Genomic DNA, 57270 nt, shown 5'->3' with positions numbered 1-57270 from the left:
GAACGATAATATTTTCTCGCCTTTTTAATTAGTTTTTTTCATGCGAAAAGCTACTGCTTTCTGGTTGGTGATGGTTACTATTAGCGCCATAAACTGCTTCGGCAGACTTAGAATAATTTGTGAGGAGTGTCACCTGTGATTAGCGTTTTCGACATGTTCAAAGTGGGCATTGGCCCATCAAGTTCTCATACTGTTGGTCCGATGAAGGCCGGTAAACAGTTTGTGGATTTATTATCAGAACAGGGAAAGCTGCATGATGTGACACGGATTGCGGTTGACGTCTACGGTTCACTCTCTTTGACCGGCAAGGGTCACCACACTGATATCGCCATTATTTTGGGATTAGCAGGTGAATCACCGGACAGCGTCAACATTGATGCTATTCCTGCTTTTATTAAAGACGTTGAGCAGCGTGAACGTCTGTTGCTGGCTAAGGGCGCGCATGAAGTCGATTTTCCTCGCGAAGGCGGCATGGTTTTCCGCGGTGAGAACCTCTCGCTGCATGAAAACGGATTGCGCTTACTTGCTTTTGCCGGCGACCTGTTAATTCTGTCTAAAACCTACTATTCCATCGGCGGCGGCTTCATCGTCGATGAAGAGCATTTTGGTCAATCTGCGCTAGACGAGGTGTCGGTTCCCTGGCCCTTCCACTCCGCTAAAGATCTGTTAGCGCACTGTCGCGAAACCGGCTTATCGCTTTCTGGTTTGGTCATGAAGAATGAACTGGCGCTGCATTCACGTGATGAAATATACGCCTACTTCACGACTATTTGGCAAACCATGCAGGCCTGTATTGATCGGGGTTTAAATACTGAAGGCGTGTTGCCGGGTCCGCTGCGAGTGCCGCGTCGAGCGGCGTCCCTGCGTCGTCTTTTAGTCTCTTCTCACAAGCACTCCAACGATCCGATGGATGTTATCGATTGGGTCAATATGTTTGCTTTGGCAGTTAATGAAGAGAATGCTGCTGGCGGACGGGTGGTGACTGCGCCAACTAACGGTGCCTGCGGTATCGTGCCCGCTGTGTTGGCCTACTATGATCATTTTATCGAAACCGTTACGCCGGATATCTTTATCCGCTACTTCCTGGCATCAGGCGCCATTGGCGTGCTGTACAAAATGAATGCCTCCATTTCTGGTGCCGAAGTAGGCTGTCAGGGAGAAGTTGGCGTGGCGTGTTCTATGGCCGCAGCAGGCTTAGCCGAATTGCTCGGTGGCAGCCCGGAACAAGTCTGCGTCGCCGCAGAGATTGGCATGGAACATAACCTGGGATTAACCTGCGATCCAGTTGCGGGTCAGGTGCAGGTTCCCTGTATTGAGCGCAATGCGATTGCTTCAGTGAAGGCGATCAATGCGGCGCGTATGGCGCTACGTCGTACCAGCGAACCGCGCGTGTCGCTCGATAAAGTTATCGAAACAATGTATGAAACCGGTAAAGATATGAATGCGAAATATCGCGAAACCTCGCGCGGTGGTTTGGCGATTAAGGTCCAGTGCGATTAAATTAAGCGATACGCAAAATGCTTAATTTACGTGCAATCGTTTTCAAATCCGCATCCTCCGCTATCTCAGCCCCCTGGAATTATGTAAAGTAATTTTCCGCGCGACTTGAGGGTCGCGCAATTTTCTAATACCGCTTTTTTCAGTGCCGTTTTCAGGAACATGGCCTAAACCTGGACCGTGTCGTGCCGATAACAACCCCGTTATATTGGATTTCTCTTGCTCTTGGGAAGGTGGTTACTGATGCTCATGGCCCAGCAATTTGTTGGACAATTCAGGCGCAAGCGCTTGCTTATTGCGCTGGTGATCGCCGCCATCGTTCTTATTTTGACTCTGGCTTTTCGCTTTATTGAAGAGAAGTCACGTATAGAGCAGCGAGCACTTAATTTTGCCGATAACGCCATTATGCGTTTTGATCGGATGTTCTCGCCGTTAGATGTTTCAGCGAATAACACGCTGGGACTGGTGGGCGTTTCCTGTAGTGATGTACGCTTTCCGCTGATCGAAAAAATAGCCGCCTCACAAACTGTACGCGCTATTTTGCTGGTGGAAAATGACACCATTTACTGCTCCAGTATTTATGGTCCTCGCGATATCTCTTTCAGTCAGAATTACCCTGAACTCGCCATTAATAATCAGCGCATGATGTTATCAACCGATAATTTTTTGCTAAAAGGCTCACCGGTTTTGCTGCTCTGGACACCTAAAAGTATCGATAACCACTCCGGTATATTGCAGGTCATTAATATTGAGTTAATGAGCAATTATCTGCTTGAGCCTCAATTGCCGTGGGTTGAGCGAGCGATTCTTAACGTTAATGGCGACAGTTTGGAATATGGCAATCCGCTGATTGAACCAACGGTGCCTTCAGAGGATGAGGTGAGCTACAACGAAGCGTCGCTACGTTATCCATTTAGTATCACGCTGTATGGCCCTTCGCCTACGCGACTGGCACTGGCGACGTTGCCTTCCCAGCTTCCGCTGGCCTTGCTGTTAAGCCTGCTAATGGGTTATATCGTCTGGCTGGCAACGGCTAATCGCATGAGTCTGAGCTGGCAAATTAGCTATGGCATTACGGCTAACGAATTTATGGTTTACTGCCAGCCTCTGATCAACGCCAAAACAGGCGAGTGCGATGGCATTGAGTTACTGCTGCGCTGGCATAACGCGCGGCAGGGCTGGATTGCACCCGACGTGTTTATTCCGCTGGCTGAGCGTCAGAATCTGATTGCTCCGCTCACCCGCTTTGTACTGAATCAGGTCGTTGCACATTTACCTATCCTGCCGCGTTGCCCTTCCTTTCATATTGCCATTAATGTCGCTGCCAGCCACTTCCGCAATCGGGCGATTGTAGAGGATCTGCAGCACCTTTGGTGGCCGGCTAACCCCGTGCCAAAGTTGGTTGTTGAATTAACCGAGCGGGATGCGCTGCCGGTCGTCGATCAATCAGTGATTTCTCAGCTGCATGAGATTGGCGTTCGGCTGGCGATTGATGATTTTGGCACCGGACACAGCTCGCTTTCCTACCTAAAAGATTTGAAGCCGGATGTTCTGAAAATCGACAAGATTTTTACCGCTGCAATTGGCACCGATGCAATTAACGCTACCGTAACGGATATGGTGATATCGCTGGCGCAGCGCCTGAATATCAGTCTGGTGGCAGAAGGTGTGGAAACGGCGGAACAAGCGGCCTACTTAAGAGAACGTGGCGTTGATCATCTGCAAGGCTATTATTATGCGCGCCCGATGCCGCTGGGAGATTTCCCGGCATGGCTGGAACACCATCAAAGTGACATTGAAGCTTAATAATTTAACCTGCTCTTTCACTGCTTCGACCAAAACATAAATCAAAAAAAACGCACCGATTAACGGTGCGTTTTAAGTTCGATTATTTCGCTTTACGCCTGCTGTTCTTCATCTTCATCGTAAGGCTTGTCCTTGGTCACACGCACCAGGTCAACGCGATAATCTGTCGCTTCGATAATTTGGAAATGCAGTGGCGCGATATCAATAACTTCACCCGGCAGCGGCAGCTGACCTTTCTGAGCAATCAATAAACCGGCCAGTGATGCATGATCCTCTTCAGGATCGACCAACTCATGAAAGTCGAGTAGCTGCTGCAATGAATGCAGATCCGTCCCACCCTTTACTAACCAACCGTCGCCATCTGCGATGATATCCGGCGTTTCATCTTCATCCGGGAACTCACCGGCGATAGCTTCCAACACGTCTAGCGGGGTAATTAAACCCTGAACTACACCGAACTCGTTGGTAACGATAACAAAACTGCCTTTGGCACGACGCAAAACACCTAGCAGGTTGATCGGATCCAGCGTTTCCGGCACAACAATGGTCGGCGTATTTGCAGCAAAGGACGCTACGTCTATACCATGTTCCAGCGCCACTAACAGCTCTTTCGCCCGTACTACACCGACGATTTCATCCAGTTCACCCCGACATACAGGGAACAAGCTGTGAGGCGTATCAAGCAGCTGAACGCGAATCTCATCAACCGGACGATTGGCGTCTACCCAAGAAATTTCACCACGCGGGGTCATAATGCTACGAATAGAACGTGATGCCAGCGTCAGAACACCATTGATCATGTAGCGTTCTTCATCTTTAAACGCTTCCTGTGGCATCGCCTCGGCTAAGGCTGATTCTTCACTGCTTGTAGGCTGCGCGCGATTTCTTCCACCCATTAAGCGCAAAATAGCTTCTGCGGTACGTTCACGCATGGGACGATGCGACTGATGACGAATGAAGTTGCGACGTGCAATCTGGTTGAACATCTCAATCAGGATTGAGAAGCCAATGGCAGCGTAGAGATATCCTTTAGGAATGTGGAAGCCAAAACCTTCCGCCACCAGCGACAAACCGATCATCAGCAGGAAGCTCAGACACAGCACCACTACGGTTGGATGCGCGTTGACGAAATTCGTCAGCGGCTTCGACGCCAACAACATCACACCCATGGCAATGACCACGGCGGTCATCATCACCGGTAAGTGGTTTACCATACCTACAGCGGTAATCACCGCGTCGAGTGAGAACACCGCATCTAACACCACAATTTGCGTCACCACCGCCCAGAAACTGGCGTAGCCACGATTACCTGAACCTTCAAGCTGACGGTTTTCCAGCCGCTCATGCAGTTCCATCGTTGCCTTAAACAGCAAGAACAGACCTCCTGCCAACAAGATTAAATCTCGTCCAGCAAAGCTGAAATCGCCTACGCTGAATAGGGGCCGCGTTAGCGTCACCATCCAGGAGATCAGCGACAACAAACCCAAACGCATGACCAAGGCCAGTGACAAACCGATCAGACGCGCTTTATCACGCTGCTTCGGTGGCAATTTGTCGGCCAGGATGGCGATAAACACCAAGTTGTCGATGCCTAAAACGATTTCCAGCACGACAAGCGTGAGTAAACCCGCCCAAATTGAGGGGTCGAATAGAATTTCCATTAATGACTCCTGAACGAGGAACAGATTGCGCGAGAGTGTGCCAGCACCATTGGGCGTGACAAAAATGCATTTGAATGAGCAGTGAATACGCCGTCAGGCGTGAAATGACGCGCCAGAAGGCGCAAAGAACAGGTTAAGCGACGTCGGTGACGATCCATAAAGGTGGGCTGATGCCCGTTACTCCTGAATAATAAACAGATCGTTAATGTAACAGTTAGTGCAATGGCGTCAAAAAATTTTCTTACCTTTACAATCTGCTGCGTGATGGCGTAAGCGTGCTGAAAATTCAAATTCTAGAAGTTAGGCGCTGAATAACTGACAAACATCACATAATTTATTTTTTCGATCACTAAAATAAATCGCGAACTTCTAGCCCGAACACCGTTAACTGATGAATTTTCAAACGTATCCAAATGATCAGGCTACACCTAGTTTGATGTAACCGAAGCGATAACTCTTAACGGTTCATTCACTTCAGATGAACCTCTCTAGCGAACGGAGGTAGCACGTGACCATTGCTATTGTAATTGGTACACACGGCTGGGCAGCCGAACAATTGCTTAAAACAGCAGAAATGCTGTTGGGTGAGCAGGAGAACGTCGGATGGATCGACTTCGTGCCCGGTGAAAATGCAGAAACGCTTATCGAGAAATATCAGGCACGTCTTGCAGAGCTGGATACCGCAAAAGGCGTGTTATTTTTAGTGGATACCTGGGGCGGCAGCCCTTTTAACGCGGCCAGCCGCGTGGTAGTTGATAAAGAGAATCATGACGTCGTGGCTGGGGTAAACATTCCCATGTTAGTGGAAACGCTAATGGCGCGCGATGACGATCCGGGTTTTGATGAACTGGTTGCCATCGCCGTGGAAACGGGACGTGAAGGCGTAAAAGCGCTTAAAGCCAAAGAGGAAGAACCTGCTCCCGCTAAGGCCGCTCCCGCTGCAGCACAACCACAACAACCTATGGCACCCGGTGACCATATGAAGATTGGTCTGACACGCATCGATGACCGATTGATTCATGGCCAGGTTGCTACCCGCTGGACAAAAGAGACTAACGTTAACCGCATCATCGTCGTAAGTGATGAAGTCGCCAAGGATCATGTGCGTAAAACGCTGCTGACTCAGGTTGCGCCGCCCGGCGTAACGGCACACGTCGTTGATGTCGACAAAATGGTTCGCGTCTGGAACAACCCGAAATATGGACGTGACCGCGTGATGCTGCTGTTTACCAATCCTACCGATGTACTGCGTGTCGTTGAACAAGGGGTCGATATTAAAACCGTTAATATCGGCGGCATGGCATTTCGCCAGGGCAAAACACAAGTGAATAACGCGGTATCGGTCGATGAGCAAGATATCACCGCTTTCCGCAAATTAAATGAACGCAACATTGAGCTGGAAGTGCGCAAAGTCTCCAACGACCCGAAACTGAAAATGATGGATCTCATTGCGAAGGTTAACGCGTAATTTGCAGCCACATGCGCCTGCGCGAGTAGGCTCAATTTCGCTATCCTGCTGAGGACAAGAAGTATGATGGAAATATCCGCACTACAAATTGTTTTAATATTTATCGTCGCCTGTATTGCCGGTATGGGGTCCATTCTTGATGAGTTTCAGTTTCACCGTCCGCTGGTGGCTTGTACTTTGATTGGTGCCGTGCTGGGCGATATGAAAACCGGGATCATTATCGGCGGTACGCTGGAGATGATTGCACTGGGTTGGATGAACATTGGGGCCGCCGTAGCGCCTGACGCCGCCCTCGCCTCAATTATCTCCACCATACTGGTTATTGCCGGTGGTCAAAGCGTGGGTGCGGGTATCGCATTGGCCATTCCGCTAGCGGCTGCTGGACAAGTTCTGACGATTATTGTTCGTACTCTTACCGTAGCCTTTCAACATGCTGCTGATAAAGCAGCAGAGAAAGGTAACCTCACCGCTATATCGTGGATCCACGTCTCGGCCTTGCTGTTACAAGCGATGCGTATTGCCATTCCTGCGTTGATCGTGGCGATTTCAGTCGGCACCAGTGCGGTTCATGCATTACTCAGCTCCATCCCTGAAGTGGTCACCAACGGCTTGAACATCGCCGGTGGCATGATCGTGGTCGTAGGTTATGCGATGGTCATTAATATGATGCGCGCAGGCTACCTGATGCCGTTCTTCTATCTGGGTTTCGTTACTGCGGCTTTCACCAACTTCAACCTGGTCGCGCTGGGCGTGATTGGCGTTGTGATGGCGGTGCTGTATATCCAGCTTAGTCCTAAATATAACCGCGTGGCCGGTGCGCCTGCCGCAGGTCCGTCAGCTAATGACCTCGACAACGAACTTGATTAAGGAACAGGTGACAACATGGTAGATATCACAAAGGTTGAGAAGAAGCTGACGCCAGGCGATGTACGTGCGGTATTCCTGCGTTCAAACCTGTTTCAGGGTTCATGGAACTTTGAACGCATGCAGGCGTTGGGATTCTGTTTTTCAATGGTGCCGGTCATTCGTCGTCTCTATCCTGAGAACAATGACGATCGCAAACAGGCAATTAAGCGTCACCTTGAGTTCTTTAATACCCATCCTTACGTGGCAGCGCCAGTGTTAGGCGTTACCATGGCAATGGAAGAGCAGCGTGCTAACGGTGCAGCCATTGATGATGGCGCAATTAACGGTCTCAAAGTTGGATTAATGGGACCCTTGGCAGGCGTAGGCGATCCTATTTTCTGGGGTACTGTACGTCCGGTGTTTGCCGCCTTGGGCGCGGGAATCGCCATGAGCGGCAGCCTGCTGGGGCCCTTACTGTTCTTTATCCTGTTCAACGTTGCCCGCTTGCTTACGCGTTACTACGGTGTGGCATACGGTTATCGCAAAGGGATTGATATTGTCAGCGATATGGGCGGCGGCTTCCTGCAAAAACTGACGGAGGGCGCGTCGATTCTTGGCCTGTTTGTCATGGGCGCGTTGGTAAACAAGTGGACGCACGTGAATATCCCGTTGGTGGTATCACGTATCACCGATCAGACCGGGAAAACCACGGTAACGACGGTGCAATCCATCCTTGATCAGCTGATGCCTGGCGTGGTGCCATTGCTGTTGACGTTCGGCTGCATGTGGCTGTTACGCCGCAAGGTCAATGCGCTGTGGATCATCGTTGGCTTCTTTGCCCTTGGTATTTTTGGTTACTGGATCGGCTTTTTAGGTCTGTAAATGTGAAATGTCGGGAGCGTTAGCTCCCGATTTTTTAGCGTACTTATCTGAGCCTGAGCGGTTGAGATAATTTCGTTTGAGGAAGAATAATGTCACTGACCGACGCTATCATCGTGCTCTGTATTGCTGCACTGCTGATCTTCGCTGTTTATGATGAAGCTGTTTTACCGCGTCGACGTGGCCCTACTCTGTTGCGCGTTTCCTTACGCCGTCGACACAAAATAGACAGCCTGATTTTTATCGGCCTACTGCTCATTCTGCTGTGGAATAATGTTTCACACCAAGGCCCGCAACAAACAACCACACTGCTGTTGGTGTTGTGCTTTCTGGCATTTTGGTTGTTTTGGCTGCGTAAGCCGAAACTGCTCATGAAAAATCAGGGGCTGTTTTACGCGGGCGTGTGGATTGATTACACCCGCATTCAAAGCATCAATCTTTCCGAAGATGGCATTCTGGTTATGCAACTGGAGCAGCGCCGCTTGTTAATCGCTGTGCAGCAACTCGACGATCTGGAACGCATCTATCAGACGTTAGTTGAAGCGCGTTAATCTCGGCGCCAGAGCGTCAACGTGAAATCGGCATCACACTCAAAAGTGTTGGTTTGTTGCAGGGTTTGCCAAACCTCTTCCCGCGCACGCCAGGCAAACGGCGTCATTTGTAAAAGTTTCGCCGCATCGCCACCGCTCAAGGTCATGCTGTAGCGCAGCGAATGTTGCGCTGCTTGCTCAAAACCTGCATAGACTTTTTCTTCTGGCGTATGCAATTGTACTTCTCGATAAATCAGCGCTTTAAGTTGCTGTAAATGGTGCGCGCCTGGCGTCACTGTAAGGATAACGCCGCCCGGTTTTATCACTCGTGCCAGCTCAGTTTCATTGCAGGGGGCATAAATTCTGACAATGCCATCGAGTGAAGCATCCGCAAAAGGCAATCGCTGACTGGACGCAACGCAGAACAGGATATCCCGATAGCGTTTAGCAGCGAGGCGAATCGCCATTTTCGCTACATCAAGCCCATAAACCTGCCCGGTGAAATGCGCGGCCATGGCTGCGGTGTAATACCCTTCGCCACAACCGATATCCAGCAATTGCACACTTGTCTGACCAAGATGCCCGGCGAGCAGTTCAACGACACGCTCGCGTAGTGGTTGATAATGCCCAGCCTGAAGAAATTCGCGCCGCGCCTGCATCATTTCTGCGCTGTCACCGGGTTCGCGCGACCCTTTATGCTGAACGGGCAGCAAATTGACGTAGCCCTCTTTTGCCTGATCAAATTGATGACGATTCTCACAGTGCCAGCTGCGATCGTTAAGCAAAAGAGGAAGATGACAAAGCGGGCAAATCAACGACATGAAGCACTCCGGAAAAAAAATAACGCGCCGAAGTGTACTCTGAACCCTGCTGCATCGAAAGCAAAAGAAAGCCCCGACCAATTGGTCAGGGCTTTAAGATTCGTGTCAGCGGTGCAAAGCACCAGGTCTGTGGACGAAATTAGATAGCAGTTACGTTAACTGCAGCTGGGCCTTTCTGGCCGTCCTGAATTTCGAACTCAACGCTCTGGCCTTCAGCCAGGGTTTTGAAACCATTGCCCTGGATAGCAGAGAAGTGTACGAACACATCTTTGCTGCCGTCAGCAGGAGTAATGAAGCCAAAACCTTTAGACTCGTTGAACCACTTAACCTGACCTTTAATCTTTGCCATTTTGCAAATTCCTTAGAATGTTTATTTTGCCCGAAGGCTGACCTACAGAGAAACCAGAGACATTACTGAATGAGGCACTTATTAAGGTTCGGCAAGGAAGCGGTATTCAACGTCAACGTCTTTACTCGTAACTTCTTTACTGAAGATGCCATACATAAACAGGACTGTACCTCGTTAACCTACGAATTGTTATCACATATCTGTAAATTAATGGCAAGCCATTTTTAATCGACAATTGATGCTTAACACATAATTGCCAAACAGCTCGCAGACTTTGTCCATCTTGGTACAAAACAGAGTCAGCGTTTATTGAAAATTAGGATAGTCACTATTCATCAGAGCCAGTTAACGCTGATACCAACGCTTCACGAACAAAACTAAAGCGCGCTAAACCAATGGATAACCTTAAGAAAACTATATTTCATTAATATGGCAATGCTAAAGTTAAATTAAACTGACTTACAAGTGAGTTGCGAATAAGCGAAGCGTTAATCTTGTACAACGCTATTTAATCCGTACATTTTTAATATGATATTGCACCAAAATCAGGAAAGAGGATTTACAGCTGCCCCAATTAAAAGCAATTGCGCACCTATTGTTTATTACCATTTTTTCTAAATGTGTGAAAAATTGATATTGAACAAAATTAAATTGCACACGATTTAATTTTGATGCTTTAGGATTTATCCTGGTCGATATACTCCAGCCCCCGACTTTCCCCTATTCGCCATGCTGAAAAACGGGTGTTATCTTCTCCTGCACTTTGTAGGGCGCGCATGAGCTCTGCGGGTGGTTCATCCAGTGATTCATCAGCTAACTCAAACACGCCCCAGTGAATGGGAATGGTCAAAGGTTTTCCGATGGCACGCCACAGTGACACAGACTGATCAGGGTCCATGTGTTGCCCCCCCATGAACCATTTTGGTGCGTAAGCACCCACAGGCAACGCTGCAAGATTAAAAGGCCCCAGCCGTTTGGCTATCTCAGGCAGTTTTTCAGAATATCCGCTGTCTCCTGAAAACCAAAAACGCAGGGTTGGCGTTCTGATTACCCATCCACACCATAATGAGCGATTTCGGTCATACACTGTTCGCATGCTCCAGTGGCGCGCGGGAACAGCATCAATGCGGATACCGGCAAACTCGATATGCTGCCACCAGTCCAGTTGATGGACATGACGTAAACCATGCTGATGGCACCAACGCGCTAATCCCAGCGGAACAATAAATCTGGCTTGTGGAAAGCGGCGCGCAATACGTTTCACCGTAGGTTTATCAAGGTGATCGTAGTGATTATGCGAAATTAAGACGTAATCAAGCCGAGGCAAATGGTGGATATCGAGCGGCGACGGCGTTTTCCGCTGCGGCCCGGCAAAAGCAAAAGGTGATGCGCGCTTCGACAACGCGGGATCGATTAAGATGTAGTGCTTATTCAGACGCAGCAACAACGCGGCATGACCCAGCCACCAAACGCGATCGTCTTCTCCGCTTAAATCTGCGGGATGACACCAATGCTCAATAAAAGCGGGATAACCCGCCTTCGGCGGATGCGGCAGGCCTTGTTCTTTGCGTTCTTTGCGCCAGCGTTTTAAATCACCGCTCTGGCGCAAATCAGGTTCGAGATTGCGAAAGCCTTCAGGTGTATGGTGCGGTTTACTTCCATCAAACCAGGGATTTTTCCAAGCCATCCAGCCTCCATTAATGATTAACGTTCTGGAATCAGACGAATAAAATCTCGCTTATCCTGTTCTTCCCCATGTTTCTTTTCTTCGGCGCCCGGTTGAGCATCGACTAAACGACGCAACAAGGTGTTTTGCTTTTTTTGTTCTTCCAGCAGAGATTGCAACAGCTCAATCTGCTCACCGGCACGTACGCTGGCCCGATTGATGAAAAACCAGGCGATAAACGCCACGATCAGGATAATAATCCATACGCCATAACTGACCAGTGGACCCGAATTTGCGGCTAAATCATTCATAACGGCCTCGTCTTACCCTTGCTTATGCTAAAGAACAGTTCAACCGCGCATTCTACCTGTAGCAAGGCCAAATGGTAATGGGTACGGCTGCAATGCAGATTTTCCCGTTTCAGTTATCTCTGATCGATTCAGCGAGAAAAGCGAGGCATGCTGTTATTATCACGAGTAGCAGCAATAAGCGGATAGCTGCGTTATGTATCACAAGGAGACAAAATGAAACTTTTTATTCGGGCGATCGTGGTGATCGGCGTTATCTGGATGGCAATGCTTCTCACCGGCTACGGTGTATTGACAGGCAGTAATAAAAACGCTGCCGGGCTGGGATTGCAGTGTAGTTACCTGACTGCGCGTGGCGTGATTACCGCACAATATCTGCATACCGACAGCGGTGTGGTTGGCGTTACAGATTGCCCGCTACTGAAGAAAAGTGGTGAAGTGGTTGATAATTGATTAAAAAAGCGGGCTAATCAGCCCGCTTTTTTAGAATGTGTACTGATGATATCCCATTTCAGAAGAAAGCGTGCGTGCCGCCCGATGCAGCATCGCCACATAATCCTGTTTTGCATCTTCAGAAAAGCGAATCGTTGGGAAAGAGATACTTAGCCCGGCAATCACGACGCCAAAACGATCGAACACCGGCACCGCAATGCAGCGTAAACCCTCTTCCTGCTCTTCATTGTCCTCACCGAAACCCTGAACTTTTACCTGGTCCAGAACCTCAAGCAAAGATTCCGCACTGACCAACGTGTTGGCCGTACTGCGTTTAAACTCAACTTCGCTCAAAATCTCTTTTACTTCACTGCGATCGCGCCATGCCAATAACACTTTGCCAATGGCGGTGGTATGCAAAGGATTACGGCGGCCGATGCGTGAGTACATACGCAGGTTGTACAGCGAGTCGATTTTATGGATGTAGACAATGCTGTCTTCTTCCAACGCACCGAGATGAATGGTCTCTTTCGTCAGCCGCGACAGCTCACGCATCTGCACGTCAGCACTGCGGATCAGATCAACGTTTTGCAACGCTTTGGCTCCCAGCTCGAACAGTTTAAGCGTCAGCGAATATTTTTCACTTTCACCTTCCTGCGTAACGTAACCGAGTGACTTCATGGTTTGGAGGAAGCGGTACACGGTGCTTTTTGACATCATCACGCGCTGCGCGAGTTCTGTAATACCGTGATCGCGTTCTTCGCCGAGCGCCTGCAAAATGCCAAACACTTTCAGTACCGAGGAGACCGAATCGGGCTGTTTGTCGTTATCAGCTAAGGACATCTTGCACCTTTCTAAATATGTTTCAAAAAAAACGGAACGAGGGACCAGTATAGAGTTATGCCCGGCACGACGGCAATCGTTTACGTCACAAGACATATTTTAAGATAAAATTTATGCGTAAACGCGATGCTTTTGCTCTGTGAATTCATTAGCATGATGATATTCACCTACTTTACTTATTGGCGCTACTCAGCTCTATGTCTCCTTCCCTTGCTCAAGACGGATTACCGGTTCCGCAACGTTATGGTGCCATTCTCACTATCGCCTTAGGCATTACTATGGCGGTGCTGGATGGCGCGATTGCAAATGTGGCTTTGCCCACGATTTCCCGCGAGCTGAATGCCAGCCCGGCTGAATCCGTGTGGATTGTGAATGCCTATCAAATCGCAATCATCGTTTCGCTGCTGTCGCTCTCATTTTTGGGTGATATGCTGGGTTATCGGCGCGTTTATCAGGTTGGCCTGGCGATGTTTATCGCCACTTCGCTGTTTTGCGCCCTCTCCTCTTCGTTGACGATGTTAACCTTTGCTCGCGTACTGCAAGGGTTTGGTGGTGCTGCATTAATGAGCGTGAACACGGCGCTGATACGCATCATCTATCCTCAGCGCTATCTGGGACGCGGCATGGCGATCAATTCGCTGATCGTGGCAGTTTCGACGGCCGCAGGCCCGACCGTAGCCGCAGCCATACTTTCGGTGGCAAGCTGGAAATGGCTGTTCCTGATTAACATTCCGCTTGGCTTGATTGCGCTGTGGTTCGCCCTGCGTTATTTACCGGACAACACGCAAAAAACCAAATCACAGAAATTCGATATTCCCAGCGCCATCATGAATGCGTTGTTCTTTGGACTGCTGATTTCAGCGTTAAGCGGCTTTTCGCAGGGACTGAGTCATCTGCTGGTGGCTGGCGAAGTTATCGCGTTGATCATTGTCGGCTGGTTTTTTATCCGTCGCCAACTGAGTATGCCGATACCGTTGCTGCCGGTTGATCTGCTGCGCATTCCGATCTTTAGCCTGTCGCTGGGCACGTCAGTCTGCTCTTTTTGCGCCCAGATGTTGGCAATGGTTTCACTGCCCTTTTTCCTACAAAACGTTTTAGGCCGGGATGAAGTGGCAACGGGCTTGCTGTTGACGCCGTGGCCGCTGGCAACAATGGTATTAGCGCCTATTGCGGGGCGTTTGATTGAACGCTTTCATGCAGGCTTATTGGGTGGAATTGGTTTGGCGGTGTTCGCGGCGGGTTTGTTCTTGCTGGCAATGTTGCCTTCACAACCGCAGGACTGGGATATCATCTGGCGCATGGTGCTGTGCGGGGCAGGTTTCGGTCTGTTTCAATCGCCAAATAATCATACGATTATCACTTCGGCTCCAGGTAATCGCAGCGGCGGTGCCAGTGGCATGCTGGGCACGGCACGATTATTAGGCCAAAGCATGGGAGCGGCCTTGGTTGCACTGTTATTTAACCTGTTTGGTGATAATGGCACTCATGCATCGCTGCTGTTGGCAGGGGCATTTTCCAGCATAGCGGCAATCATTAGCCTGTCGCGCATGACACAAGACCGCGCGACCCGCTGATCGTCAGGCACAAAAAAGGCGACGTTTCCGTCGCCTTTTCATTTAGTGCGAATTACTTCAGATATTGACCGCTACGTAACGCTTCAATGCGTTTGTCCAACGGCGGGTGAGACATAAACAACTCACTGAACGACTTGCCTTTACCGTTGATGCAGAAAGCCATCATGCTGCTTGGCTCCTGCGGTTCGTAGCTGGTTTTCAGGCGTTGCAGTGCAGCAATCATCTTTTCACGACCGACAAGTTTGGCCGAGCCCGCATCCGCGTGGAATTCACGATGACGAGAGAACCACATGGTAATGATGCTGGCAAGAATGCCAAACACCAGTTCCAGCACAGTTGCGACCGCAAAATAGACCAGCGGATTCCCGTTGCTGTTCTCTTCTCCGTCACGATTGCCTGACATAAAGCCAGACGCGATTTGCGCCAGAATACGTGAAATAAAGATCACGAAGGTGTTCACCACGCCTTGGATCAGCGTCATGGTGATCATATCGCCATTGGCAATATGCGACACTTCGTGTGCCAGTACCGCTTCTGCTTCATCACGGCTCATGTTTTGCAGTAAACCGGTTGAAACCGCCACCAACGACGCATCACGACGTGCGCCGGTAGCAAAGGCGTTGATATCCGGTGCATGATAGATCGCGACTTGCGGCATCTTAATACCTGCCTGCTGCGCCTGGCGACCAATAGTATCAACCAACCAACGCTCTGTTTCATTGCGTGGTTGTTCAATCACTTCACCGCCGACCGAGCGCAACGCCATCCACTTCGACATCAGCAGTGAAACAAACGCACCGCCGAAGCCAAACAGACCTGCCATAATCATCAGGCCTTGAACACTGCTTGACTGGATCCCTGTCAGGCTGAGAATCAGCCCGAATACCAACATCACAGCCAGGTTGGTCATCAGGAAAAGAGCAATACGCATCATATTTGTTAATCTTCCTCAGTGGTTCACGCGCATATGCGCGGATACATATCCTATGAGCATTGCGCGGGTTTTCAAGCAACCTTAATGTTTAAGTGCCTAAAAAGACATAACTTTACATTTACTCTTGTTTTGCCCGCTGCGCAAAATTTCATCTCGTTTAGCCACGCTAATTAGTGACCGAAAATACCAAATCGCAGACAAAAAAAAGCACCGCCAGGCGGTGCTTTTATTAACGCTTAGAGGCTACTTCGCGCTAGCCGCTTGTGCTTCTGGCTGGGCCTTATCCATCTTCGCGAGATCGTTGGCAATATTTACCGTCTCGTCCAGATAAGGATCGGGCTCTTTGTAATCTTTCGGCAAATCGTCCAGGTTCTTCAGCAGTTTCTTGCCTTCAGCCTGATAACGCGCATTGATTCGTTCCAGACGTAACGCATCTTCTTCATGGTTCTCTTTCTCACGTTGAGCAAGATTGAGGGAGACCCTATTGCGTTTCTCCTTCATCGCATTGAAACGCGCAATATCCTTCATGATGTACTGGAATTCACGATCCTGAGCGATACGATCAGCGTGATCTTTCGTTAATTGCGGAACCAGCGGCTTAACATCGCCAGATTTAACGTAGGTTGCTGCATTAATGCTATCCCACGGTAATGCGTTGTCTTCAAATTTCTCGCCGGTTTCCGCCGCTTCTACGCCGGTTGGCATCAGCAGATCAGGCGTCACACCTTTGCGCTGCGTACTTCCGCCATTGATGCGATAGAACTTCTGAATGGTGTACTGCACTGAACCCAGCGCTGGCCATTCTGGACGCAACATTTGATCATAAATACGGTTCAGCGAGCGATACTGCTGAACGGTGCCTTTACCGAAGGTCGGCTCACCGACGATCAGCGCGCGGCCGTAATCCTGCATAGCTGCAGCAAAGATCTCAGAAGCGGAAGCACTGAAGCGATCAACCAGTACAACCAATGGGCCTTTATAATAAACAACGCCGTCGTTGTCGCTGTCTTCACGTACGCGACCGTTATTGTCACGCACCTGCACAACCGGGCCGCTTGGAATAAACAAACCGGACAATGAAACGGCTTCCGTCAAGGCCCCGCCACCGTTGGTACGCAGGTCAATAACGATACTGTCGACATTCTGCTTCTGAAGTTTTTGCAGTTGCACTTTAACGTCATCAGTCAGGCCAACGTAGAAGCCTGGAATATCCAGCACGCCCACTTTTTCTTTACCGACGTTATGCACCGACATCTTCACAGCACGATCTTCAAGACGAATTTTTTCGCGCGTCAGCGTAACAGTGCGGGTTTTGGTGCCCTTACCGGCGGGTAACACTTCAAGGCGAACTTTACTGCCTTTCGGACCTTTGATTTTTGCGACGACATCGTCCAGACGCCAGCCAATAACATCTTCCATTGGCTTGCCTGGTTGGCCGACACCTACAATGCGATCGCCCACCGTAATCGATTTGCTTTTCGCTGCGGGTCCACCTGCGACCATCGAGTTAATGACGGTATAATCATCATCCATTTGCAACACCGCGCCGATACCTTCCAGTGAAAGGCTCATTTCGGTATTGAACTGTTCAGTGTTGCGTGGCGATAAATAGTTCGTGTGCGGATCGATTTCGTGAGCAAAAGAGTTCATTGCCAGCTGGAAAACGTCTTCACTGTTACTTTGGGCCAGGCGACGAATGGCAAAGTTATAGCGCTTGGTTAGCACTTCGCGAATCTCTTTGTCGTCTTTGCCTGCCAGCTTAAGGCTCAACTCATCGTATTTAACTTTCGCATCCCAGAGCGCGTTCAGCTCAGACTGATCTTTCGGCCAGGGCGCTTTGGCACGGTCAATGTCGATGGTGTCATTGCCAGTGAAATTCATTGGGCGGTTCAGCACGCTCAGCGCATATTGATAGCGCTCAAAGCGGCGTTTCTGCGCCAGATTATAGAGATCGTAAAATACGTCCAGCTTGCCGCTTCTCAGCTCATCGCCCAACGTGGTTTTCTTGCTAGCAAACTGGGCAATATCGGACGCCAACAGCACGTTATGGCTGTAATCGAGCATATTCAGGTAGCGATCAAAAATTTTCGCTGAAAAATCCTGATTCAGATCGAACTGACGATAGTGTGAACGCGTAAAACGTGAGGTAACACGTTCACTGACGGTGGGATCTTGCGCATCTTCGTGTAGCTGTGGAATCTGGTCGGCGCGGGTAATGTTCTCCGCACCAAAGGAAGGGCCTGACAACAGCAGGCCCGCAATAAGTCCAATTTTAAAAAGGGTGTTCATGCCGGGGTCAGCCTCCGTTTCAGAACTGTAAGTGTTCTGCGCGCACAATCATTGCCATGCCGGAAGCGAGCTGTACCCGAACGCCGTCTTTCGATACTTCCAGAACGGTAGCGTCCATTGCACTTTTGCCTGCTTTAACTTTAATACTCTGGCCGGGTTGTAAAGTTGAGGTGTCAGTGATGGGTTTAGGCTGCTCCGGGCGTGGCGCCGGTTTGCGATTCTGTGAAGCTGTCGCACGCTCAGCTTGCGGACGCGGTTTACGCGCAGCATCGCCTTCAGCGGGCTTGCGAGGTGCAGGTTTGCGGGGACGACGTGTTGCTGCGCCCTCTTCACCTTCACCCGCTTCACGGCGGGCGGCACGCTGCTGCTCACGCTGCGCCTGAACACGCGCTTTGGCGTCTTCCAGCTGCTTACGCGCATGCTCTACATGCTGCTCGTCCAATACGCCACAGGCGTTACCGTCGAGGTCAACACGCGTTGCACCGGCTTTAATGCCGTACAGATAACGCCAGCTAGAGGTATAAAGACGCAGCGCAGAGCGTAACTGAGTTTTGCTCAGACCCATTTCGCCCTGAACACGCTCTACCAGATCCTGAAAGATGCCGATTTTGAGCGGACGCGCTTCGCCTTCAGCGCTAAAGCAGTGCGGAAAGCGCTCCGCCAGAAAGCTAATGACTTCTTTACTGCTATTCAACTTAGGTTGATTTTCCATGAAATTTCCTGATTACAACGGGTTTGCCGACCAGAGCAGGCATGAACAGGCGACATTATAATGACAACATCGCTAAATGCCATGTGATCCAGTCGATTAGCTGCGCGTCAGCTGCAGATATTTTTCTAAGTCGCTGCCCGCAAGCACTTCGCAAAGCCCATCAGTAAGGGTGACTAACCCCGCTTCGTCATCGCTATCAAAGCGATTGTATTCAACACTGTCGATATCAAGGACACCAACCAGAGTGCCATTCACTTTCAGAGGAATCACAATTTCCGCGTTGCTTGCAGCATCACAGGCGATATGACCTGGGAATGCATGCACATCATCAACGCGTTGCACTTTGTCTTCAGCCAGTGCAGTTCCACAAACCCCTTTGCCTACAGGGATTCGTACACAGGCAATCTTGCCCTGAAACGGCCCCAACACTAAGGTGTCAGCTTCCGTTAGCAGGTAGAAACCTGCCCAGTTCACGCCATCGAGACGCTCATACAACAGCGCGCTAAAATTACCCATCGCGGCAAGAAAGGCCGTTTCTCCGGCCAGCAAGGCGCGCATATCGCGATTCAAATCGGCGTAAAAGGCATTTTTGTTCATTATTTAACCATTACCAATGACAACTGAGCGAGTTTAGGTTCGCTCGTTAAAAATAAGCACTAAATATCCAGAGCGACAAGGTGAATCATAGCGTTAGTTGCTATAACCTTAGCATTCTGTGGATCGAAGCGTGATGCCCGAAACCAGCACACCGGCAACGTCTTAACGACCGATTTGTGTCACACACGATGAGCGAAACTTGCATCACCCTATGAAAATTCACGCTATCAGCCAGACATTGCCTCACGCACGTTATCAGCGTTGCCCGCAATGCGATACCCTTTTTTCCTTACCGGATGTGAAATCGCACCAGTCTGCATATTGCCCTCGCTGCAATGCGCAAATTATGAGCGGGCACGACTGGTCCATAACCCGATTAATGGCGATGGCTGCCACCATGATTGTGTTGATGCCTTTCGCTTTTAGCCTGCCGCTGGTTGATATTCGCCTGCTCGGCATGCGCATCAATGCCAACCTACTGGAAGGCGTGGTGCAGATGACGCAACAAGGTGACGTGTTAACAGCTTCTATGGTGGCGTTCTGTACTATTGGCGCGCCTGTCACGCTCGTTGCGGGTATTTGCTATCTCGGTATCGGTCACAAACTTGGCATGAATCTGCGCCCCGTTTTATTGATGCTTGAAAAGCTCAAAGAGTGGGTAATGCTGGATATCTATTTGATTGGCATTGCCGTTGCCTCTATCAAAGTTCAGGATTATGCGACGCTGGAGTTGGGCTATGGCTTAGCGGCCTATATTGCGTTGACGCTTTTAAGCTTAATAACGCTGATTCACCTTAATATTGAGCAATTATGGGACCACTTTTATCCGCAGAAACCCGGTAACGCCGCGCGTGATAAACTTCAGGTTTGCCTGAATTGCCACAATACCGGTGTCCCCGATGCACGCGGACGCTGTCCACGCTGTCATACCCCGCTGGATTTTCGCCGCCGTCACAGCCTGCAAAAATCCTGGGCTGCGCTGATTTCATCCATTGTGCTGCTCATTCCCGCCAATTTACTGCCCATTTCAGTGGTCTATCTCAACGGTTCGCGGCGTGAAGACACCATTTTCTCCGGTATTTTATCATTAGGCTCCGGCAATATTCCGGTCGCCGCCATCGTTTTTATTGCCAGTATTTTGGTGCCTTTTACCAAAGTATTGGTGATGTTAACGCTGCTACTCAGCATTCATTTCCGGTGTGAACAAGGCCTGAAAACGCGCGTTCGCTTGCTGCGTGTAGTGACTTGGGTTGGACGCTGGTCAATGCTGGATCTCTTTGTCATTTCATTAACCATGTCGTTGGTCAATCGCGATCAACTGCTGGCTTTTACCATGGGACCGGCCGCTTTATATTTTGGCGCCGCCGTGATCCTGACCATTATGTCTGTTGAGTGGCTAGACAGCCGCCTGCTCTGGGATGCACATGCAACAGGAAACGCCGACTACACCGACTAACGCCACGCTGCGCAACAAGCGTAAAATTTCGCCTTTTTGGCTGCTGCCGATTATCGCAATGTTGATTGCGGGCTGGCTGCTGTGGACAAATTATCAAGAGCGCGGCACCACTATCACAATTAACTTCCAGACGGCGGATGGCATCGTGCCGGGACGCACGCCAATACGTTATCAAGGCGTTGAAGTGGGCACCGTGCAGGGCATCAATCTGAGTGATGACTATCGCAGTATTCAAATCAAGGCCAGCATCAAAAGCGATATGCGCGATGCACTGCGTGAAGATACGCAATTTTGGTTGGTCACGCCGAAAGCTTCGCTGGCGGGGGTTTCTGGATTAGATGCGCTGGTTGGGGGTAATTACATAGGCATGATGCCAGGCAAAGGCAAAGCCAGCGAAAATTTCACTGCACTGGACACTCAGCCTAAATACCGGGTTAATACTGGCGAGTTATTGATCCATTTGCATGCACCCGATTTAGGCGCGCTGAGTACAGGATCGCTGGTCTACTACCGCAAAATTCCAGTAGGACGGGTCTACGACTACAGCATCAATAATGATACCGATGGCGTCAGCATTGATGTCCTGATTGATCGTCGTTTCAATAATTTGGTGAAAACCACCAGCCGTTTCTGGAATGTCTCTGGCGTCAATGCTGATATCAGTTTAAGTGGCGCGAAAGTGAAGCTTGAGAGCCTGGCAGCGCTGGTTAATGGCGCTATTGCGTTTGATTCACCCGACGGTGCTGAAACCGCCAAAGCCGATCAAAACTATCAGCTCTATCCCGATTTAGCGCAAAGCCAGCGTGGCGTTTCCGTCTCGTTAGATCTGCCAAATGGCAACAATCTAAAAGCGGGCAGCACGCCGCTGATGTACCAAGGACTTGAAGTAGGCACGCTCACCAAGCTGAATCTGAAAGATGGCGGTAAAGTCACCGGCGAATTAACGATTGATCCTTCGGTAGTCGGCCTGATGCGTAGCGAAACGCGTATTGAAATGCGCAGTCCCAAAATTAGTCTGACCGATACCAGCCTTAGCAGCTTGTTAACCGGCAATACGTTTGAACTGATTCCCGGTGAAGGTCAACCACAACAGCATTTTGCCGTGCTGCCAGCAAACGAATCGCTGTTGCAAAAACCGAACGTGCTTACCGTTAAATTAAGCGCACCAGAAAGTTACGGTGTCGACGCCGGTCAACCGTTGATGCTGCACGGCATGCAGATTGGGCAAGTGATGTCGCGAAGTCTGGATGAGAATGGCGTTAATTTTGTGGTTGCCGTTAATCCTGAATATCGCCAGTTGGTACATGGCGACAGTAAATTTATCGTTAACAGTCGTCTTGATGTGAAATTTGGTTTGGACGGTATGCAAGTGATCGGTGCCAGCGCCCGTGAGTGGGTTGACGGTGGCATCCGTTTAGACCCAGGCAAGCAAGGTAATGTGAAAGCAAACTACCCGCTATTTGCTGATGCAGATAAAGCAGCCGAAGGCATTACAGGCGATGGCCCGTCTACCACATTAATGCTAACGGCGAACAGCTTGCCGGACGTTCAGGCAGGTTCTGTGGTGCTTTACCGTAAATATCAGGTGGGTGAAATAACTAAAGTGACACCGCGGGCAAATGCTTTTGAAATCGCGGTACACATCCAGCCTGAATATCGCAAGCTGCTGACCAATGAAAGCGTATTTTGGGCTGAAGGAGGCGCGCGCGTCCAGCTCAACGGCAGCGGGTTGACCGTGCAGGCGTCGCCACTTAATCGTGCCCTTAAAGGTGCGATCAGTTTCGATAATATGAGTGGCGCAGTTTCAAATAAAGGCGCTAAACGCGTGCTTTATCCTTCTGAAACGGCGGCGCGTGCGGTGGGTAGCCAAATTACCCTGCACACCTATGATGGCAGCAAATTGTCTGCTGGCATGCCTATTCGTTATCTTGGCATTAATGTAGGACAGGTTGAGTCGTTGTCGCTGAGTAAAGACAACAATCAGGTTGTTGCAAAAGCGGTGCTCTATCCCGAATACGTTCAGGATTTTGCGCGCAACGGTAGCCGCTTCTCGGTGGTATCTCCAGAGATCTCCGCTACCGGCGTGAATCATCTGGAAACCTTGTTGCAGCCCTACGTTAACGTGGATCCCGGCAAAGGCAATGCCGCACGTATTTTCGAGCTGCAGGAAAGCACCATCACCGATTCGCGTTACCTCAACGGTCTGAATATCTATGTCGATGCGTCTGAAGCGGGCTCGTTGTCGCTGGGGACTCCCGTGCTGTTCCGTGGCGTAGAAGTGGGTACCGTGACCGGTACATCGCTGGGCAACATGGCCGATCGCGTACAAATCGCTCTGCGCATCAGCAAGAAATATCAACATCTGGTGCGCAACAACTCCGTGTTTTGGCTGGCTTCCGGCTATAACCTCGACTTCGGCCTGGTCGGTGGCGTGGTGAAAACGGGGACTTTCCAGCAGTTTATTCGCGGCGGCATTCAGTTTGCCACGCCGCCAACGGTGCCGCTGGCTCCGCAGGCCACGGCGAATAAACACTTCCTGTTGCAGGATGAAGCGCCGAAAGCGTGGCGCAACTGGGGCACAGCGATACCGGATCCCAATCAACCGTAAGCAAAACGGGCAGCCTGGCTGCCCGTTTCATTTCTGCGTGATACACTTCCCGCCTTTGCTTCTATTGGATATTGCCTGTGTCGGACTCTTCTTCGCTTTTACCCGCCGATTTTCTCACCTTAATGCGCCAAAACCTGCCGGACGAAGCCGCGTTCGAGGCATTTGTTGCCATTTGTCAGCAACCGCTTCGTCGCAGCATTCGCATTAATACGTTGAAGATCAGCGTCGCTGATTTCCTGGCCCAAACCGCCCATTATGACTGGCAATTAACGCCGGTTCCCTGGTGCGATGAAGGATTCTGGATTACGCGAGAAGATGAAAGTTTGCCCTTAGGCAGCGTGGCAGAACATCTGAGTGGCCTGTTCTACATTCAGGAAGCCAGCTCGATGTTGCCCGTGACAGCGCTGTTTGATGCCGTCAGCAATGCGGAAACAGTCATGGACATGGCCGCTGCCCCGGGATCAAAAACAACTCAAATCGCAGCGCGAATGAATAATCACGGCGTGATCCTCGCTAATGAATTCTCATCCAGTCGTGTAAAAGTCTTACACGCTAATATCAGCCGTTGTGGCGTGAGTAATACAGCATTGACGCATTTCGATGCCCGCGTTTTCGGACCTGCGCTGCCTGAAATGTTCGATGCTATTTTGCTTGATGCGCCCTGTTCGGGTGAAGGCGTCATTCGTAAAGATGCCGATGCAATGAAGAACTGGTCGTTAGAGAGCACCGCTGAGATTGCTGCAACGCAACGCGATTTGATCGATAGCGCTTTCCATGCCTTAAAGCCGGGTGGCACGTTGGTCTACTCCACCTGTACGCTAAATCAGATTGAAAATCAGCAGGTCATTGCCTGGCTGCTGGAACGCTATCCTGATGCCGTTGAAATCACGCCACTTAACGATCTTTTCGCGGGCGCAGCTCAGGCCGCGACGGTAGAAGGCTATCTGCACGTCTTCCCACACTTATTCGACAGCGAAGGCTTTTTTGTGGCGCGTCTGCGCAAGCTGGCTTCTGTTGAGCCGATGCCTGAACCAACCTATAAAGTCGGTAAACTGCCTTTTTCACATGTCAGCCGTAAGCTGGAAAGCGAGATCGTTCAGGCTGCCGCAGCGGTCTCTTTGACGTGGGACGCATCGCTGACGCTTTGGCAACGCGACAAAGAAATCTGGCTTTTCCCCACTCACGTTACGCCCATGCTTGGCAAAGTACGCTTTTCACGCATTGGTCTGAAGCTGGCTGAGACATTCGCCAAAGGGTATCGCTGGCAACATGAAGCTGTGATTGCGCTGGCGCAGCCAGACGAAAATCAGACTTTCGAGCTCAGCGCAGCCGAAGCGGAAGAGTGGTATCACGGTCGCGATGTCTATCCTGAAGTCGCGCCCACGCGAGATGAAATGATTGTCACCTATCAGCAGCAACCACTGGGTTTAGCCAAGAAAGTGGGTAGCCGCATTAAAAATAGTTACCCACGAGAATTGGTACGTGATGGACGGCTGTTCCGCTGATTATTACTGCACCTGTACCAACGTAAGATGGTTACCAAACACCGCGCCAGTGTCGATGTAGTGAAGATTATCTACGTCGAGCCGGTGCTGGAGCGGCGTATGTCCAAAGTAAAAGGCATCGGCACCCGGTATTGTGTCGCGCCTTCCCTGCTGCAACCCGTCAATACGCCTGCGGCTCCATACTACGTCATGCCAGTTTACCGCCTGCTCCCAGGCATAATGTTCCGCTGGATAATCGGCATGCGCAATCACCACAATCTGCTCTTCAAGCTGCAGATGCAGTATCAGCGGTATCTCTTTTAATCGATTAAGGGCATGTCGCGCAGTAATTACTTCTGCGCCTTTTAACTGCCAAAACCATCCACCGCCGTTCATCTCCCATAACTGTGATTCGTGACCCTGTAACGCATTAAGCGCCATTTCTTCATGATTTCCCCGCACGCAACGGAACCACGGCTCTTCAAGTAGCGCTAAGCAGCCTAAGCTGTCAGGGCCGCGATCAATCAAATCACCCACAGAAATCAACAAATCTTGCTGCTTATCGAAGTCATGTGCCTGTAATAAGGTATTGAGTTGGCTACGGCATCCGTGCAAGTCACCCACGATCCAAATCTTTTGCCAGTTCTCACCGTTCAGATATTGATAATTCATCGTTTAACCCTGGGCTGAAAACGTGAAATGCAGATAATTAAAATTATAGACGCTGTGATCGCGCTCAATGTCAGCCCTGTTAACCCAGCGTTGATCGCCCTACACTTCTTTGCTCTGCAAAAAAGGAGTGTTCAATGAGCCAAAATATTTATGACGATCCACAGTTTTTTTCCGGTTACGCCACGCTGGATCGATCAGTAAAGGGTTTGGATGGCGCACCAGAATGGCCCGCGTTGCGTGCACTGCTTCCAACGCTACACGATAAAAAGGTGGTTGATTTGGGTTGCGGCTACGGCTGGTTTTGCCGTTATGCGATTGAACAAGGCGCAGCGAGTGTGTTGGGATTGGATGTTTCAGAAAAAATGTTGGAGAAGGCTCACTCATTGGGCGATGCCGAACGCATCGTTTATCAGCGTGTCGATTTGGAAACATTGCAACTTCCCGGTGCACATTACGATCTGGCTTACAGTTCACTGGCGCTGCATTATCTGGAAAATATTGATGGGCTGTTTTCCATGCTTTTTACAGCCTTGAAACCGGGTGGAAAACTGCTGTTTTCCTGCGAACATCCCATTTATACAGCACCTCATCAGCAAGGCTGGATAGAGGATGCGCAGCAAGCAAAATCCTGGCCTGTGAACCATTATCAGCAAGAAGGTGAACGTTTTAGCCATTGGTTTACTGAAGGGGTGAAAAAGCAGCATCGTAAGCTTTCGAGCTGGATCAACGCGTTGATTGCCCACGGTTTCATCATTGATCATCTTAATGAATGGGGCCCGACTGATGAGCAGATTGCGATTAATCCTGCTTTAGCTGAAGAGCGAGAGCGTCCCATGCTGTTTCTGCTGGCTGCACATAAACCGCGTTAAGCGTGTTTTCGGTTAAGCGCTTTGCCAAATAGAGATCATCACTCAAGACAGCAGCTTTTGTGTGGTGTCCCTTCCGGCGCTTATCTCCGGCACTCATCAAAGGTGTTCGCGATTTTAGGGACAACAGAATTTTATCGGCACAATACCTGCCAAACAATACCGGCCAAACAACACCGGCCAAACAGGTTGAATGATATTAACTATCACTCACAACTTTCTAAATCAGCCTGTTTTCATTACCGCGTTTTTGCAGGATATTTTATTAACTTTTCAGCGGGTCGAATCGGGCGCCGCACCAGTTCGCCGCCACAGTTCGGACAGATATGCTGCAAGTGTTGCTCAGCGCAGGCCGTGCAGAAAGTGCATTCAAACGAGCAGATCAGCGCTTCACGCGATTCGGCTGGTAAGTCGGTATCACAATGTTCGCAGTTAGGTCGCAGTTCAAGCATGTAAAATTCCCCTGTTTATTTTCAACAGAGCATCTCAGTCTGTCACAGCCATGTCGAGACCATTTATGGACATGAATGCGCATCCGTAGGACATGATGCTGATGACTTTATTAACCGCTAAATCGGCACATCTGGCTCAAACACCTTCAGCACTTCGCAACACATTTTTCCCAGAACAATTACAGCTTCAAGCGCCTCGCCCTGGATGGCTTCGCCTTCAACAGGCGTGATCCTGTCGTGATCTATTTTTCCCAGCATCGAATGACCATCATATTGGAAAGCGATCATGTCACCTGCGCGGAGAGCCGCGGCACGATCTATCAACACAAAACCATTACAGGTATCGACTCTGAAGGTATTTTCAGGATGCGGAATAAACAAAGCATTAAGATTAAGGCGACTCTCGATATAATCCTGTGCCGGTGATTCGAATGCCATCGATCACCTCACGTAAGCCATATTACGCAGCGCAAATATACGGTGGACGTTTTCATAAGGCGTGAGATCTTTAAAACCACTTTGATAATACTCAATCCATTTGTTGCACTCACCGTGACTCCAGCTGTGGTTGCGCTTTGCAAGCTGTCGGCAAAACTCATCAGTTGTCACAATCTGTCGTCCACGCGCATCTATCTCAATGGCTGCCCGAAACGCTGACTCAATGTCGTCTCTTCTGCTCATCATTATCCCTCACAATTTAGCTGTATATAAACACAGTAATCGCAATCGATTGATATGATCAAGCGAGACGCTAAGATTTTGAGATAGGCGATTGATCATTAATAGAATTTATTTTCTCTGTGGTGGGTTCACTCGCTGACGTTTAGCGCTGTTATAAAAAGCCTATTTCTGCAGCTCATCAGCTTTATAGCGAACAGGCTGAGTATTCAAACACAAAATGTTACGGCTACATTTTCTGCTTCGCTTGAACTCCACGGCATGAATGCCAGGCTTGATCCTCGTATGTTTAACGCCAAAAGTAACGCCATCAGTAAGGAGGCAACATGTCCAGATTTACAGGAAAAGTCGTTGTGATCACTGGCGCAGGTTCCGGCATCGGTGAAGCCGCCGCTAAACGTTTTGCTGACGAAGGGGCTTCTGTCGTTTTAGTCGGTCGCACTGAGAATAAACTTGAAACCACACTGGCATCGTTAAGCAAGGGAGATCACCTTGTGGTGCCTTGTGATGTTTCTGAGGCTGAACAGGTAAAAAGCCTGGCGGAAAGCGTACAGGATAAATATGGTCGCGTTGATGTTTTAGTTAACAACGCCGGCGTGGTGGTGCAAGGTCGCATCCATGAAATTGAACTCGACGACTGGAAAAAATTGATGAAAGTCGATCTGGATGGCGTATTCCACTGTGTGCACTATTTTGTCCCGGCGTTATTAAAGACTAAAGGCAATATCGTCAATATCTCCTCTGTTTCAGGATTAGGCGGTGATTGGGGAATGAGTGTCTATAATGCGGCGAAAGGCGCGGTAACCAACTTTACCCGATCGCTGGCAATGGATTACGGCGCAGACAATGTACGCGTGAACGCTATTTGCCCCGGATTTACGTTGACTGATTTAACCGAAGATATGAAAGACGATCAGGAATTACTGAACAAATTTTATGATCGTATTCCCTTAAGACGCGCGGGCGAGCCAGAAGATATTGCCAGCGCTATTGCATTTATCGCCAGCGATGATGCGCGCTACATCACCGGCGTGAATCTACCGGTTGATGGCGGCATTACGGCATCAAATGGTCAGCCAAAGCAGGCTTAAGGATAGTGGCGGCGCTTCAGATGCCGCCTTTTTCCCGGCTAGGTGGCAAAGAGAAACACAGGCACAGAACATGCCCCTTAGGTAAGTTTTGGTCGTCGATAAAGTCCCTGGACGGCAAATGATTCAGTGATATGTGCGGGATTATGTGAACAGCAGAACAAAATACGTAATGATCTTGTGATATCGAGACGTTTATTACCGGTAATTCTATTACCGGTAATTCTCACAGCGCGCAACATCTCACTGTAATTCTATAATAAGTAGTTAGGCACGCTGCATAACAAGGAGTAAGGAAAATGAAACATGACATGTTGATATTTAAAGGTAAACCAGAACCTTTAGTCACCCTCCAAAAGTATGAAGGTGTTCCTGATTTTCCTGACAGCATTACTCTCGATAATGAGCCTTATGAATTAACGGTATTCTCCTATGGCCCAGCACAATATCTTATCGCCCATAATGCGCCATTAAATGAGAGTGAAGTCATAGCTGCTATAAATCACTGGCAGCCGACGATGTTAAGTTAATTATTTCACTCGAAACAGCCGCCGCCCACTGAGGCGGTTTTTTTAGTTCAGTTCATAAGATCGCCTGTACGACGACGGCGAGCCTGCTCAGCTCATCGCTAACAAAGCACTGGCAACCATCGCGTTGCTAAACTCGCTCTGGTTACGCATGTTGAACAGACCAAAGCGCTGCAACACAAATCATTCATTTTCTGTGAATAGCGTGGAGTGCTACGCCTCAGCTCTTTTGAATGAATACGTAATGGTTTAAACCAAATAAAAAATATTCGGGCATTTCATTTTTTATTGTTCTAAATCATACAGGCAAAAAAAGACCGAATACGATTCCTATATTCGGTCCAGGGAAATGGCTCTCAAGGAGCCGTGCGCTAAAAGTTGGCATTAATGAAGGCGGTTTCGCCTTGCATCTTAAGATTAGAACAGAGTGGTAGATTTTCCAGCCGACCGGGCTGTGAGGGGCAGAAAGCGGATCAGTTTGTGATCCGGACGGCAGAAAAGTGCATGAAACGGGTGCAACGCAACGCTGCACCCTGAGAATTTACTTACCGCACAGCGCCTGAGCGCGATCAACAATAGGCTGCAAGCTCATCATGTTGCCTGGATTGGCTTTATCTTCGGTTTGAATCACGCTGATGGGTTGGGCTTTCACCTGCCCCGCTTTGAATTGTGCATCAGCAAGATCGTTAAGCGGATACTGCATCAGAGTGCTGGGGTTAATGGCGAAAAGCGAGCCATCTTTCTCACAGGTCAACATCACTTCTTCGCGGTTAAAGGGCCACTTATCTTTGCCGATCTCAAAGCGGCTAACGGTAATGATTTGAGCCGCCAGCGCCTGGCCGCAGACAGAGAACAACAGGATTGCGGGAATCACTTTCTTCAACAAAATAGCCTACCTTGTACACATTCGTTTTGTTCACATTCAGGCTGGTGAAAGCGTAGCAAATACGCTAACCAGTCCAACCACCCCGCATGCCAACAGCAATTCGAGCTGCGTCATGCGAATAAATTTTTGCTGCGTTCCGCTGCCCGCCAGGCGAAAACGTGGCACCAGCCAGTAACGGTTTATTAAGGCCACCAGCACCATTATTGTCACCAATGCCACCTTGCACAGCAACAGCGTGACGTAGATATTATCGCGCCAGATCAGCGGCCAGCCAGCAATCACCAGGCTGTTAATCAGTCCCGTTATCAATGCCAATGCGACCGCGAGATGACCATAACGAGAAAATCGCATCATGGTACGGATGGCATCAGTTCGATAATCAATTCGACGTGCTTCTCGCATTAGCAGTAACAGTGGAAGCAATCCACCAGCCCAAAAACTTGAAGCTATCAAATGTAGCGCGTGATTTATCTGCTGCAACATGCCTGCAATACCATCGTGCATGGCGGCGTGACCAACCAACGCCAGGCATAACAACTGTAAAATGCCGAACAACAGCAAAGCTTGCTGACGAACGCGACCACGCAGCAGCAGCGTGAAACATCCGCCCAGCCCGAACAGGATTTCCCATTGCCATACCGCCCCAAACCGCGTATCGAACACGGCTAACCAAATATCGACGTCGCTGAGATTATGCCAGTCGCCGCTCATCAACACGTTTTGTGCTGCCAGCATCGCCAACGCGCTTGTTAAAGCCAGCCAGACGCTACACTGCAACACGCGATGCAAATGTCCCGCCAGCGCATGGCGATAGCGCGCAGGTGCCAGCAAGACCGTGTAAAATGCGCTACCCGTCAGTACCATCACGGCGATAAAATGCAACATGCGCAGCAAAACCCACAACGTTGTCACCGATCAGTTCACGTTAAAGCGGTAGCTGCCTTTGGTTTTATGACCATCAACCGACAACACATGCCAGTTCACCTGATAATGGCCTGCCGGAAGCGGCTGAGCGAGTTCAACAACCAGACGATCGTGCTGCTTAGCATCGCGCTTCGCCTTCTCGCTGGCGACAGGTTTCTGTTGCGCATCGACGATCTCAACGCCGCTAAATGCGGCTTCGACATCTTCCGTAAAGGTCAGTGTCAGCGATTTCGTTGAGTGCGTCACGTCGGCTTTGGCTGCGGGCACGGATGACTGAAGATGTGCATGTGCGGACGCAAACTGGCTAAAGGCTAGCGCGCTGGTAGCAATCAGTGAGATTACTACTCGCGAAACACGGGTTTTCTGCATGAGATCATCCTTTTAAATGCAACTGACACGGCAAACGTGGCGCAAGGATACGCTGCTGTTTTTAGGGTGTCGAGACCAGCAGTGCGATCCTTTACCCTTGATTCAAACCGGGGAAAACATTACTTTTGCCCGACATCATCAGGAGAACCCCATGAGTCAGAACCTTGCCCTGCTTTCGCAGGAAGAGAAAGACAAAGTGAACGTCGATTTAGCCGCTGCCGGCGTGGCGTTCAAAGAGCGTTATAACATGCCAGTCGTGGCCGAAATGGTGGCGAACGAACAGCCTGAAGCGCTGCGTGACTGGTTTCGTCAGCGGTTAATGCATTACCGCCAAGCCTCATTGAGCCTGTCTCGCCTGCCCTACGAACCGAAGCAGAAATAATTATGTTGCGAGTGATTGATACCGAAACCTGTGGCTTACAAGGCGGGGTTGTCGAAGTTGCGTCGGTGGACGTGATCGATGGGCAGATCGTTAATCCAATGAGCGATTTAATCTCACCCGATCGCCCCATTAGTCGCCAGGCTATGGCTGTGCATCGCATTACCGAAGCGATGGTGATCGGAAAGCCGACCATTGAGCAAGCGATTGATCGCTATCATGGCAGTCCGTTTTACGTCGCGCACAATGCCAGTTTTGATCGCCGTATGTTGCCGGAAATGCATGGCGAATGGATTTGCACGATGACACTGGCGCGTCAGCTGTGGCCTGGCATCAAATATGGTAATCAGGCGCTGCGCCACAGTTTGAAACTCGAGGTGACGCCACCTGCTGAGTTGCATGCACACCGTGCGCTTTATGACTGTTATGTCACTGCTGCGCTGTTGATTCGCATTATGGAAGCCTCTGGCTGGGATGCGGCGCAAATGATGCAGCGCTGTCAGCCTGCAGAGCAGTCAGGCGATGTGTTGCCGTTTGGCAAATATCGTGGGCAAGCCGTGGCCGTGATTGCGAGGAAAGATCCGGGATATTTAAAATGGATGCTGGATAACGTCAAAGATTTGCGCCCACCGTTGCGGCAGGCGCTGCGTAAATATCTCAGTCAGGCTCAGTAATCGTGTGCTTCGGGCAAGCTGCCCTGCGCTAGCGCGATAATGAAGGTCAGCTCCATCGCCACACCTTCATAAGCTTTATAACGGCCCGATTTACCGCCATGACCGGAATCCATATCGGTACAGAGCAATAGCAGGTTATTGTCAGTTTTCAGCTCTCTGAGCTTTGCGACCCATTTTGCAGGTTCCCAATATTGCACCTGGGAATCATGCAGGCCGGTGGTGACCAGCAGATGCGGATAAGCTTTTGCCTCAACGTTATCATACGGGCTGTATTGTCGAATGTAGCGATAATACTCCGCATCGTTGGGGTTGCCCCACTCATCATATTCACCGGTAGTAAGCGGGATCGATTCATCAAGCATGGTGGTGACTACATCCACAAAAGGCACCTGCGCGACCACACCATGGAAACGCTGAGGCGCCAGGTTGATTACCGCGCCCATTAATAATCCCCCTGCGCTGCCGCCCATGGCGAAGAGTCGCTCAGGATGGGCGAATCCGCGTTTGACTAGCGCATCAGTAACATCAATGAAATCAGTGAAGCTGTTCATCTTATTCAGTAAACGCCCACCGTCGTACCATTGCTGCCCCAGTTCACCGCCGCCACGCACCTGCACCAGCGCATAGACAAATCCACGATCCAGCAGGCTCAGGCGGCTGACGCTGAAGTCTGCATCCATGTTGCTGCCATAAGCGCCGTAGCCATAGACCAGCATCGGATTTTGGCCGGGCTGATAGTGTTTACGGTTATACACCAGCGATACCGGCACTTCAGTGCCATCACTGACAGTAATCCAATGATGTTCACTTTTATAATCGTCTGCATTGAAGTTGCTGACGGCGCTTTGTTTAAGAATACGACGCTCGCCAGTATCCATATCCAGCTCAAACAGCGTGGTTGGCGTGGTCATGGATGAGTAGCCATAACGCAGTTTACTGGTACGCGGCGTTGGATTGTACGCCAGCCAGGTCACATAAGTGGGATCGTCAAAGGCGATACCGCTGGTTTCACCGCTGGCCCAGTTGATCTGACGCAAACTGGTTAAACCGCGTTGCCGCTCTTCTACCACCAGCCAGTCGGTGAAGAGCTGAAAATCTTCCATCACAACATGGTCGCGTGCTGGAATAATGGTCTCCCAGCGCGACTCCGCCAGATAACGTGTGCGGTACAAACCAAAGTTTTTGCCGTCTCGATTTGATCGAATGAAGAACTGATGATCGTAGTGATCAAGACTGTACTCATGATCTTTGCGGCGTGGCAAAAACACCTGCGGCTGGGCATCAGGGAAATTAGCATTTATTAACTGAATTTCGCTGGTTGTCGTGCTGTAAAGCACGATCAGAATAAATTGCTTCGAGGTGGTTTTATGTACGCTGAGATGAAACGTATCATCTTTCTCTTCGTAAACTAACTGGTCATGCGCCTGTGGCGTACCCAGCTCATGTCGCCACACCTGATACGAGAGCAAAGTTTGTGCATGTTTTTGCACATAATAAACCGTACGCGAATCATTGCCCCAGGCGAAACTGGAAGAGGCATTTGTCAGCACTTCAGGATACCAACTGCCGCTTTGCAGGTTGCGAAAGCGAATGCCGTATTGACGCCGCGAAAGGAAATCTTCTGCCAGCGCCATGACTTTATTGTCTGGGCTGATGTGTAACGCGCCCATCGTGTAAAAATCACTGTGGGAAGCACGCTGATTGGCGTCGAGTAATAGCGTCCACTCATCGTCAGGATCACTGCTGGCGGGCTGCCGATAATAGGCTGCGTATTCATTGCCGCTTTCGTAACGACTTTGGTAGCGATAGCCATTTTTTACGTAAGGCACTGAATGGTCCTGCGGTGGCAAGCGGCCAATGATCTCTTTAAGAATCCGATCTTGCAGCGGCTGCTGCGAAGCCATGATTTTCTTGCCGTAATTATTTTCTGCTCGCAGATAATCGAGCACTTCGCTGTTTTCACGTTTGTCATCGCGCAACCAATAATAATTATCGACGCGCGTTTCACCATGCAGCGACATTTCATGAGGAATTTTTTTCGCAATGGGTGCTTTCATGACATCCGTCTCCGTGAAAGTAATGATCTGTAAGCGTGGCATCTCTGACCGAAGATGCCAAGCGAAGACATGTAAACGGAGCGGTGACAGACCCCTTTTTTGTCGCCAGAGGCAGATTAGCTGGCTGGTAAGCGGGCTTTTTCCTCAGCAATATCTTTTTGAATATCATCGCGAACATCCTGGGGAATCTTCAGTGCATCACCCAATGCCGAGAGATAACTTTTCTCCATAAAATGGTCAACATCGATCGCCGCACAGCTGAGAAAGTAGAGTTCCAACGCCTCTTCTTCATTTTTCACCTCCGCTGCTAACCATTGAGGATCAAGCGGACGATTCATCGCCTGCTGAATCAAACGCTCTGCATCCTGACCATAACCTGATTGGTGAATATTTTGTTCGATGGCTGCGCGCTCCTGCTCGTCAATATGGCCGTCACTTTTCGCAGCAAAGACCAGCGCGGTAACCAGCCGCTCAGCGCGAAGATCAACCGGCGTCTGCGCCGTACCAAAGCCAGGCTCGTCCTGATGGGATTCGCGTATGCGCTGTTTGTACTTATTCCACAATACCGCTCCCGCTGCGGCACCCCCGCCAAGCAGCAGTGCTTTTCCGCCATATTTTGTGAGCAGCTTGCGTGACGACTTGCTGGCGATCAACATCGTCGCTAAGCCTCCCAACGCGCCGGGGGCCAGCATGTCGCTTAATCCGCCAGACGATTTTCCGCTTCCACTTTTCTTCGCCAATACCGACTGAATTTGTTGCAACCAGTTATTCATCATCCACTCCTGATCGTGTTGTTAGCTCCCCATCCTGACAACCAGGATGTCAGGAAACGTCAGAGCGAGAAAAGTAAGGAAAAAGCGTGCAGACAACAGAGAAGGATGAGTACGCAAACGTTTTCGTTTATACTGCGCGCGCATTTTGACTGCTTAGGTGAATTTATGACAACTCTCGGAACTGCGCTGCGCCCTGCTGCAACGCGCGTGATGCTGTTGGGCTCAGGCGAACTGGGCAAAGAAGTGGCGCTGGAATGTCAGCGTTTGGGTGTGGAAGTGATTGCCGTCGATCGTTACGCCGATGCGCCAGCGATGCACGTTGCGCATCGTAGCCACGTCATCAACATGCTGGATGGCGACGCGTTAGCCGCATTAATTGCACTCGAGAAACCGGATTTTGTGGTGCCGGAAATCGAAGCTATCGCCACCGAAAAGTTGGTTGAGCTGGAGCAGCTTGGTCAGCGCGTGGTGCCAACGGCGCGTGCCGCACGTCTGACCATGAATCGCGAAGGCATTAGACGCCTTGCCGCTGAAGAGTTGTCACTGCCAACGTCCAGTTACCGCTTCGCCGATACCCAGGCCAATTTCAATGCAGCCGCGGCTGAAATCGGTTTCCCGTGCATCGTTAAGCCGGTGATGAGTTCATCTGGCAAAGGTCAGAGCTTTATTCGTGAAGCCAGCCAGCTGGACAAAGCGTGGGATTACGCGCAGCAAGGCGGCCGTGCCGGCGCAGGTCGCGTGATCGTAGAAGGTGTGGTGAAGTTTGATTTTGAAATTACGCTGCTGACGATCAGTGCAGTGGATGGCATTCATTTCTGCGCGCCCATTGGGCATCGTCAGGAAGAGGGGGATTATCGCGAATCCTGGCAGCCGCAAAAGATGAGCGAACTGGCGCTGAAGCGTGCGCAAGCCATCTCTGAGCAAGTGGTAAAAGCGCTCGGCGGATATGGCCTTTTTGGCGTTGAACTGTTTGTTTGTGGCGATGATGTGGTGTTTAGTGAAGTTTCACCGCGCCCGCACGATACCGGCATGGTCACGCTGATTTCGCAGGATCTTTCTGAGTTCGCCCTGCATGTTCGCGCTTTCCTGGGTTTACCGATTGGCGGTATTCGTCAATACGGCGCTTCGGCCTCGGCCGTTATTCTGCCGCAACTGACCAGTCAAAACATTCAATTCGTGAATGTCGAAGCGGCACTGGGCGCAGGTTTACAGGTTCGTCTGTTCGGCAAGCCAGAGATTGATGGACAGCGTCGCTTAGGTGTGGCGTTGGCCAGCGGAGAGACGACCGATCAGGCGATTGCACGTGCAGTGGCCAGCGCGGCGTCAATCACCGTTCAGGGTTAATGCCATGCGGTGAGCTTCGCGCTCACCGCACGCCGGTTATTTCGCGCCTTCGACAGCTTCACGCGCCAACTGAGTAATACGATCCCAGTCACCAGCTTCCAGCGCATCGTTCGGCACCAGCCATGAACCGCCAATACACAACACGCTTTTCAGCGCCAAATAGTCACGATAATTGGCCGGCGAGATGCCGCCAGTTGGGCAGAAGCGCACCTGCGGGAAAGGCCCGCTGATCGCCTGTAACGCTTTCACGCCGCCATTGGCTTCGGCCGGGAAGAATTTAAATTCGCGCAGACCATAATCCATGCCAGTCATCAATTCAGAGACGGTACTGATACCCGGAATCAGTGGAACCGGGCCATCCACCGCTGCTTTCAACAATGATTCGGTAATGCCCGGGCTGATAACAAACTGAGCGCCCGCTTCGGTCACTTCTTGCAGCTGCTGCGTGTTGAGCACGGTGCCCGCACCGACAATCGCGTCTGGCACTTCTTTGATCATCGCGCGTAATGCATCCATCGCGACAGGCGTGCGCAGCGTCACTTCCAATACTTTCACACCGCCCGCCACCAGCGCTTTCGCCATGGGTACTGCGTGTTCCAGCTTGTTAACCACGATAACCGGGACAACAGGTCCGGTTTTCAGAATCTGTTCTGCACTCGTTTTCCAGTTTTTCATCACTTCCCCTTGCTTGAGAATGTCGGATTTAGCCGCCCGACTTTGACAACCCTGTGAATTAGCGCAACTACCATACATGATTGGCTTCCGGGCCGTCCATTGAACTCACCGATTTTTGAAACGCCAGTTCAATTATTTGAAGCAACGCCAGATACAAAAAGGCCCGCACGCGGCGGGCCAACTTGTTTTAGTTATTCGAACTCATTCCACGAGCGTCCATCACGGGTAATCATGGCGACGGAAGCCACTGGCCCCCAGGTTCCCGCCTGATAAGGCTTGGAAGAGTCGCCATCGGCCGCCCATGCGTCGATAATCGAATCTACCCACGTCCACGCTGCTTCCACCTCATCGCGACGTACAAACAGCGCCTGAATGCCGCGCATAGTTTCCAGCAGCAAACGTTCATACGCATCCGCCAGATGTGACTGGTTGAAGGTTTCGGAGTAGCTCAGATCCAACTTCGTTGTCTGCAGTTTGTGCTTGTGATCGAGGCCAGGAACCTTGTTCAGAATCTCGATATCCACACCTTCATCCGGCTGCAAACGAATGGTCAGTTTGTTTTGTGGCAGTTCAGAGTAGGAATCTTTAAACAGGTTCATTTCAGGATTTTTGAAATAGACCACAACCTCAGAACATTTGGTTGGCAAACGCTTACCGGTACGCAGGTAGAACGGCACGCCCGCCCAGCGCCAGTTATCGATATCTACGCGAATCGCCACAAAGGTTTCAGTGGCGCTGGATTTGTTGGCACCCTCTTCTTCCAGGTAACCCGGCACTTTTTTACCTTGTACGAAACCTGCGGTGTATTGTCCACGTACGGTTTTGTCTCGTACGTTGGTTTGATCGATACGGCGAAGTGAACGCAACACTTTGACTTTTTCATCGCGAATACTGTCCGCGCTGAGGTCAGAAGGTGGCGACATGGCAATCATCGTCAGGATCTGCAACAAGTGGTTCTGAATCATGTCGCGCATCTGACCCGCTTTGTCGAAGTAACCCCAACGTCCTTCGATGCCCACTTCTTCCGCGACGGTAATCTGCACGTGATCGATTGTGCGATTATCCCAGTTATTTACGAAGATAGAGTTGGCGAAACGCAGTGCCAGCAGATTGAGTACGGTTTCTTTGCCGAGGTAATGGTCAATACGGAAAACCTGGCTCTCTTCAAAATACTCGCCCACGCTGTCGTTGATTTCTTTCGAGGTGTCCAGAGAAGTGCCGAGTGGCTTTTCCATCACAACGCGAGCGGGTTTGGCATTGAGCTTAGCGGTACCGAGGCCCTGACAAATTGCGCCAAACGTGCTGGGTGGCATAGCAAAGTAATTGATGGTGGTACGATTTTTTTGATCGAGCATTTTGCCCAGTTTTGGGAAATGCGTGGTGTCATTCACATCGAGATTACAGAAATCGAGACGGCCGCTAAGCTTATCCCACAGCGCTTCGTCAATCTTCTCTTTCATAAAGGTTTCGAGCGCTTCACGAACGACTTTGGTGTATTCCGCTTTATCCCACTCAGCACGGCCTACGCCGATAATGCGAGTTTCTTCATGAATCTGACCCGCTTTTTCCAGCTGATACAGTGAAGGCAACAGTTTACGGCGTGCAAGATCGCCTTTGGCACCGAAAATCACCAGATCGCATGCCTGGGCTGTTTGTGTTACCGCCATTTTCCTCTCCTCGTTGCAGGATAAACCCGGTGGCGATGCGTCCTCAGCAACCGGGTCCATGTTGTAATTCTCTTTCAGCACAATGTACTTTTTTCCCCGAGCCAGGTAAACCGGATCGCTGGGGTCAACAGCGTTAACTCTGTACCGGATTGCGCCTGCGCGTGTGTTGTCACGTGCGCTTTACCTGATTTTTTCTGTATCTGATGTTGTCAGAGCAAAACCCAATCCGGGGTGAATTATGACAAAAAAATGCCTGTCGAACTTGTCCGACATTGCGTCGTTGCTATTGCTAACGCGCTATATTCCCTGTTAATTGCTTTGAGCGACAGCAATAATTGAAATCGATAAAAGTGATAACGCTCATTGGGTTATGAATATGCTGGATAAAATCAGGGCGCAGCTGGCTGCGCTAAGCAAATCTGAACGCAAAGTAGCCGAACAAATTCTTGCTGCGCCACAGGATGCTATTCATTCCAGCATCGCCACGCTGGCGCGAGCCGCTGACGTCAGTGAACCCACGGTGAACCGTTTTTGTCATCGCTTGGGTACGCGCGGTTTTCCCGACTTTAAACTGCACCTGGCGCAAAGTCTGGCTAAAGGTCACAGCTGGGTGAGCCGCGATGTCGAAGAGAACGACGATGTGGAAAGCTATAGCCATAAGATTTTTGACTCCGCCCTCGCAGGTTTGCAACGCGTGCGCAATCAGTTGGATATAGCCGCAATTCATCAGGCGGTGCTGCATCTGACTAAAGCGCATAAAGTGGCGTTCTTTGGTCTCGGCGCTTCTGCGGTGGTAGCCCATGACGCATTCAGTAAATTTCTGCGCTTTAATTTGCCCGTCATCTGGTCGGAAGATATTGTGATCCAGCGCATGAGTTGCATAAATAGTCGTGTGGACGAAGTGTTTGTTCTCATTTCACATACTGGACGCACAAAAAATATGGTAGAACTGGCTCGCCTGGCGCGTGTAAACGGTTCCACAGTGATTGCCATCACCTCTCCTGACTCACCTCTTGCCCAGCACGCTACGCTGGCGCTGGTGCTTGATGTACCGGAAGATACTGATGTTTATTTGCCGATGGTGTCACGCCTGGCGCAGTTAACCGTGATCGATGTTTTAGCCACCGGATTTACACTGGAGCGCGGTACGCCGTTCCGTGAAAATCTAAAAAGGGTAAAAGACGCTTTAAAAGAGTCGCGTTATGACAAGCCGCTTCGGCTGGATAAAGACGCCTCATAAAAAAATTAACATCACATTTACAATGTGAGTCGTATCACACCCTGTCGATCATATAGAATAAATGACCACACCGTGTCCAAACGAAGGGACATGCTAAATTGTTAACGGAGTCCTTCATGTCAAGACGTCTCAGAAGAACCAAGATCGTAACAACCCTCGGCCCAGCGACTGATCGCGATAATAACCTCGAAAAAATCATTGCTGCTGGTGCAAACGTTGTGCGACTCAACTTCTCCCACGGCACGCCAGAAGATCACCAAATGCGCGCCGATAAAGTGCGTGAAATTGCCGCCAAATTGGGTCGCCATGTGGCCATTCTGGGCGACCTGCAAGGCCCGAAAATTCGCGTATCTACCTTCAAAGAAGGCAAAGTTTTCCTGAACATTGGCGATCGCTTCTTGCTTGACGCTAACCTGAGCAAAGGCGAAGGCGATAAAGAGCGTGTTGGCATCGACTATAAAGGCTTGCCTGCCGACGTGGTGCCTGGCGATATCCTGCTGCTTGATGATGGTCGTGTGCAGTTGAAAGTCCTCGAAGTTCAGGACATGAAAGTGTTTACCGAAGTCACGGTTGGCGGCCCACTGTCCAACAATAAAGGCATTAATAAGCTGGGCGGCGGTCTGTCAGCAGAAGCGCTGACCGAGAAAGACAAAGCAGACATTATTACTGCAGCAAAAATTAACGTCGATTACCTCGCCGTGTCGTTCCCTCGCAGTGGTGAAGACATGAACTACGCGCGCCGTCTGGCACGCGATGCGGGTTGTGAAGCAAAGCTGGTGGCTAAAGTTGAACGAGCTGAAGCCGTAGCAAGCCAGGAAGCGATGGATGATATCATTTTGGCGTCTGACGTCGTGATGGTTGCGCGTGGCGACCTCGGTGTGGAGATCGGCGATCCAGAACTGGTCGGTATTCAAAAAGCCTTGATTCGCCGTGCTCGTCAGTTGAACCGTACCATCATCACCGCAACTCAGATGATGGAATCGATGATCACTAATCCAATGCCGACTCGCGCAGAAGTTATGGACGTTGCCAATGCCGTATTGGATGGAACGGATGCAGTGATGCTTTCAGCAGAAACCGCGGCTGGGCAGTATCCAGCTGAAACCGTTTCTGCAATGGCAAAAGTCTGCTTAGGCGCAGAAAAAATCCCCAGCGTTAACGTTTCTAAACACCGTTTAGAAGTGCAGTTTGACAACATTGAAGAAGCGATTGCCATGTCTTCAATGTACGCAGCAAACCATCTGCAAGGTGTAACCGCTATTATCACCATGACCGAATCGGGCCGTACGCCATTGATGACATCACGTATTACTTCTGGCCTGCCGATCTTTGCCATGTCACGTCACGAGCGTACGTTGAATCTGACCGCGCTTTATCGTGGTGTCACGCCCGTGTTTTTCGACAGCAATAATGACGGCGTTGCTGCTGCGCATGATGCGGTAAACCTGCTGCGCGACAAGGGCTTCCTTGTTTCAGGCGATTTGGTGATTGTGACTCAAGGCGATGTGATGAGCACCACCGGCACCACCAATACCAGTCGTATTCTGCGCGTGGATTAATTTCACGCACCTGACAGCGGCTTTAGTATGATGGACAACGCGACTGCCTGGCAGTCGCGTTTTTATTTTTCTGACAAGGAGGCCAGATGGCCCGCTTTAAACCCATCAGCCAATTGAGCGGACGCATATTGCTGTTTCCGTTGGCGTTGGTTCTGTTTGAATTTGCCACCTATATTGCGCATGACATGATTCAGCCCGGCATGCTGATCGTGACAAACGAATTCAACGTCGGCCCAGAATGGGTGTCTACTTCATTAACAGCCTATTTAATGGGCGGCGTCGTGCTGCAATGGCTGCTGGGACCGCTGTCAGACAAGCTTGGCCGTCGTCCCGTCATGTTATTTGGCATTCTGTTTTTTGCTGCTGCCTGTATTTTAACTACTTGGGTCGACAATATTACGCAATTCGTTAGCCTGCGCTTTGTGCAGGGTATTAGCCTTTGCTTCATTGGCGCGGTGGGCTATGCCGCCATTCAGGAAGCATTTGATGAGGCGTTAGCGGTGCGCATGATGGCGCTGATGGCTAATGTCGCGCTGCTTGCGCCACTGGCGGGTCCTTTAGCCGGAGCCGCATGGTTAACGGTTGGCAGCTGGCGCAGCATGTTTTGGCTGTTTGCAGCCTGCAGCATTCTGGCTTTTGTGGTGTTGTGGCGTGTTATGCCAGAAACCGCAGGCGATCGCAGCCACTCAGTGGCATTGCCTAATCTGGCACGCAGCTATGCGCGGCTGGCGAAAGATCGTCAGGTGATGTATGGCTCGTTTGCTATTGGATTAGTGTTTATTCCGATCCTGACGTGGGTTGCCTTGTCACCGGTGATTTTAATGCACGACGAAGGCTTATCGCGTATGCAATACGCATTGCTGCAACTGCCTGTTTTCCTGGCAATGATCGCGGGAAACCTGACGCTGAGCAAGCTGGCAGGACGTGTGCCTATCGAGCAACCGGTAAAATTTGCCGCCTGGCCGATTCTTATTGGATTGAGCATCGCTTTACTGGCAAGCCTGCTAAACAGCCACAGCTATTTGTTCCTGACCGCTGGTCTGAGCCTATATGCATTTGGTGCAGGCATGGTTAACGCGGGTTTGTATCGCTTAACGCTTTACGCCAGCAGCGAGGGCAAAGGCAGCGTGGCAGCAATGCTTGGAATGATCAGCATCATGACGCTGGCTATCGGCATTGAGCTGGCGAAAAGTGGCTATTTCAGCGGCGGCACGCCTTGGTTTAGCCTGATCAATTTTATTAGCGGTGTGCTGTGGTTTGGATTAGTCACGCTGTTTCTGCGAGAACGTAAAAAACGTGCTCAGGTGACTTCTCTATAAGCTTCTTGAGAGGAAGGCCGCAACAGCGGCCTTTTTGTTACTTTCGAGGATGACGAGGATAAAGCTCATCGCGCTGGTAAGGTTCAATATCGCCCTCTTTGCGCGTTTTAAGCAGCTTCAAAATCCACGTATATTGTTCTGGATGCGGTCGAACGAATACTTCGACTTCTTCATTCATCTGGCGCGCCAGATGGTAGTCATCTGCGTCGAGTAAATCATCCATTGGCGGGCGTACATAGATTTCCAGTTTATGGGTCTTTTCGTTATAAACCGGGAACAGCGGCACCACGCGTGCCCGACACACTTTCATCAGGCGGCCAACGGCCGGTAACGTCGCTTTATAGGTGCCAAAAAAGTCGACAAACTCGCTGTGCTCAGCGCCGTGATCCTGATCGGGAAGATAATAGCCCCAATAGCCCTGACGCACCGAACCGATAAAAGGTTTAATGCCGTCGTTGCGTGCATGCAGACGACCACCAAAGCGACGACGCACACTGTTCCAGACGTAATCCAGCAAAGGATCACTTTGATTGTGGAACATGGCTGCCATCGGTTGGCCTTCTGAAGCCAGCAGCATCGCAGGAATGTCCACCGCCCAACCGTGTGGTACGAGTAAAATCACATTCTGCTTTTCAGCCTGCATCTGGTCGATAATTTCACGACCATGCCATTCAACCCGCTGATGAACACGTCCCGGGCCACGTATGGCGAGCTCTGCCATCATGGCCATGGCTTGAGGCGCAGTGGCAAACATGCGATCAACAATTTCAGCGCGCTGTTCTTCACTCAATTCTGGAAAGCAGTAATAGAGATTGATCAAGGCACGGCGCCGCGCGCCTTTAGCAAGTTTACCCGTGAACCGCCCTAATTTACCCAGGATAGGATCGCGCACTTTGGCAGGTAACATCGCCATACCCGCTAAGGCACCAATCCCCAGCCAATTGCCCCAGTATTTAGGTTTGAGAAATGAACGTTCAAAAACGGGAATAAACTCGATGTTATTTTTTTTACGGGTTTCCATGCACTCGCCTCAATCAATGACCGGCTAATGATAGTGGCGACGTGCAAATTTGCAATCATCCCGCACCAGATATGAAAAAACCGACGGAATAACCGTCGGTTTTTCGCATTACTGCTCAAAAAACGCTTACTTAAGTCCCAACTGAGGCTGCCAGGATTTTACCTGAGCCATGTACTGGGTGCGCTCTTTGCCGGTCAATCCTTCCATACGCGGCAGTTTCGCCGTCAGAGGATTGACCGCCTGGTTGTTGATCCAGATTTCGAAGTGCAGGTGTGGGCCGGTTGAGCGTCCCGTGTTACCTGACAAACCAATACGGTCGCCACGCTTCACTTTTTGCCCTGGTTTTACCAGCACTTTCTTCATGTGCATGTAGCGCGTCATATACTGACGACCATGGCGAATCGCCACATAGTTACCTGCTGCACCACCGTTCTTCGCGACAACAATTTCACCATCGCCTACCGCCAGCACTGGCGTACCGATTGGCAGGGCAAAATCGACACCTTTATGCGGTGCGACGCGCCCCGTGACCGGATTCAAACGACGTGGGTTGAAGTTCGATGAAACGCGATACTGTTTAACGGTTGGAAAACGCATAAACCCACGAGCAAGGCCCGATGCATTACGATCATAAAACTTGCCGTCTTCTGCACGGAAAGCGTAATAATCTTTACCACCCGAGCGCAAACGCACGCCCAACAGCTGACTTTGCGCACTTTTGCCATCCAGCATTTCTCGCGACATCAATACGCTGAACTGATCGCCTGCACGCAGTTTGCGGAAATCCATTTGCCATTGCAGTGCTTTAATTACGGCGCTGGTTTCGCTGCTGCTTAAGCCAGCACGCTGTGCGCTGGCGGCAAAGCTACCCCGCACTTCACCTTGCAATACGTTGTTTCGCCATTCGCCCTTCTGCATTTCAGACTGCATCTTAAAGCCACCTGTATCGGTAAGCTCATAGGTGCGGGTTTCACGACGAGAAATTTCCCAAGACAACGTTTTCAGGCTGCCATCATCGGCCAGCGTCCAGCTAAGTTGCTGGCCCACTTGTAAATTTCGCAGATCGCTATCGCTGCTCACCAATGCGTTGATATTACTAATATCGATTCCGTATTGATTAAGGGCACTACTCAATGTATCGCCAGAAGAAACGGTGTATTCGTGGACACCGCTGGTTTCAGGGACATCTTTATCGATGTCGTCCGCTGGCAATTCATCATCCGGTTCTGGTGTGCTTTGATCAATCGGCTCACTGGCTTCCGGTAACAACGTGCGAAGCTCGTTTTTGTCCAACTCAATGGTTCGAACAATCGGCATCACATCATCGGTAGGATGGTAGACATAAGGCCGCCACACGGCGACGGCCAATGTCACAACAGTTAATGAACCCAGCATTACGCGGTGGGGGCGCGGCAAATTATTAAATGCGAGGGCGACAGAGCGGGCTAACTGCTGCACTTTTTACCTTTTCCTCTAAGCTCCTTTCAGGCAGGTCTCATACTGGCTTGACAGCTGTAAGAGAAATTTCATATAGCTGTCTTTTGATAAGCTGATGTCTGTGCCTAATGGGTCGAGTGTGCCTTTACGCACCTGCGTTCCCCGGGCAACAGCATCGATGACTGCCGGCCTGAATTGTGGCTCAGCAAAGACGCAAACGGCCTTTTGCTCAACCAACTGTGTTCGTATTTGATGTAAACGCTGTGCGCCCGGTTGGATCTCAGGATTTACGGTAAAATGCCCAGTGGGCGAAAGTCCGTAGTGTTTCTCAAAGTAAGTGTAAGCGTCGTGAAAGACGTAATACCCTTGGTTCCTGACCGGTGCGAGTTGCGCGCCAATGCGTTTGTCCGTGTCCGCCAATTCTGTCTCAAACTGCTGCAGGTTGGCGTCAAGTTTGGCTTTATCTTGCGGCATAAGTTCCAATAATTTTCCATGGATTGCAACCGCGGTTTTCCTTGCTATCTCTGGGGACATCCACACGTGCATATTATATTGTCCGTGATCATGATGATGGTGAGACGAGTCTTGATCTTCAGATTTATTTTGTTCGTGGTGCTCATCTTCATCATCACCGCTAATCAATAACGCACTAACTCCTTGTATATCGACAATTTCGAGATTTTTTTTAGCAGGTAATTCTGCCGCTGATTTGCTCATAAACGCTTCCATGTCAGGGCCGACCCAAACCACTAAGTCCGCGTTTTTTAAGCGTTTTGCATCAGAGGGGCGTAAAGCATAATCGTGTTCTGATGCACCATCTGGCAGCAAAACATCGACGGGCGTCACACCTTCGGCAATGGCCGCGGCAATAAACCCCACAGGCTTGATTGAGGCAACGATATTAGCGTGTGCAGGAAGCGACATTGCAGCCGCTAAGGAGAAGGCAGAAAAGGCGAAGAAGCGACCCTTTTTTTTATGTAACATAATGCGACTTTCCATCGTGAGTAAGTGATGGGATGTGATATTATAACATTCTAAATTGTGTGCAACCTGTAAATACTATGTCCTCACTCGTAACTCTTGAAAACGTATCGGTAAAATATGGTCAGCGCACGGTGTTATCTGGCGTTAGCCTTGACTTGCAGCCAGGCCGCATTCTTACTCTGCTCGGCCCAAATGGTGCGGGTAAATCCACGCTTGTACGCGTAGTTTTAGGGCTATTAGCGCCTGATTCCGGCAACGTCCAGCGAGCCGCGGGTTTGCGTATCGGTTATGTCCCGCAAAAATTGCATATTGATCCGACTTTGCCGGTCACCGTTGAACGCTTTATGCGTCTGTCTCGCGGCAGCACAGCTGCAGACATTCTGCCTGCATTAAAGCGTGTTCAGGCGGGCCATCTTTTGAAATCACCGCTGCAAAAGCTTTCGGGTGGTGAAACCCAGCGCGTTTTATTGGCACGCGCCCTACTTAATCAGCCGCAGATCTTGGTCCTTGACGAGCCTACCCAAGGTGTTGATGTAAACGGTCAGGTCGCGCTTTATGACTTAATCGATCAGTTACGCAAGGAACTCAACTGCGGCGTTTTGATGGTTTCTCATGACCTGCATTTAGTGATGGCTAAAACCGACGAAGTGCTGTGCCTGAATCATCACATTTGCTGTTCAGGCACACCTGAAGCGGTATCTCAGCATCCCGAGTTTATTGCCATGTTTGGCCCACGTGAGGCACAACAACTGGCGATTTATCGTCATCACCATAATCATCGTCACGATCTTCAAGGACGTATCGTTTTACGCAGAGGACAAGGTCCATCATGATTGAGTTGTTATTACCGGGCTGGTTAGGTGGCGTGATGTTAGCGCTGGCGGCCGGACCGCTGGGTTCTTTTGTTGTCTGGCGTAAGATGTCCTACTTCGGCGATACGCTGGCACACGCATCACTGCTCGGCGTAGCCTTTGGTTTATTGCTCAGCGTTAATCCTTATTATGCCGTGATAGTGGTCACCGTTTGCTTAGCGCTGGGTTTGGTCTGGCTGGAACGTCGTCCGCATCTTGCCATCGATACGCTGCTTGGGATTATGGCCCATAGCGCACTTTCTCTGGGTTTGGTCGTTGTCAGCTTGATGAAAAACGTACGCGTTGACTTAATGGCGTATCTTTTTGGTGACCTGTTGGCGGTAACGCCTGAAGATTTATGGACTATGGGCGCAGGCGTGGTGCTGGTGTTGGCCGTAATGGCGTGGCAATGGCGCTCGCTATTGTCGATGACTATTAGCCCAGAACTGGCACAAGTCGATGGGGTTAACATCCAGCGCACACGTCTGATACTGATGCTGGTGACTGCCCTAACCATTGGTGTGGCAATGAAATTTGTCGGCGCGCTGATTATTACGTCGCTGCTGATCATTCCTGCTGCCACGGCGCGCCGCTTTGCGCGTTCGCCCGAACAAATGGCAGGTATTGCGGTGATCATCGGAATTATTGCGGTGACAGGCGGACTGACTTTCTCCGCCTTTTACGATACGCCAGCCGGCCCTTCTGTGGTGCTGTGCGCCGCCATCCTGTTCATCATCAGCATGGTGCGCAAGCCGGCGGTGTAATTAGCTTTCTCGCGTTATACCAAAGTGACGATAAGCATGCTGCGTGGCCATTCGGCCGCGTGGTGTGCGTTGAATAAAACCTTGCTGGATCAAGAACGGTTCAATCACATCTTCGATGGTTTCGCGCTCTTCACCAATCGCAGCCGCCAGGTTATCCAGGCCAACCGGGCCGCCAGTGAATTTATCAATGATCGCCAGCAGAAGTTTACGGTCCATGTAATCAAATCCTTCGCTGTCGACATTTAACATGTCCAGCGCGCTACATGAGACTTCACCGCTTAAATCACCGTTGGCTCGCACTTCTGCGAAGTCACGAACACGTCGTAGTAATCGGTTTGCAATACGCGGTGTGCCACGCGAACGGCGTGCTATTTCCAACGCCCCTTCATCGCTCAACGCCAACCCTAAACAGGCTGCACTACGGCTGACAATGTGCTGCAAATCCTTAACTTGGTAAAACTCAAGACGCTGCACAATGCCGAAGCGATCGCGCAACGGCGAAGTCAATGAACCCGCTCGTGTCGTGGCGCCAATCAAGGTAAAGGGGGGCAAATCAAGCTTGATGGAGCGTGCAGCCGGCCCTTCACCAATCATGATGTCTAACTGGTAATCTTCCATCGCCGGATAAAGCACTTCTTCCACAACCGGTGACAGACGATGGATTTCATCGATAAACAGAACATCGTGAGGCTCAAGGTTAGTGAGCATCGCCGCCAGATCGCCCGCTTTTTCTAATACGGGACCAGATGTTGTGCGTAGGTTCACGCCCATTTCATTAGCAACGATATTTGCCAGCGTGGTCTTACCTAAACCCGGCGGGCCAAAAATCAACAAATGATCAAGCGCATCGCCGCGCAATTGCGCCGCCTTGATGAAAATCTCCATCTGCTCTCGCACCTGCGGTTGGCCAACATATTCGGCCAGCAGCTTAGGGCGAATCGCGCGATCAATACTTTCATCTTCAATAACGCTGGCTCCAGAGACCAGGCGATCGGCTTCTATCATGAATTACCTCAAATGGCAGCGCGAAGCGCTTCGCGGATAAGTGTTTCGCAATCCGCATCAGGTTTGCCGAGTTTGCTGATCATGCGGCTCGCTTCCTGCGGTTTATAACCCAGCGCTACTAGCGCTGCAACCGCTTCGCCTTCTGCGTCATTGGTCGCCGGCGCGGTACTTGGCGTGGTCAGGGCAAAAGCTGAATCGCCGCCAAACAGGTCGCCATGCATGCCTTTGAAGCGATCCTTCATCTCAACAACCAAACGTTCGGCAGTTTTCTTGCCTACGCCTGGCAGTTTCACCAACGCAGCGATCTCTTCTTTTTCCACCGCGTTAACAAATTGCTGAGCCGACATACCCGAAAGAATCGCCAGCGCCAGTTTTGGCCCCACGCCATTGACTTTAATTAGCTCGCGGAACAAAGCGCGCTCTTGCTTGCTGTTGAAGCCAAACAGCAGCTGTGCGTCTTCACGCACCACGAAATGGGTAAAAATCACCGCTTCATGGTTGAGTTCAGGTAACTCATAAAAACAGGTCATTGGCATGTGTACTTCATAACCCACACCGTTGGTTTCAATCAGCACCAGCGGCGGCTGCTTTTCTAAAATATTGCCCCGTAGACGACCTATCACCTGAACACTTCCTTTATAAAGAGTATGTGGCGGATTTTATAACATAAAAAAGGCTGGATGAATATCCAGCCTGTATCGCTTGCGTGATCCCTCGCAATTAGGTCGTTCGCAAACGGCCGCGGGTCATTACCAGTTTGCTATCGCTCATTTTCACCGCATTTTGCGAGATATGACAATGGGTTATTGCAATTGCCAACGCATCCGCTGCATCCGCTTGTGGATTTGCAGGCAGTTTCAATAAAGTACGCACCATATGCTGTACCTGTGCTTTTTCTGCGCTTCCTTTTCCCACCACGGTTTGCTTCACCTGACGCGCCGCATATTCAAACACCGGCAAATCATGGTTTACCGCAGCGACAATCGCCGCGCCACGCGCCTGTCCCAGCTTCAACGCAGAATCAGCATTCTTTGCCATAAATACCTGTTCGATGGCGAAGTAGTCAGGCGAAAACTGAGTGATGATTTCGCTAACGCCTGCATAAATCAGCTTCAAGCGCGGAGGCAAATCTGTGGTGTTAGTGCGAATACAGCCGCTGCCTAAATAGGTAAGCTGGCGACCTGTTTGACGAATCACGCCATAACCGGTGATACGCGAACCGGGATCGATACCTAAGATGATCGCCATTACGCGCCTCCGGTTATGTGTTTATAGCCTGACGCCATTACAGCGTTTCCGCGACCTCGTCGGAGATCTCACCGTTGTGATAAACCTCCTGCACGTCATCGCAATCTTCCAACATGTCGATCAAACGCAGCAGTTTTGGCGCGGTTTCCGCATCCATTTCCGCTTTGGTTGAAGGGATCATCGCCACCTCTGCGGTATCCGCTTTGAAGCCAGCAGCTTCCAACGCATCGCGTACAGCGCCCATCTCTTCCCACGCGGTAAAGACATCAATGGTGCCGTCATCGTAGCTCACCACATCTTCAGCACCGGCTTCCAGCGCCGCTTCCATGACCTGATCTTCATCGCGGCCTGGCTCATAAGAGATCACGCCTTTCTTGCTGAACAGATACGCCACCGATCCATCAGTGCCGAGATTACCGCCGGTTTTGGTGAAGGCGTGACGCACTTCGCCAACGGTACGATTGCGATTATCGCTCAGGCATTCAATCATGATGGCTGAGCCGCCCGGGCCGTAACCTTCATAGATGATGGTTTCCATGTTGGCGTTATCATCGCCGCCCACACCACGTGCAATGGCGCGATCCATGGTGTCACGCGTCATATTGTTTGACAGCGCTTTGTCCATTGCGGCGCGCAGACGCGGGTTAGAGCCAGGATCACCACCGCCGAGCTTGGCTGAGGTCACCAGTTCACGAATGATTTTGGTGAAGATTTTGCCACGTTTAGCGTCTTGCGCTGCTTTACGGTGCTTGGTGTTTGCCCACTTACTGTGTCCTGCCATTTTACATTTTCTCCGAACTTGGCATGGTGCAGGCTATCTTGCTAACGATTTTGCTTTCCGGCAGTGCTCGCAATCCTCATGTACAGAAGTACGCTCCGGTTGCTCTGCGCTGGCGGTCAGCAACCTCGCTGCGCCGATTACGCCCGACTGTTTCATTCTGAGGTGCAGTTCAGTGAGCCTGCACCGGTAACATTAAAACCTTAACGAATTTGCCACCGAAAAAACGCGCGGCGGCAGACATTCAGGTAAATTCTTCAATTGCCTGGCGATTACTCCAGGACTTGGTCAGTACTGCTGCGTCTGCGGGTGCAATCCAGCGAAAAGCAAGATGCTCAGTCAGCGCAATATCGCGTTCATTCGGCAGTTGCAGCCGAAACCAGTGTTCGCGATTGTGCGTTGTTCCCGGCGCATAACGATGGCGATAATGCGGGAAGATCTCAAAATCAATCTGACGCTGACAATCTTCTACCGTTAATTGCTCAGCCAACACATCAATCCCTAGCTCTTCTTCCACTTCTCGCTGTGCAGCCTGAAGGGGGATCTCTCCCGCCTCAAGGCTACCCGTGACTGATTGCCAAAAATCGGGATCGTCACGCCGTTGCAGCATTAACACCCGGCCAGTATCTTGCGCATAAATAACCACCAGCACTGAAACCGGGTGTTTGTACACCATTATTTCGACTCTGGCTTTTCTTTCTTAACGACCTGAATACCTAATTCCAGCAACGAAGCGGGGTTGGCTTCGCTAGGGGCTTCAGTCATCAGACACGCCGCGGCAGTGGTTTTTGGGAACGCAATGACGTCGCGAATATTGTCGGTGCCGGTCAGCAGCATTGTCAGACGATCCAGACCAAACGCCAGACCTGCGTGCGGCGGCGTACCAAATTTCAGCGCATCCAGCAGGAAGCCAAACTTCTCACGCTGCTCATGCTCTTCGATACCCAAAATACTGAACACGGTTTGCTGCATTTTGCCGTGATGGATACGCACCGAACCGCCGCCCACTTCATAACCATTGATCACCATGTCATAGGCATTGGCTACTGCCAGCGTAGGATCTGCTGCCAGCTGCTCTGCGCTCATCTCTTTCGGCGCAGTGAATGGGTGGTGCATCGCTGCCAGGCCGCCCTCTTCATCTTCTTCAAACATCGGGAAGTCGATCACCCACAGCGGTGCCCAGGCTTTCTCATCAGTGACGTTCAGCTCACGCCCCACTTTCAGACGCAGCGCGCCCAGCGCATCAGCCACGACTTTGGCGCGATCAGCACCAAAGAAAATGATGTCGCCATCTTGTGCTCGGGTACGATTCAGAATCTCTTCAACGATTTCCGCATTCAGGAATTTCGCCACCGGGCTTTGAACGCCCTCAAGGCCACTCGCACGATCGTTGACCTTCATCCACGCCAAGCCTTTGGCGCCATAAATTTCCACAAACTTGCCGTATTCATCAATCTGCTTGCGGCTCAGCTGGGCACCGGTTGGCACACGCAGCGCGGCAACGCGACCTTTTGGATCGTTAGCCGGACCAGAGAACACCTGGAATTCGACGTTTTGCAGCAGGTCGCCCACGTCAATCAGTTCCATTGGGTTACGCAGGTCTGGCTTGTCTGAGCCGTAACGGCGCATCGCTTCCGCAAAGGTCATCTGCGGGAACGCACCCAGATCCACACCTTTCACATCTTGCCAAAGATTACGGATTAAACGCTCCATAATTTCACGCACTTGTGGCGCGCTCAGGAAAGAGGTTTCCACATCAATCTGGGTAAATTCTGGCTGGCGATCGGCACGTAAGTCTTCATCACGGAAGCACTTAACGATTTGATAATAGCGATCAAAACCCGACATCATCAGCAGCTGTTTGAACAGCTGAGGTGATTGCGGCAGCGCATAAAACTTGCCTTTATGCACGCGGCTTGGCACCAGATAGTCACGCGCACCTTCTGGCGTGGCTTTGGTCAGCATTGGGGTTTCAATATCGAGAAAGCCTTCATCATCCATAAAGCGACGCACGAAGCTGGTAATTTTCGCGCGGGTTTTCAAACGCTGAACCATTTCTGGACGACGCAGATCCAAGTAACGGTATTTCAGGCGCGCTTCTTCGCTGTTGTTCTGATTGGAGTCGAGTGGCAGCGGCTCGGAGCGGTTGATGATAGTCAGCGCTTCAGCAAACACTTCCACTTCGCCGGTTGCCATCTCGGCATTTTTGTTTTTGTCGTCACGCGCACGCACGGTTCCGGTGATCTGGATACAGAATTCGTTGCGCAGTTCAGACGCCAGCTTGAAAGCATCCTGACGATCGGGATCGAAGAACACCTGCACGATGCCTTCACGGTCGCGCATATCGATAAATATCAGGCTTCCCAGATCGCGACGGCGGTTGACCCAGCCGCAAAGAGTGACTTGCTGACCTACATGAGACAGATTGAGCTGTCCGCAATATTCTGAACGCATAACACCATCCTTTAAACTTCACCGCTGCAGCTGACAGCATCAGGCCGCGTAACCATTTGAGATGCTGTCGCAAAAAAGGCGGTCATTATAATGGAAAAAGGCAAACAGGATAAGTAGAGCCGCGCCAAAGCGGGCATTTCATTACTGCATTTCGCCTGTTTGCACCTACTGGCTACTATAAAGGATAATTTGTCATCGACTTTGAGCCAGGAGAAATGGCGTGACGCTTCGTATCGGCCTGCCGCAATGGCAGCATTCGCACTGGAAACGTTGGGGAATTGAGAACCTGGCGGATTATGCACGCCTCTTTCACTGTGTTGAGGGTAACACCACGCTTTACGCGTTACCGAATGCTGAAACGGTATTGCGCTGGCGCGACATGACACATGATGAATTCCGCTTCTGCTTCAAATTCCCTGCCACCATTAGTCATCAGGCCGCGTTACAGCACAGCGATGATTTGCTCGAGGAATTTTTGCGTCTGCTCGATCCTCTTGCCGATCGCATCGGGCAATATTGGTTGCAGTTGCCCGCCCGCTTTTCACCGCAACAACTCGATCAACTGTGGCAGTTTCTGGACAGCTTGCCGCGCCGTTTCTCTTATGGCGTTGAGGTTCGACATCCCGAATTCTTTGCCAAAGGGGAAGCGGAACGCAGATTAAATAGCGGGCTGCTGGAACGCGGTGTTAATCGCGTCATCCTCGACAGCCGACCGGTGCATGCTTCAACCTCGCAACATCCCGCTGCACTGCATGCGCGCCAGCAAAAACCGCGCGTTCCGCCCCATGCACTGCGCACGGGATCACAGCCGATGGTGCGGTTTATCGGCAGCGACAGTGTGGAAGAGAGCGTACCGCTGTTTCAAATTTGGCTGAATAAACTGGCGGAATGGCAGCAAAACAGCGATCCCCTGCTCTTTCTACACACCCCCGACATGGGGGAGGTTTTTCCGCTGATACAAGCGCTTTGGCCGCAGTTACAGCAGTTAGATCCCAGCATCGGTAGCGGGCCCGATTGGCCGCAACAGGATTCACTGTTTTAAGTATTCAGCGGGACAGTGAACGCCTGGCTGGCTAGAATGGCTGCCTTAGCACGATTTCTGGAGTTTTAATGGTTAGCGCGTTGTATGTGGTGTTAGGTGCCTTGTTAGTGATGAAGTTTACGCTGGATGTGGTGCGCCACCGCCGGCAATATCGCGTGGCTTATGGTGATGGCGGCGTTTACGATTTGAAAATGGCGATTCGCATTCATGGAAATGCCATCGAAACCATTCCGCTTGCGTTGCTGCTGCTGATCGTCATGGAAATGAACGGCGCGGACATCTGGATGATTCATCTGACTGCACTGCTGTTTTTCATTGGTCGCTTACTTCACGCTCACGGTTTACGTCACAGCGTCATGAAAGGACGTAAATATGGCATGATGCTCACGCTTTTTGCCCTGTGCGGCATGGCCATTTTCAACCTGATTTACCTGCCGTGGGAATTGGTGTTGACGCTACATTAAACGGTGCAGGCTTAACGGGTGCAGCCTGCGGCAGTTTCTGCCAGAATAGCGCCCTTTCCGCCCTCTCTTCGGATTTTTCGTTATGTCTGACCGCGATACGCTATTTTCCGCGCCCATCGATAAACTGGGCGACTGGACCTTTGACGAGCGCGTGGCTGAAGTCTTTCCCGACATGATTCAGCGCTCGGTGCCCGGCTACTCCAACATCATTTCGATGATTGGCATGCTGGCAGAACGCTTCGTTCAGCCCGATAGCCAGGTTTATGACCTTGGCTGTTCGTTAGGCGCGGCGACCTTATCGGTGCGCCGCAATATTCACGTGCCGGGCTGTACCATTATTGCCGTGGACAACTCGCCGGCAATGGTCGAGCGCTGCCGTCGCCATCTTGATGCGTTTCGCGCTGACACACCGGTCACGGTGCTGGAAGCCGATATCCGCAATATCGTGATCACCAACGCCTCAATGGTGGTGCTTAACTTCACGCTGCAATTCCTTGAACCGCCAGCGCGCTTAGCGCTGCTGAAGAAGATCTGGCAAGGTCTGAATCCGGGCGGTGCGTTAGTGGTCTCTGAGAAGTTCAGCTTTGAAGATGCGGAAGTGGGTGAACTGCTGTTCAACATGCATCACGATTTCAAACGCGCTAACGGCTACAGCGAGCTAGAAATCAGCCAAAAACGCAGCATGTTAGAAAACGTGATGCTGACTGACAGTGTGGAAGCACATAAAGCACGTCTGAAAGCGGCGGGCTTTTCGCATGCTGAGCTGTGGTTCCAGTGTTTTAATTTTGGTTCGTTGGTGGCGTTGAAATGATCGATTTTGGCCGTTTTTATCAGCAAATTGCCGTCGGCCCGCTCGCCCAATGGCTTGAAGTCTTGCCTGGGCAAATCAGCACCTGGCAACGTGAAAACCTGCATGGGCACTTCCGCGACTGGTATAAGTCGCTGGAATATTTACCGCTGCTTGAGCCGCAACGTCTGGATTTATTACACAGCGTGAGCGCGGATCGCGACGACATCAGCGATCGTCATCGTCAAGGCATTGAGAAATTGCTGCGCAACCTGATGCCGTGGCGCAAAGGCCCCTATTCGTTGTACGGCACTGAAATTAATACGGAATGGCGTTCTGACTGGAAATGGGAACGGGTGTTACCGCACATCTCCTCGTTAGCCGGTCGTACGGTTCTGGATGTGGGCTGCGGCAGCGGTTATCACATGTGGCGCATGATCGGTGCAGGCGCACATTTTGTGGTGGGCATCGATCCCATGCAGTTGTTTTTGTGCCAGTTCGAGGCGGTGCGAAAACTGCTGAATGACGATCGGCGTGCACATCTGCTGCCCATCGGCATTGAACAACTGCCCGTTTTACAAGCCTTTGATACCGTATTTTCCATGGGCGTGCTCTATCATCGCCGTTCGCCGCTGGATCACCTGCTTCAGCTGAAAAATCAGCTGGTGAGCGGTGGTGAACTGGTGTTGGAAACGCTGGTGATCGAGGGCGATGTGAATCAGGTGCTGGTGCCAGGCGAACGTTATGCGCAGATGCGTAATGTATTCTTTATTCCGTCTGCCGAAGCGTTGAAAAGCTGGCTAGAAAAAAGCGGCTTCGTTGATGTGCGTATCGTGGATTATGCGGTGACGTCCACCGATGAACAGCGCCGCACCGACTGGATGATCAGCGAATCGCTGGCCGAGTTCCTGGATCCCAACGATCCAAGCAAAACGGTGGAAGGTTATCCCGCTCCGCTGCGTGCCGTGTTAGTCGCCACCAAGCCGTAATCTTTACCGGCGAGGCTGTTACCGACGAGAAAAGGCCAGCTTCGCCGCAAATCCAATAAACACGCAACCCGTCAAACGATCCATTATTTTCAAGATGCGGGGTTGACGCAAATGGCGGGAAAAATAGTGACTGCCCCCTATCAGCACCGCGTTCCACACCAAGCCCAACAGCATATGCGCCAGCGCCATCAACGTGCACCATAACGCCACCGACGCGCCAGCAGGAATAAATTGCGGCAAAAAGGTCACGTAGAAAACCCCCACTTTGGGGTTGAGCAGGTTACCGAGCAATCCACGGCTAAAGCAGGTGAGATAACGCTGCTGTGCGGAATCGCTGCTTTTAACGTCTTCAGGTTGGCTACGAGGGTTAAACAGCAGCTTCAATCCCAGATAGAGCAGATACGCTGCGCCCAGCCATTTTAGCAAATTGTAGGCTATTTCAGAGGCCAGCAGCAGCGCGCCCAATCCTAATCCCACTGCCACACCCCAAAGCAAACAGCCTAACGTCACGCCCAATGCCGTCACGCTGGCACGCTT

General features: G+C 50.8%; 57 protein-coding genes and 1 pseudogene (1 of these 58 cut by a window edge). 26 read left to right on the top strand and 32 right to left on the bottom strand.

Translation table 11 applies throughout. The features are described 5' to 3' along the window. The first annotated feature begins 135 nt into the window (after positions 1 to 135). Together MUG06_RS03940 and MUG06_RS03935 are read left to right on the top strand one after the other, a co-directional pair. On the top strand, positions 136 to 1500 hold the full coding sequence (locus MUG06_RS03940) for an L-serine ammonia-lyase (protein ID WP_215846635.1): 1365 nt from the start codon (positions 136 to 138) through the stop codon (positions 1498 to 1500). 240 nt (positions 1501 to 1740) lie between these two features. Beyond that, complete coding sequence (locus MUG06_RS03935; RefSeq protein ID WP_215846633.1) at positions 1741 to 3303, top strand: EAL domain-containing protein; 1563 nt, start codon at positions 1741 to 1743, stop codon at positions 3301 to 3303. A 92-nt stretch (positions 3304 to 3395) separates the two neighbouring features. On the opposite strand, the gene MUG06_RS03930 is transcribed toward MUG06_RS03935, so the two are convergent. Beyond that, positions 3396 to 4964: a TerC family protein gene (locus MUG06_RS03930; RefSeq protein WP_215846632.1), complete on the bottom strand. Its 1569-nt coding sequence runs from the start codon at positions 4962 to 4964 to the stop codon at positions 3396 to 3398. A gap of 508 nt (positions 4965 to 5472) precedes the next feature. On the opposite strand from MUG06_RS03930, the gene manX reads away from it, so the two are divergent. From manX to MUG06_RS03910, 4 genes are all read left to right on the top strand, one after another. Continuing rightward, positions 5473 to 6432, top strand: coding sequence for a PTS mannose transporter subunit IIAB (gene manX / locus MUG06_RS03925; RefSeq protein WP_243077792.1), 960 nt, complete (start codon positions 5473 to 5475; stop codon positions 6430 to 6432). A 66-nt stretch (positions 6433 to 6498) separates the two neighbouring features. Beyond that, complete coding sequence (locus tag MUG06_RS03920; RefSeq protein WP_215848266.1) at positions 6499 to 7299, top strand: PTS mannose/fructose/sorbose transporter subunit IIC; 801 nt, start codon at positions 6499 to 6501, stop codon at positions 7297 to 7299. A gap of 15 nt (positions 7300 to 7314) precedes the next feature. Continuing rightward, positions 7315 to 8160 carry a PTS mannose transporter subunit IID gene (locus MUG06_RS03915; RefSeq protein WP_243077791.1) on the top strand — a complete coding sequence of 282 codons (846 nt, stop codon included), beginning with the start codon at positions 7315 to 7317 and terminating at the stop codon, positions 8158 to 8160. Positions 8161 to 8249: 89 nt separating this feature from the next. Next, positions 8250 to 8708 (top strand): DUF986 family protein, encoded by a 459-nt coding sequence (locus tag MUG06_RS03910; RefSeq protein WP_215846630.1) that lies wholly within the window; start codon positions 8250 to 8252, stop codon positions 8706 to 8708. Here MUG06_RS03910 and rlmA read toward each other — a convergent pair. From rlmA to MUG06_RS03885, 5 genes and pseudogenes are all read right to left on the bottom strand, one after another. Then, positions 8705 to 9508 (bottom strand): 23S rRNA (guanine(745)-N(1))-methyltransferase, encoded by an 804-nt coding sequence (gene rlmA / locus MUG06_RS03905; protein ID WP_243077790.1) that lies wholly within the window; start codon positions 9506 to 9508, stop codon positions 8705 to 8707. The genes MUG06_RS03910 and rlmA overlap by 4 nt on opposite strands. A gap of 139 nt (positions 9509 to 9647) precedes the next feature. After that, on the bottom strand, positions 9648 to 9857 hold the full coding sequence (gene cspE / locus MUG06_RS03900; protein ID WP_003852684.1) for a transcription antiterminator/RNA stability regulator CspE: 210 nt from the start codon (positions 9855 to 9857) through the stop codon (positions 9648 to 9650). Next, positions 9844 to 10013 (bottom strand): annotated as a pseudogene (locus tag MUG06_RS03895) (DUF2627 domain-containing protein). Before MUG06_RS03895 ends, cspE begins: the two are co-directional and overlap by 14 nt. 520 nt (positions 10014 to 10533) lie before the next feature. After that, complete coding sequence (locus MUG06_RS03890; RefSeq protein WP_243077789.1) at positions 10534 to 11544, bottom strand: MBL fold metallo-hydrolase; 1011 nt, start codon at positions 11542 to 11544, stop codon at positions 10534 to 10536. A 17-nt stretch (positions 11545 to 11561) separates the two neighbouring features. Continuing rightward, entirely contained in the window at positions 11562 to 11834 is a 273-nt protein-coding gene (locus tag MUG06_RS03885; RefSeq protein WP_215846628.1) for a YebO family protein, read from the bottom strand. A 213-nt stretch (positions 11835 to 12047) separates the two neighbouring features. On the opposite strand from MUG06_RS03885, the gene MUG06_RS03880 reads away from it, so the two are divergent. Further along, entirely contained in the window at positions 12048 to 12284 is a 237-nt protein-coding gene (locus MUG06_RS03880; protein WP_215846627.1) for a YobH family protein, read from the top strand. A gap of 30 nt (positions 12285 to 12314) precedes the next feature. On the opposite strand, the gene kdgR is transcribed toward MUG06_RS03880, so the two are convergent. Further along, the gene (gene kdgR / locus MUG06_RS03875; protein ID WP_215846626.1) at positions 12315 to 13106 is read right to left on the bottom strand and encodes a DNA-binding transcriptional regulator KdgR; all 792 of its coding nucleotides are present in this window, start codon (positions 13104 to 13106) and stop codon (positions 12315 to 12317) included. Between the two features lie 197 nt (positions 13107 to 13303). Here kdgR and MUG06_RS03870 point away from each other — a divergent pair, with 197 nt between their 5' ends. Beyond that, entirely contained in the window at positions 13304 to 14680 is a 1377-nt protein-coding gene (locus tag MUG06_RS03870; protein WP_243077788.1) for an MFS transporter, read from the top strand. A gap of 52 nt (positions 14681 to 14732) precedes the next feature. Here MUG06_RS03870 and htpX read toward each other — a convergent pair whose 3' ends face one another. The 4 genes from htpX to MUG06_RS03850 form a co-directional block, all read right to left on the bottom strand. Continuing rightward, complete coding sequence (gene htpX, locus MUG06_RS03865) at positions 14733 to 15614, bottom strand: protease HtpX (RefSeq protein ID WP_215846625.1); 882 nt, start codon at positions 15612 to 15614, stop codon at positions 14733 to 14735. Positions 15615 to 15857: 243 nt separating this feature from the next. Then, a complete protein-coding gene (gene prc / locus MUG06_RS03860; RefSeq protein ID WP_243077787.1) occupies positions 15858 to 17903 on the bottom strand; it encodes a carboxy terminal-processing peptidase in 2046 nt (681 codons plus the stop codon). A 19-nt stretch (positions 17904 to 17922) separates the two neighbouring features. Beyond that, the gene (proQ, locus tag MUG06_RS03855) at positions 17923 to 18615 is read right to left on the bottom strand and encodes an RNA chaperone ProQ (RefSeq protein WP_243077786.1); all 693 of its coding nucleotides are present in this window, start codon (positions 18613 to 18615) and stop codon (positions 17923 to 17925) included. Positions 18616 to 18711: 96 nt separating this feature from the next. Then, complete coding sequence (locus tag MUG06_RS03850; RefSeq protein WP_243077785.1) at positions 18712 to 19212, bottom strand: GAF domain-containing protein; 501 nt, start codon at positions 19210 to 19212, stop codon at positions 18712 to 18714. Between the two features lie 211 nt (positions 19213 to 19423). Here MUG06_RS03850 and yebS point away from each other — a divergent pair, with 211 nt between their 5' ends. From yebS to rsmF, 3 genes are all read left to right on the top strand, one after another. Next, the gene (yebS, locus tag MUG06_RS03845) at positions 19424 to 20668 is read left to right on the top strand and encodes a membrane integrity lipid transport subunit YebS (RefSeq protein WP_243077784.1); all 1245 of its coding nucleotides are present in this window, start codon (positions 19424 to 19426) and stop codon (positions 20666 to 20668) included. Continuing rightward, complete coding sequence (locus MUG06_RS03840) at positions 20637 to 23276, top strand: PqiB family protein (protein WP_243077783.1); 2640 nt, start codon at positions 20637 to 20639, stop codon at positions 23274 to 23276. Before yebS ends, MUG06_RS03840 begins: the two co-directional genes overlap by 32 nt. A 77-nt stretch (positions 23277 to 23353) precedes the next feature. Beyond that, complete coding sequence (gene rsmF, locus MUG06_RS03835) at positions 23354 to 24781, top strand: 16S rRNA (cytosine(1407)-C(5))-methyltransferase RsmF (protein ID WP_215846620.1); 1428 nt, start codon at positions 23354 to 23356, stop codon at positions 24779 to 24781. Positions 24782 to 24784: 3 nt separating this feature from the next. On the opposite strand, the gene MUG06_RS03830 is transcribed toward rsmF, so the two are convergent. Beyond that, entirely contained in the window at positions 24785 to 25432 is a 648-nt protein-coding gene (locus MUG06_RS03830) for a metallophosphoesterase (RefSeq protein WP_243077782.1), read from the bottom strand. Positions 25433 to 25566: 134 nt separating this feature from the next. Here MUG06_RS03830 and MUG06_RS03825 point away from each other — a divergent pair, with 134 nt between their 5' ends. Further along, positions 25567 to 26301, top strand: a complete 735-nt coding sequence (locus MUG06_RS03825; RefSeq protein ID WP_243077781.1) for a class I SAM-dependent methyltransferase — start codon at positions 25567 to 25569, stop codon at positions 26299 to 26301. A 236-nt stretch (positions 26302 to 26537) separates the two neighbouring features. On the opposite strand, the gene MUG06_RS03820 is transcribed toward MUG06_RS03825, so the two are convergent. The 3 genes from MUG06_RS03820 to MUG06_RS03810 all read right to left on the bottom strand — a co-directional run bounded on the left by MUG06_RS03820 (position 26538) and on the right by MUG06_RS03810 (position 27434). Further along, positions 26538 to 26750: a DUF1272 domain-containing protein gene (locus tag MUG06_RS03820; protein WP_243077780.1), complete on the bottom strand. Its 213-nt coding sequence runs from the start codon at positions 26748 to 26750 to the stop codon at positions 26538 to 26540. Between the two features lie 117 nt (positions 26751 to 26867). After that, positions 26868 to 27188, bottom strand: coding sequence for a phage repressor protein (locus tag MUG06_RS03815; protein WP_215846617.1), 321 nt, complete (start codon positions 27186 to 27188; stop codon positions 26868 to 26870). Between the two features lie 3 nt (positions 27189 to 27191). Continuing rightward, positions 27192 to 27434, bottom strand: a complete 243-nt coding sequence (locus MUG06_RS03810) for a hypothetical protein (protein WP_243077779.1) — start codon at positions 27432 to 27434, stop codon at positions 27192 to 27194. A gap of 320 nt (positions 27435 to 27754) precedes the next feature. Between MUG06_RS03810 and MUG06_RS03805 the strand changes: the two genes are divergently transcribed. Together MUG06_RS03805 and MUG06_RS03800 are read left to right on the top strand one after the other, a co-directional pair. Further along, a complete protein-coding gene (locus MUG06_RS03805; protein WP_243077778.1) occupies positions 27755 to 28519 on the top strand; it encodes an SDR family oxidoreductase in 765 nt (254 codons plus the stop codon). Positions 28520 to 28815: 296 nt separating this feature from the next. Beyond that, the gene (locus tag MUG06_RS03800; RefSeq protein WP_243077777.1) at positions 28816 to 29046 is read left to right on the top strand and encodes a hypothetical protein; all 231 of its coding nucleotides are present in this window, start codon (positions 28816 to 28818) and stop codon (positions 29044 to 29046) included. Between the two features lie 538 nt (positions 29047 to 29584). Here MUG06_RS03800 and MUG06_RS03795 read toward each other — a convergent pair. Genes MUG06_RS03795 through copC form a run of 3 tightly spaced genes read right to left on the bottom strand, consistent with a single transcriptional unit; the run spans position 29585 to position 31222 of the window. Further along, positions 29585 to 29932: a YebY family protein gene (locus MUG06_RS03795; protein ID WP_215848264.1), complete on the bottom strand. Its 348-nt coding sequence runs from the start codon at positions 29930 to 29932 to the stop codon at positions 29585 to 29587. 33 nt (positions 29933 to 29965) lie between these two features. Further along, positions 29966 to 30841, bottom strand: coding sequence for a copper homeostasis membrane protein CopD (copD, locus tag MUG06_RS03790; RefSeq protein ID WP_215846614.1), 876 nt, complete (start codon positions 30839 to 30841; stop codon positions 29966 to 29968). 3 nt (positions 30842 to 30844) lie between these two features. After that, positions 30845 to 31222 carry a copper homeostasis periplasmic binding protein CopC gene (gene copC / locus MUG06_RS03785; protein WP_243077776.1) on the bottom strand — a complete coding sequence of 126 codons (378 nt, stop codon included), beginning with the start codon at positions 31220 to 31222 and terminating at the stop codon, positions 30845 to 30847. Positions 31223 to 31373: 151 nt separating this feature from the next. On the opposite strand from copC, the gene MUG06_RS03780 reads away from it, so the two are divergent. Both MUG06_RS03780 and exoX read left to right on the top strand, forming a co-directional pair. Then, entirely contained in the window at positions 31374 to 31604 is a 231-nt protein-coding gene (locus MUG06_RS03780; protein WP_215846612.1) for a DNA polymerase III subunit theta, read from the top strand. Positions 31605 to 31606: 2 nt separating this feature from the next. Then, positions 31607 to 32275 carry an exodeoxyribonuclease X gene (gene exoX, locus MUG06_RS03775; RefSeq protein WP_243077775.1) on the top strand — a complete coding sequence of 223 codons (669 nt, stop codon included), beginning with the start codon at positions 31607 to 31609 and terminating at the stop codon, positions 32273 to 32275. On the opposite strand, the gene MUG06_RS03770 is transcribed toward exoX, so the two are convergent. Both MUG06_RS03770 and MUG06_RS03765 read right to left on the bottom strand, forming a co-directional pair. After that, positions 32269 to 34332 carry a prolyl oligopeptidase family serine peptidase gene (locus MUG06_RS03770; protein ID WP_243077774.1) on the bottom strand — a complete coding sequence of 688 codons (2064 nt, stop codon included), beginning with the start codon at positions 34330 to 34332 and terminating at the stop codon, positions 32269 to 32271. The genes exoX and MUG06_RS03770 overlap by 7 nt on opposite strands. A gap of 116 nt (positions 34333 to 34448) precedes the next feature. Next, positions 34449 to 35105, bottom strand: coding sequence for a DUF533 domain-containing protein (locus tag MUG06_RS03765; protein WP_215848263.1), 657 nt, complete (start codon positions 35103 to 35105; stop codon positions 34449 to 34451). Between the two features lie 165 nt (positions 35106 to 35270). On the opposite strand from MUG06_RS03765, the gene purT reads away from it, so the two are divergent. Further along, the gene (purT, locus tag MUG06_RS03760; RefSeq protein WP_243077773.1) at positions 35271 to 36449 is read left to right on the top strand and encodes a formate-dependent phosphoribosylglycinamide formyltransferase; all 1179 of its coding nucleotides are present in this window, start codon (positions 35271 to 35273) and stop codon (positions 36447 to 36449) included. A 36-nt stretch (positions 36450 to 36485) separates the two neighbouring features. On the opposite strand, the gene MUG06_RS03755 is transcribed toward purT, so the two are convergent. Both MUG06_RS03755 and zwf read right to left on the bottom strand, forming a co-directional pair. Then, the gene (locus MUG06_RS03755) at positions 36486 to 37124 is read right to left on the bottom strand and encodes a bifunctional 4-hydroxy-2-oxoglutarate aldolase/2-dehydro-3-deoxy-phosphogluconate aldolase (protein WP_215846609.1); all 639 of its coding nucleotides are present in this window, start codon (positions 37122 to 37124) and stop codon (positions 36486 to 36488) included. Positions 37125 to 37315: 191 nt separating this feature from the next. Next, positions 37316 to 38791, bottom strand: coding sequence for a glucose-6-phosphate dehydrogenase (gene zwf, locus MUG06_RS03750; RefSeq protein WP_243077772.1), 1476 nt, complete (start codon positions 38789 to 38791; stop codon positions 37316 to 37318). Positions 38792 to 39161: 370 nt separating this feature from the next. Between zwf and MUG06_RS03745 the strand changes: the two genes are divergently transcribed. From MUG06_RS03745 to MUG06_RS03735, 3 genes are all read left to right on the top strand, one after another. Continuing rightward, positions 39162 to 40031, top strand: coding sequence for a MurR/RpiR family transcriptional regulator (locus tag MUG06_RS03745; RefSeq protein ID WP_243077771.1), 870 nt, complete (start codon positions 39162 to 39164; stop codon positions 40029 to 40031). Positions 40032 to 40147: 116 nt separating this feature from the next. Beyond that, a complete protein-coding gene (gene pyk / locus MUG06_RS03740) occupies positions 40148 to 41590 on the top strand; it encodes a pyruvate kinase (RefSeq protein WP_215846607.1) in 1443 nt (480 codons plus the stop codon). Between the two features lie 86 nt (positions 41591 to 41676). Further along, positions 41677 to 42909, top strand: a complete 1233-nt coding sequence (locus tag MUG06_RS03735) for an MFS transporter (protein WP_243077770.1) — start codon at positions 41677 to 41679, stop codon at positions 42907 to 42909. A gap of 37 nt (positions 42910 to 42946) precedes the next feature. On the opposite strand, the gene lpxM is transcribed toward MUG06_RS03735, so the two are convergent. The 3 genes from lpxM to znuA form a co-directional block, all read right to left on the bottom strand. Then, entirely contained in the window at positions 42947 to 43930 is a 984-nt protein-coding gene (gene lpxM, locus MUG06_RS03730) for a lauroyl-Kdo(2)-lipid IV(A) myristoyltransferase (RefSeq protein WP_243077769.1), read from the bottom strand. 126 nt (positions 43931 to 44056) lie between these two features. Then, positions 44057 to 45388, bottom strand: coding sequence for a murein DD-endopeptidase MepM (gene mepM / locus MUG06_RS03725; protein ID WP_215846605.1), 1332 nt, complete (start codon positions 45386 to 45388; stop codon positions 44057 to 44059). A 15-nt stretch (positions 45389 to 45403) separates the two neighbouring features. Continuing rightward, the gene (gene znuA / locus MUG06_RS03720) at positions 45404 to 46351 is read right to left on the bottom strand and encodes a zinc ABC transporter substrate-binding protein ZnuA (protein WP_243077768.1); all 948 of its coding nucleotides are present in this window, start codon (positions 46349 to 46351) and stop codon (positions 45404 to 45406) included. Positions 46352 to 46428: 77 nt separating this feature from the next. Between znuA and znuC the strand changes: the two genes are divergently transcribed. Together znuC and znuB are read left to right on the top strand one after the other, a co-directional pair. Then, a complete protein-coding gene (znuC, locus tag MUG06_RS03715; protein ID WP_215846604.1) occupies positions 46429 to 47184 on the top strand; it encodes a zinc ABC transporter ATP-binding protein ZnuC in 756 nt (251 codons plus the stop codon). After that, entirely contained in the window at positions 47181 to 47966 is a 786-nt protein-coding gene (gene znuB, locus MUG06_RS03710) for a zinc ABC transporter permease subunit ZnuB (RefSeq protein ID WP_215846603.1), read from the top strand. Before znuC ends, znuB begins: the two co-directional genes overlap by 4 nt. On the opposite strand, the gene ruvB is transcribed toward znuB, so the two are convergent. The 6 genes from ruvB to aspS form a co-directional block, all read right to left on the bottom strand. After that, positions 47967 to 48971 (bottom strand): Holliday junction branch migration DNA helicase RuvB, encoded by a 1005-nt coding sequence (gene ruvB, locus MUG06_RS03705; protein WP_243077767.1) that lies wholly within the window; start codon positions 48969 to 48971, stop codon positions 47967 to 47969. It abuts the gene before it with no gap. 8 nt (positions 48972 to 48979) lie between these two features. Beyond that, positions 48980 to 49594, bottom strand: coding sequence for a Holliday junction branch migration protein RuvA (ruvA, locus tag MUG06_RS03700; RefSeq protein ID WP_215846602.1), 615 nt, complete (start codon positions 49592 to 49594; stop codon positions 48980 to 48982). A gap of 97 nt (positions 49595 to 49691) precedes the next feature. Next, positions 49692 to 50219, bottom strand: a complete 528-nt coding sequence (gene ruvC, locus MUG06_RS03695; protein WP_215846601.1) for a crossover junction endodeoxyribonuclease RuvC — start codon at positions 50217 to 50219, stop codon at positions 49692 to 49694. A 37-nt stretch (positions 50220 to 50256) separates the two neighbouring features. Next, positions 50257 to 51000, bottom strand: coding sequence for a YebC/PmpR family DNA-binding transcriptional regulator (locus tag MUG06_RS03690; protein WP_243077766.1), 744 nt, complete (start codon positions 50998 to 51000; stop codon positions 50257 to 50259). A 241-nt stretch (positions 51001 to 51241) separates the two neighbouring features. After that, positions 51242 to 51673, bottom strand: coding sequence for a dihydroneopterin triphosphate diphosphatase (gene nudB, locus MUG06_RS03685; RefSeq protein WP_215846599.1), 432 nt, complete (start codon positions 51671 to 51673; stop codon positions 51242 to 51244). Continuing rightward, positions 51673 to 53451 (bottom strand): aspartate--tRNA ligase, encoded by a 1779-nt coding sequence (gene aspS / locus MUG06_RS03680; protein ID WP_215846598.1) that lies wholly within the window; start codon positions 53449 to 53451, stop codon positions 51673 to 51675. The genes nudB and aspS overlap by 1 nt, the downstream gene beginning before the upstream one ends. Positions 53452 to 53671: 220 nt before the next feature. Here aspS and MUG06_RS03675 point away from each other — a divergent pair, with 220 nt between their 5' ends. From MUG06_RS03675 to cmoB, 4 genes are all read left to right on the top strand, one after another. After that, the gene (locus MUG06_RS03675) at positions 53672 to 54493 is read left to right on the top strand and encodes a DUF72 domain-containing protein (protein WP_215846597.1); all 822 of its coding nucleotides are present in this window, start codon (positions 53672 to 53674) and stop codon (positions 54491 to 54493) included. 68 nt (positions 54494 to 54561) lie between these two features. Continuing rightward, positions 54562 to 54957 carry an MAPEG family protein gene (locus MUG06_RS03670; RefSeq protein WP_243077765.1) on the top strand — a complete coding sequence of 132 codons (396 nt, stop codon included), beginning with the start codon at positions 54562 to 54564 and terminating at the stop codon, positions 54955 to 54957. A gap of 82 nt (positions 54958 to 55039) precedes the next feature. Next, complete coding sequence (cmoA, locus tag MUG06_RS03665; RefSeq protein WP_243077764.1) at positions 55040 to 55768, top strand: carboxy-S-adenosyl-L-methionine synthase CmoA; 729 nt, start codon at positions 55040 to 55042, stop codon at positions 55766 to 55768. After that, positions 55765 to 56733 carry a tRNA 5-methoxyuridine(34)/uridine 5-oxyacetic acid(34) synthase CmoB gene (gene cmoB, locus MUG06_RS03660; RefSeq protein WP_243077763.1) on the top strand — a complete coding sequence of 323 codons (969 nt, stop codon included), beginning with the start codon at positions 55765 to 55767 and terminating at the stop codon, positions 56731 to 56733. Before cmoA ends, cmoB begins: the two co-directional genes overlap by 4 nt. 18 nt (positions 56734 to 56751) lie before the next feature. Here the strand turns inward: cmoB and MUG06_RS03655 are convergent, their stop codons facing one another. Then, a protein-coding gene (locus tag MUG06_RS03655) for a LysE family translocator (protein WP_243077762.1) crosses the window boundary here: on the bottom strand, positions 56752 to 57270 show its 3' portion. 105 nt of this gene lie beyond the right edge of the window; only the last 519 of its 624 coding nucleotides appear in the window; its start codon lies beyond the right edge, outside the window; the stop codon is at positions 56752 to 56754.

It is taken from the genome of Pantoea sp. MQR6 (assembly GCF_022761075.1).
Taxonomy (GTDB): Bacteria; Pseudomonadota; Gammaproteobacteria; order Enterobacterales; family Enterobacteriaceae; genus Pantoea; species Pantoea phytostimulans.
This window is presented reverse-complemented; position numbering and strand designations above follow the sequence as displayed.

Bases quoted from the DNA above. Each gene is read 5' to 3' on its own strand.
- MUG06_RS03935 (WP_215846633.1), top strand. From the start codon at position 1,741: ATGCTCATGGCCCAGCAATTTGTTGGACAATTCAGGCGCAAGCGCTTG.
- MUG06_RS03930 (WP_215846632.1), bottom strand. From the start codon at position 4,964: ATGGAAATTCTATTCGACCCCTCAATTTGGGCGGGTTTACTCACGCTT.
- MUG06_RS03920 (WP_215848266.1), top strand. From the start codon at position 6,499: ATGGAAATATCCGCACTACAAATTGTTTTAATATTTATCGTCGCCTGT.
- MUG06_RS03915 (WP_243077791.1), top strand. From the start codon at position 7,315: ATGGTAGATATCACAAAGGTTGAGAAGAAGCTGACGCCAGGCGATGTA.
- MUG06_RS03910 (WP_215846630.1), top strand. From the start codon at position 8,250: ATGTCACTGACCGACGCTATCATCGTGCTCTGTATTGCTGCACTGCTG.
- rlmA (WP_243077790.1), bottom strand. From the start codon at position 9,508: ATGTCGTTGATTTGCCCGCTTTGTCATCTTCCTCTTTTGCTTAACGAT.
- cspE (WP_003852684.1), bottom strand. From the start codon at position 9,857: ATGGCAAAGATTAAAGGTCAGGTTAAGTGGTTCAACGAGTCTAAAGGT.
- MUG06_RS03890 (WP_243077789.1), bottom strand. From the start codon at position 11,544: ATGGCTTGGAAAAATCCCTGGTTTGATGGAAGTAAACCGCACCATACA.
- MUG06_RS03885 (WP_215846628.1), bottom strand. From the start codon at position 11,834: ATGAATGATTTAGCCGCAAATTCGGGTCCACTGGTCAGTTATGGCGTA.
- MUG06_RS03880 (WP_215846627.1), top strand. From the start codon at position 12,048: ATGAAACTTTTTATTCGGGCGATCGTGGTGATCGGCGTTATCTGGATG.
- kdgR (WP_215846626.1), bottom strand. From the start codon at position 13,106: ATGTCCTTAGCTGATAACGACAAACAGCCCGATTCGGTCTCCTCGGTA.
- MUG06_RS03870 (WP_243077788.1), top strand. From the start codon at position 13,304: ATGTCTCCTTCCCTTGCTCAAGACGGATTACCGGTTCCGCAACGTTAT.
- htpX (WP_215846625.1), bottom strand. From the start codon at position 15,614: ATGATGCGTATTGCTCTTTTCCTGATGACCAACCTGGCTGTGATGTTG.
- prc (WP_243077787.1), bottom strand. From the start codon at position 17,903: ATGAACACCCTTTTTAAAATTGGACTTATTGCGGGCCTGCTGTTGTCA.
- proQ (WP_243077786.1), bottom strand. From the start codon at position 18,615: ATGGAAAATCAACCTAAGTTGAATAGCAGTAAAGAAGTCATTAGCTTT.
- MUG06_RS03850 (WP_243077785.1), bottom strand. From the start codon at position 19,212: ATGAACAAAAATGCCTTTTACGCCGATTTGAATCGCGATATGCGCGCC.
- yebS (WP_243077784.1), top strand. From the start codon at position 19,424: ATGAAAATTCACGCTATCAGCCAGACATTGCCTCACGCACGTTATCAG.
- MUG06_RS03840 (WP_243077783.1), top strand. From the start codon at position 20,637: ATGCAACAGGAAACGCCGACTACACCGACTAACGCCACGCTGCGCAAC.
- MUG06_RS03830 (WP_243077782.1), bottom strand. From the start codon at position 25,432: ATGAATTATCAATATCTGAACGGTGAGAACTGGCAAAAGATTTGGATC.
- MUG06_RS03825 (WP_243077781.1), top strand. From the start codon at position 25,567: ATGAGCCAAAATATTTATGACGATCCACAGTTTTTTTCCGGTTACGCC.
- MUG06_RS03820 (WP_243077780.1), bottom strand. From the start codon at position 26,750: ATGCTTGAACTGCGACCTAACTGCGAACATTGTGATACCGACTTACCA.
- MUG06_RS03815 (WP_215846617.1), bottom strand. From the start codon at position 27,188: ATGGCATTCGAATCACCGGCACAGGATTATATCGAGAGTCGCCTTAAT.
- MUG06_RS03810 (WP_243077779.1), bottom strand. From the start codon at position 27,434: ATGATGAGCAGAAGAGACGACATTGAGTCAGCGTTTCGGGCAGCCATT.
- MUG06_RS03805 (WP_243077778.1), top strand. From the start codon at position 27,755: ATGTCCAGATTTACAGGAAAAGTCGTTGTGATCACTGGCGCAGGTTCC.
- MUG06_RS03800 (WP_243077777.1), top strand. From the start codon at position 28,816: ATGAAACATGACATGTTGATATTTAAAGGTAAACCAGAACCTTTAGTC.
- copC (WP_243077776.1), bottom strand. From the start codon at position 31,222: ATGCAGAAAACCCGTGTTTCGCGAGTAGTAATCTCACTGATTGCTACC.
- MUG06_RS03780 (WP_215846612.1), top strand. From the start codon at position 31,374: ATGAGTCAGAACCTTGCCCTGCTTTCGCAGGAAGAGAAAGACAAAGTG.
- exoX (WP_243077775.1), top strand. From the start codon at position 31,607: ATGTTGCGAGTGATTGATACCGAAACCTGTGGCTTACAAGGCGGGGTT.
- MUG06_RS03770 (WP_243077774.1), bottom strand. From the start codon at position 34,332: ATGAAAGCACCCATTGCGAAAAAAATTCCTCATGAAATGTCGCTGCAT.
- MUG06_RS03765 (WP_215848263.1), bottom strand. From the start codon at position 35,105: ATGAATAACTGGTTGCAACAAATTCAGTCGGTATTGGCGAAGAAAAGT.
- purT (WP_243077773.1), top strand. From the start codon at position 35,271: ATGACAACTCTCGGAACTGCGCTGCGCCCTGCTGCAACGCGCGTGATG.
- MUG06_RS03755 (WP_215846609.1), bottom strand. From the start codon at position 37,124: ATGAAAAACTGGAAAACGAGTGCAGAACAGATTCTGAAAACCGGACCT.
- zwf (WP_243077772.1), bottom strand. From the start codon at position 38,791: ATGGCGGTAACACAAACAGCCCAGGCATGCGATCTGGTGATTTTCGGT.
- MUG06_RS03745 (WP_243077771.1), top strand. From the start codon at position 39,162: ATGAATATGCTGGATAAAATCAGGGCGCAGCTGGCTGCGCTAAGCAAA.
- pyk (WP_215846607.1), top strand. From the start codon at position 40,148: ATGTCAAGACGTCTCAGAAGAACCAAGATCGTAACAACCCTCGGCCCA.
- MUG06_RS03735 (WP_243077770.1), top strand. From the start codon at position 41,677: ATGGCCCGCTTTAAACCCATCAGCCAATTGAGCGGACGCATATTGCTG.
- lpxM (WP_243077769.1), bottom strand. From the start codon at position 43,930: ATGGAAACCCGTAAAAAAAATAACATCGAGTTTATTCCCGTTTTTGAA.
- znuA (WP_243077768.1), bottom strand. From the start codon at position 46,351: ATGTTACATAAAAAAAAGGGTCGCTTCTTCGCCTTTTCTGCCTTCTCC.
- znuC (WP_215846604.1), top strand. From the start codon at position 46,429: ATGTCCTCACTCGTAACTCTTGAAAACGTATCGGTAAAATATGGTCAG.
- znuB (WP_215846603.1), top strand. From the start codon at position 47,181: ATGATTGAGTTGTTATTACCGGGCTGGTTAGGTGGCGTGATGTTAGCG.
- ruvB (WP_243077767.1), bottom strand. From the start codon at position 48,971: ATGATAGAAGCCGATCGCCTGGTCTCTGGAGCCAGCGTTATTGAAGAT.
- ruvC (WP_215846601.1), bottom strand. From the start codon at position 50,219: ATGGCGATCATCTTAGGTATCGATCCCGGTTCGCGTATCACCGGTTAT.
- MUG06_RS03690 (WP_243077766.1), bottom strand. From the start codon at position 51,000: ATGGCAGGACACAGTAAGTGGGCAAACACCAAGCACCGTAAAGCAGCG.
- nudB (WP_215846599.1), bottom strand. From the start codon at position 51,673: ATGGTGTACAAACACCCGGTTTCAGTGCTGGTGGTTATTTATGCGCAA.
- aspS (WP_215846598.1), bottom strand. From the start codon at position 53,451: ATGCGTTCAGAATATTGCGGACAGCTCAATCTGTCTCATGTAGGTCAG.
- MUG06_RS03670 (WP_243077765.1), top strand. From the start codon at position 54,562: ATGGTTAGCGCGTTGTATGTGGTGTTAGGTGCCTTGTTAGTGATGAAG.
- cmoA (WP_243077764.1), top strand. From the start codon at position 55,040: ATGTCTGACCGCGATACGCTATTTTCCGCGCCCATCGATAAACTGGGC.
- cmoB (WP_243077763.1), top strand. From the start codon at position 55,765: ATGATCGATTTTGGCCGTTTTTATCAGCAAATTGCCGTCGGCCCGCTC.